At 74.3% G+C, this 57,671-nt stretch carries 9 protein-coding genes and 3 pseudogenes (1 of these 12 running past the window's edge); 11 read left to right on the top strand and 1 reads right to left on the bottom strand.

The window, feature by feature from the left end; all coding sequences use genetic code 11:
* From ACFWZ2_RS28830 to ACFWZ2_RS28810, 5 genes are all read left to right on the top strand, one after another.
* Nucleotides 1–439 carry the end of a type III PLP-dependent enzyme gene (locus ACFWZ2_RS28830; protein ID WP_384550519.1) on the top strand. The gene continues 815 nt to the left of window position 1, outside the view, so only the last 439 of its 1,254 coding nucleotides appear in the window; the start codon falls outside the window, past its left edge; it ends in the stop codon at nt 437–439.
* Nucleotides 439–903 carry a cobalamin B12-binding domain-containing protein gene (locus tag ACFWZ2_RS28825; RefSeq protein ID WP_384550517.1) on the top strand — a complete coding sequence of 155 codons (465 nt, stop codon included), beginning with the start codon at nt 439–441 and terminating at the stop codon, nt 901–903. The genes ACFWZ2_RS28830 and ACFWZ2_RS28825 overlap by 1 nt, the downstream gene beginning before the upstream one ends.
* Complete coding sequence (locus ACFWZ2_RS28820; protein ID WP_384550515.1) at nt 900–2,180, top strand: methylaspartate mutase; 1,281 nt, start codon at nt 900–902, stop codon at nt 2,178–2,180. Before ACFWZ2_RS28825 ends, ACFWZ2_RS28820 begins: the two co-directional genes overlap by 4 nt.
* Before the next feature lie 96 nt (nt 2,181–2,276).
* A complete protein-coding gene (locus ACFWZ2_RS28815; RefSeq protein ID WP_384550513.1) occupies nt 2,277–13,148 on the top strand; it encodes an SDR family NAD(P)-dependent oxidoreductase in 10,872 nt (3,623 codons plus the stop codon).
* Nucleotides 13,149–13,204: 56 nt separating this feature from the next.
* The gene (locus ACFWZ2_RS28810; protein WP_384550511.1) at nt 13,205–23,719 is read left to right on the top strand and encodes an SDR family NAD(P)-dependent oxidoreductase; all 10,515 of its coding nucleotides are present in this window, start codon (nt 13,205–13,207) and stop codon (nt 23,717–23,719) included.
* Between the two features lie 68 nt (nt 23,720–23,787).
* On the opposite strand, the gene ACFWZ2_RS28805 is transcribed toward ACFWZ2_RS28810, so the two are convergent.
* Nucleotides 23,788–26,583 (bottom strand): AAA family ATPase, encoded by a 2,796-nt coding sequence (locus ACFWZ2_RS28805; protein ID WP_384550510.1) that lies wholly within the window; start codon nt 26,581–26,583, stop codon nt 23,788–23,790.
* A gap of 879 nt (nt 26,584–27,462) precedes the next feature.
* Here ACFWZ2_RS28805 and ACFWZ2_RS28800 point away from each other — a divergent pair.
* From ACFWZ2_RS28800 to ACFWZ2_RS28775, 6 genes and pseudogenes are all read left to right on the top strand, one after another.
* On the top strand, nt 27,463–32,901 hold the full coding sequence (locus ACFWZ2_RS28800) for an SDR family NAD(P)-dependent oxidoreductase (RefSeq protein ID WP_384550550.1): 5,439 nt from the start codon (nt 27,463–27,465) through the stop codon (nt 32,899–32,901).
* Nucleotides 32,901–37,667: a type I polyketide synthase gene (locus ACFWZ2_RS28795; protein ID WP_384550508.1), complete on the top strand. Its 4,767-nt coding sequence runs from the start codon at nt 32,901–32,903 to the stop codon at nt 37,665–37,667. Before ACFWZ2_RS28800 ends, ACFWZ2_RS28795 begins: the two co-directional genes overlap by 1 nt.
* Nucleotides 37,668–37,734: 67 nt before the next feature.
* A pseudogene (locus ACFWZ2_RS28790) lies at nt 37,735–43,935 on the top strand (SDR family NAD(P)-dependent oxidoreductase); the annotation flags it as partial.
* A gap of 12 nt (nt 43,936–43,947) precedes the next feature.
* Nucleotides 43,948–47,826, top strand: a pseudogene (locus ACFWZ2_RS28785) (SDR family NAD(P)-dependent oxidoreductase); the annotation flags it as partial.
* 156 nt (nt 47,827–47,982) lie between these two features.
* Nucleotides 47,983–52,500 (top strand): annotated as a pseudogene (locus ACFWZ2_RS28780) (SDR family NAD(P)-dependent oxidoreductase); the annotation flags it as partial.
* Complete coding sequence (locus ACFWZ2_RS28775) at nt 52,497–57,605, top strand: beta-ketoacyl synthase N-terminal-like domain-containing protein (protein ID WP_384550506.1); 5,109 nt, start codon at nt 52,497–52,499, stop codon at nt 57,603–57,605. The pseudogene ACFWZ2_RS28780 and the gene ACFWZ2_RS28775, both read left to right, overlap by 4 nt.
* Nucleotides 57,606–57,671: the final 66 nt, after the last annotated feature.

The raw sequence follows: 57,671 nt of genomic DNA, 5'->3' as shown, positions 1-57,671 counted from the left end.
CTACCTCGTCAGCGACAGCGGCACGCTGCTCGTCGGCGTCGTCAACGTCAAGGAGAGCCGCGGCCGACGCTTCCTCATCCTGGACGCCGGCATCAACACCTTCGGCGGCATGTCCGGCCTCGGCCGGATCCTGCCGGTGTCCGTCGAGCCGAACGAGACGTACGGGAACTCCGACACCGGCTCCGACGTCGTGCCCGCAGGTCTCGTCGGGCCGCTGTGCACCCCCGGCGACGTGCTCGGCCGCGATGTCGCCCTGCCCGACCTCGCCGCGGGGGACCTGCTGACCGTCCCGAACGCGGGCTCCTACGGACCCACGGCCAGCCTGCTGATGTTCCTCGGCAGGCCCGCGCCCGCGGAACTCGTCGTCCGCGGCGAGGAGTTGGTGTCCGTCTCCCGTATCGAGCACCTGCGTACCTACGAGCATGGACAGGCCCTGTGATGACCCTCCCCCTCAACCGTGACATCTCCGATGACACCTCCCGCGACGCCCCGGTGATCGTCGCCGGCGGGATCTCCGACTCGCACACCTGGAACCTCGTCTTCCTCCAGCTGCTCCTGGAGGAGCACGGCCAGCGCGTCGTCAACCTCGGCCCCTGCGTGCCGGAGGAGCTCCTCATCGCCGAGGCCCGCACCCACCGCCCGGCCCTCATCGTGGTCAGCAGCGTCAACGGCCACGGCTACCAGGACGGCATGCGTACCATCACCCGGCTGCGCGAGCAGCCCGAACTCGCCCGGATTCCGGCGGTCATCGGCGGCAAGCTCGGCATCGCGGGGGCCCGCAGCACCGAGGACCTGGCCGCCCTGCGCGCCGCCGGATACAACGAGGTGTTCGACGACAGCGCCGAGGGCATCACGGCCTTCCTGCGGATGCTCGAAGAACTGCCGCAGCGGGCCCTGGTGTGACCGGCGCAGGGTTCGGCGGCTTCGTCCGCCGGGCTCACGACGCCGGGCAGCTGGTGGTCCAGCCCCGGATGGGCATGAGCGAACCGGCCCGCATGCGGGCCGGCCTGCTCGCCACCCGGGACGCGGCGGCGACCACCGTCGGCACGCTGACCCTGGACAGCTACACCAGGGTCGGCGACCTGGAGTCGGCCGAACTGGCCCTCCTTGAAGGCGTGTCGCTCAACGGCTATCCCCTCGTCAGCCACACCGAGGACACCACGCGCCAGGTCCTCGACGGCATCCGGGGGCAGCACTTCCCCGTGCAGGTCCGGCACGGCTCCGCCGCGCCGCAGGACATCTTCCGGGCCCTCCTGGCGGTCGGCCTCGACGCCTCCGAGGGCGGTCCCGTCTCGTACTGCCTGCCCTACGGGCGCGTACCGCTGCGGGAGTCCATGGCCAACTGGTCCGCGTCCTGCGACATCCTCGCCTCGTTGCGCGAGACCGGGGCCGAGCCGCACCTGGAGACCTTCGGCGGCTGCGTCCTCGGCCAACTGTGCCCGCCCAGTCTGCTGGTGGCCGTCAGCGCCCTGGAAGCGCTGTTCTTCTACCGCCACGGCATCCGCAGTATTTCGGCCAGTTACGCCCAGCAGACCAACGCGCGACAGGACGCCGAAGCGGTGGCCGCATTGCGGAGTCTCTGCGGTGAACTGCTGCCGGACGCGGAATGGCATGTCGTCGTCTACGCCTACATGGGGCTCTATCCGGAAACCCCGCAAGGCGCGTACAGGCTGCTCGGGCAGGCCGCCGAACTCGCCGTCGCGAGCGGCTCGGAGCGGCTCATCGTGAAAACCGTCGCGGAATCCCGCCGCATTCCTGAGGTCGGCGAGAACGTCGCGGCCCTTGAATACGCGGCGTCGGTCGCCGCACGCACCGAACGCGCCCCGCGCCCCGGTACCGGATCCCAGACGTACGCGGAGGCGTCCGCACTGGTCAACGCCGTCCTGGAGATGGACGACGACCTCGGTCAGGCACTGCTCGGCGCGTTCGCCCTCGGGTATCTCGATGTTCCTTACTGCCTGCACCCGGACAACGCGGGACTCAGCAGAAGCTATATCGACGCGGACGGCCGCCTCGGCTGGTCGGACATCGGGCGGATGCCGCTGTCCGGTATCGCGGAGGTCCGCCCTTCGCGCGGTATCACGTCCAGTGGCCTTATCGCGTCGCTGTCCTACATTCGCCGTTCGTTCGACACGGAATCCGGTGCGGGGGCGGCGGACGGAATAGGGGTAGGGGCGTAAAAGGGGTACGGGCCTAGGGGTTCGTAAGGGTGTGGCCCTTTCGAGGCCGTCACTACGGTGAAGGAAAAGGCGTCGGTGGAAAGTGGAGATGCGTGCATGAACGGGTCCGGTTCCGACTCAGCGCTGGCGCGGCAGCTGGCCGCCGCAGCGCCGTCACAACACCGCAGGTTCGTCACCGACCTGGTGCACACCGCCGTGGTCGAGGCGATCGAGGCGGCCCGTTCGGACGCCGTCGGCACGCTTGATCCCACGCTTCCGTTCGCCGACCTCGGCCTCGACTCGCTGGCCGCGGTGGACCTGCACCGACGGCTGACCGAACGGACCGGCCTCGACCTGCCGGTGACCGTCGCCTATGACTGCCCGACGGCCGACGCCATGGCCGGACGGCTGCTCGCCGAGGCCCTGGGCGCGCCTGACGACGTCCCCCCGACGGTGTCCCGGGGCCCGGCCGACGAGCCGGTCGCCATCGTCGGCATCGGCTGCCGGTTCCCCGGTGGCGTCTCCTCGCCCGCCGACCTGTGGCGGCTGCTCACCGACGGCGGTGAGGTGCTCTCGGGCTTCCCCGACGACCGCGGCTGGGACCTCGCCGCGCTCTACGACGAGGACCCCGAGGTGCCGGGCAGCGCCTATGTGCGCGCCGGTGGATTCCTGGACACCGCGACCGAGTTCGACGCCGAGTTCTTCGGCATCAGCCCGCGCGAGGCGCTCGGCATGGACCCGCAGCAGCGCCTGATCCTGGAGACCTCCTGGCAGGCCCTGGAGGACGCCGGGATCGACCCCACCGCACTGCGCGGCACGGCGGCCGGCATGTTCTTCGGAGCCGAGGTCCAGGAGTACGGCCCGCGCCTGCACGAGGCACCCGACGGGCTCGACGCCTATCTGATGACCGGCAACGCCTCCAGCGTCATCTCCGGCCGCGTCGCCTACGTCCTGGGCGCCGAGGGCCCGGCGGTCACCGTCGACACCGCCTGCTCCGCGTCCCTGGTCTCCGTCCATCTGGCCTGCCGCTCGCTGCTGCAGGGCGAGTCGTCGCTGGCTCTGGCGGGCGGCGTCGCCGTGCTCGGCGGACCCGGGGTGTTCACCGCCTTCAGCCGCCAGCGGGGCCTCGCGCCCGACGGGCGGTGCAAGGCGTTCTCCGCGGACGCCGACGGCACCGGATTCGCCGAGGGCGTCGGCGTGCTGGTTCTCGAACGGCTCTCCGACGCGCGGCGCAACGGGCACCGGGTGCTCGCCGTCGTCCGCGGCTCCGCCATCAACCAGGACGGTGCGAGCAACGGTCTCACCGCCCCGAGCGGCATGTCTCAACAGCGCCTGATCCGGCGGGCGTTGGCCGATGCGGGGCTGACCGCAGCCGATGTCGACGTGGTCGACGGGCACGGTACGGGCACGCGGCTCGGCGACCCCATCGAGGCCACCGCGCTGCTCGCCACGTACGGACAGGGGCGCGAGCCCGGGGCGCCGCTGCTGCTCGGCTCGGTCAAGTCCAATCTGGGGCACACCCAGGCCGCCGCGGGTGTCGCGGGCATGATCAAGATGATCCTGGCCATGGAGCACGGGGAGATACCCAAGACCCTCCACGTGGGCGAGCCGAGTCCGCACGTCGACTGGGCCTCCGGCGCGGTCGAGCTGGTCACCGAGGCCAGGCCGTGGCCGCAGACGGGTGCGCCGCGCCGGGCGGGGGTGTCCTCGTTCGGAGTCAGCGGGACGAACGCGCACGTCGTTCTCGAACTGCCGGTGCCGGACGGCGAGGTGGCGGAACCCGGGGACGGGAGAGGGGACGAGGGCCCGGGGCGTGCGTCGGGCGGAGCCGCGCACCACGCGCCGGACGGCACCTCGCACCACACCCGCGGCATCCACCCCTTCGTCCTGTCCGCCCGTGGCGAGGGCGCGCTGCGGGACCGGGCCGCCGACGTGCTGGCCCTCGTGGACGCGGCGGACGCGGCCGACACAGCGGACTCCTCGGACGCCGTGGACAGCGGCGCGGTCGACCTCGCCCACTCCCTCGCCACCACCCGCGCCGCCCTGACCGACCGCGCCGTCCTCGTCGCCGGTGACCGAGGCGAGCTGCGGGACGCGCTCGCCGCCCTCGCCGACGGCACCGGGCCCGTCACCGCCGCCACGGGCGGCGCCCTCGGGTTCCTGTTCACCGGACAGGGCAGTCAGCGCAACGCCATGGGCAAGGAACTCGCCGAGACCCACCCGGTGTTCGCCGACGCGCTGTACGCCGCCTGCGGCCACCTGGACCTCCAGCTCGAACTGCCGCTCGCCGACGTGCTGTTCGCGGAGCCCGGCTCGCCCGAGGCGGAGCTGCTGCACCGTACCGAGTACGCGCAGCCCGCCCTGTTCGCCGTCGAAGTGGCCCTCTACCGCCTCCTGGAGAGCTGGGGCCTGACGCCCGACTACCTGGCGGGGCACTCCATCGGGGAGATCGCCGCCGCGCACGTCGCCGGAGTGCTCACCCTCCAGGACGCCGCGATCCTGGTCGCCGCACGCGGGCGTCTCATGCAGCGGCTTCCGGCGGGCGGCGCCATGATGGCCGTACGCGCCACCGAGGCCGATGTGCTGCCGCTGCTCACCGAACGCACCGGCATCGCCGCGGTCAACGGCCCCGTCTCCGTGGTGATTTCGGGTGACGAGACCGACGTCGAACGCATCGCGGGTGAACTCGCCGCGCGCGGCCACGACACCAAGCGCCTGCGTGTCAGTCACGCCTTCCACTCGCCTCTGATGGAACCGATGCTGGCCGAGTTCCGCCGCGTCGCCCATGTCCTGGACTACGCCGAGCCCGCCCTGCCCGTGATGTCCACCGTCACCGGTGACCTGGTCACCTCCGAACTGTGCGACCCCGAGTACTGGGTGCGGCACGTCCTGGCGCAGGTGCGCTTCCACGACGCCGTGCGCCGGCTCGCCGACGAGGGCGTGCGTACGTTTCTGGAGATCGGCCCCGACGCGGTGCTCTCGGCGATGGGCCCGGACTGCACCGACACTCCCGCCACCGCCTTCCTGCCGGTGCTGCGCCGCGACCGCGCCGAGACCCGCGAGGCCATGACCGCGCTCGCGGTCGCGCACGCACGGGGCGTGCCCGTCGACTGGGAGCGGCACTTCAAGGGGCTCGGCGCACGCCGCATACCCCTGCCGACCTACCCCTTCCAGCGCCGCAGGTTCTGGCTGGAGCAGGGCACGGCCGCCGGGGCCGGAGGGCTCGGTCAACTTCCCGCGGGGCACCCGCTGCTGGCCGCGGTCGTCGCCGTCGGGGCCGAGGGCGTCGTCCTCACCGGACGACTGTCCACCCGCACTCACCCCTGGCTCGCCGACCACGTCATCTCCGGCCGCGCGCTGTTCCCCGGCACCGCCTTCGTCGAACTCGCCCTGCGCGCGGGAGACCACGTGGGCGTGGGCACCCTGCGGGAGCTGACGCTCGGCGCGCCCCTGGTCCTCGCCGCCGACGCGGGCGTCGCCATCCAGGTCGCCGTCGCGGAGCCCGACGCGTCAGGACGACGCTCCGTCACCGTGCACTCCCGGCCCGACGGCGACGACGCCGCGCCCTGGACCCGCCACGCCACCGGCGTGCTGACCGCCACCGCCGCGGCGCCCGGAACCACGCCCACGGACCTGACCGTCTGGCCGCCCCAGGGCGCCCAACCCCTCGACGTCACCGGCGTCTACGCGGACCTCGCCGACCAGGGCTACGGCTACGGTCCCGCCTTCCAGGGCCTGCGTGCCGTCTGGAAGCACGGCGCCGACGTCTACGCCGAGGTGGCCCTGCCCGAGGCGGCCGCGGCCGAGGCCGGCGCGTTCGGCCTGCACCCCGCGCTCCTCGACGCCGCGCTGCACGCCGCCGACCTCGACGCCGAACCGGACGCCGACGTCCTGGTGCCGTTCGCCTGGACCGACGTCACCCTGCACGCGACCGGCGCGGCCGCCGTCCGCGTGAAGATCACCCGCACCGCGGGCTCCACCCTCGCGCTGCACCTCGCCGACGCCACCGGCGCACCCGTCGCCGACATCGGGGGACTGACCTCCCTGCCCGTGCCGGACAGCGACGTGCTCTACACGGTGGGGTGGGTGCCGTGCCCCCGTCCCGCGGCCACCGCGCCCCCGCGTATCGCCGTCCTGGACGGCGGCCCCGAAAGCCTGCCCGACGGAGCGGCCCCGGACGCCGCCGTCCACCGTGTGCCCGCCGTCCCGAGCCGGTCCGCGCGGGACGCCCGCGACGCCACCGTGGAGGTCCTGAGGCTGCTGCGGACCTGGCAGCGCGACGAACGTCTCGCCGCCACCCGGCTCGTCCTCGTCACCTCGCCCGACAGTCCCGGGCACGCCGCCGTACGCGGCCTGGTCCGCTCCGCGCAGGCCGAGAACCCCGGCCGGTACGTCCTGGTGGCGCACGACGCCCTGCCCGCCGACGCCGACCTGCACGCCGCCCTCGCCACCGGCGAACCCGAACTGGCGGTGACGGACGGCCGGTTGACCGTGCCCCGGCTGAACGCCCTGCCTGCCGTGACCGCGACCGCGGCGGCCGACGCCGCGACCGAATGGGGCACCGTCCTGATCACCGGCGGCACCGGTGGCCTCGGCGGTCTGTTGGCCCGGCACCTGGTCCGCGCACACGGCGTGCGCCGCCTCGTGCTCGTCGGCCGCCGGGGCTCCGCACCCGCCCTGGAAGCCGAACTCGCCGAACTCGGCGCCGAAGTGACCGTCGCCGCCTGCGACATCGGCGACCGGGACGCGGTGCGCCGCCTCCTCGCGGACCACCCCGTCGACTCCGTCGTGCACGCGGCGGGCACGGTGCGCGACGGCATCGTCGACGGACTGACCGACGAGATGGTCGACGAGGTCTTCCACGCCAAGGCCGACGGCGCCTGGCACCTGCACGAGCTGACCCACGGCCACGACCTGCGCCACTTCGTGCTGTTCTCCTCGCTCGCCGCCGTCCTCGACGGCGCGGGCCAGGGCAACTACGCCGCCGCCAACGCCTACGTGGACGCCCTCGCCGAACACCGCGCCTCCCTCGGCCTGCCCGCCACCGCCCTCGCCTGGGGCCTGTGGGCCACCGACACCGGCATGGGCGCCGCACTCGACGACGCCACCCTGGACCGCATCGCCGGGTACGGCCTGCCGGGCCTGAGCGCCGAACGCTCGCTGGAGCTGTTCGACGCGGCCGTACGTTCCCCCGGGTCCCGTATCGTCCCCGTCGAGGTCGACGCCGCCGCCGTGCGCCGCCGCCCCGACGCGATACCTCCGCTGCTCAGCGCCGTCGTGCGGCCCCTCGCCCGACGGGCCACGGCCGCCACGGCCGCCGAAGGAGCAGTCGCGGGCGGGGCGTTCGCCGCCCTGCCGGTCGCCGAACGCGGCCGCGCACTCCTGGAGTTGGTGCGCGGCGAGGTGGCGTCCGTGCTGCGGCACGACGGCGCGTCCGCCATCGACCCGGCCCGCGCGTTCACTGAGATCGGCTTCGACTCGCTGGCCGCCGTGGAGCTGCGCAACCGCCTCAACACCGCCACAGGACTGCAGCTGCCCGCCACGCTCGTCTTCGACTACCCGACCTCCCAGGCGCTCGCCGACCACATCCGCGACGCGCTCTTCGGGGCGGCACCGCAGGCCCCGGCACCGGCCGCCGTGGGCCGCGCGGCGGCCGACGACGACCCGATCGTCATCGTCGGCATGAGCTGCCGCTACCCCGGCGGCGTGCGCTCGCCCGAGGACCTGTGGCGCCTGGTGGCCGACGGTGTCGACGGCGTCTCCGAGTTCCCCGCCGACCGCGGCTGGGACACCGACGCGCTGTACGACCCGGAGCCGGGCACCCCTGGACGTACGTACACCCGAGAGGGCGCCTTCCTGTACGACGCGGCCGAGTTCGACGCCGACTTCTTCGGCATCAGCCCGCGCGAGGCCGTCGCGATGGACCCGCAGCAGCGGCTGCTCCTCGAAGTGTCGTGGGAGGCGCTGGAGCGGGCCGCCATCGACCCGGCCGCCATCCGCGGCTCCCGCACCGGGGTCTTCGCCGGAGTCATGTACCACGACTACGGCACCTGGCTCACCGAAGTGCCCGACGACGTCGCCGCCTACCTCGGCAACGGCAACCTCGGCAGCGTGGTCTCCGGGCGCGTCGCCTACGCCCTGGGCCTGGAGGGCCCGGCCGTCACCGTCGACACCGCCTGCTCCTCCTCGCTCGTCACCCTGCACCTGGCCGCCCAGGCGCTGCGGCAGGGCGAGTGCGAACTCGCCCTGGTCGGCGGCGTCACCGTGATGTCGACGCCGGACACCTTCGTGGACTTCGCCCGCCAGCGGGGCCTCGCCGCCGACGGCCGCTGCAAGTCGTTCGCCGCGGCGGCCGACGGCACCGGCTGGGGCGAGGGCGTGGGCATGCTCGTCGTCGAGCGGCTCTCCGACGCCCGCCGCAACGGTCACCGGGTGCTCGCCGTGGTCCGCGGCTCCGCGATCAACTCCGACGGTGCGTCCAACGGCCTCACCGCCCCCAACGGGCCCTCCCAACAGCGCGTGATCCGCGCCGCGTTGGCGGGAGCCGGGCTGACCACCGCCGATGTCGACGCCGTCGAGGCGCACGGTACCGGCACCACCCTCGGCGACCCCATCGAGGCCCAGGCCCTGCTCGCCACCTACGGCCAGGAGCGGCCGGAGGGGCGGCCGCTGTGGCTGGGGTCCATCAAGTCCAACATCGGTCACACCCAGGCCGCCGCCGGTGTCGCGGGCATCATCAAGATGGTCATGGCGATGCGCAACGCCACGCTGCCGCGCACGCTGCACGTCGACGCGCCCTCCGATCAGGTGGACTGGACGGCCGGTGCGGTGGAGCTGCTCACCGAGGCCCGTCCGTGGGAGGCGGGGGACCGGCCGCGCCGCGCGGCCGTCTCCTCGTTCGGCATCAGCGGCACCAACGCCCATGTCGTCATCGAGGAGTTCGCCGAGCCGGAGGCCGAGTCCACAGAACCCGCGCAGGTCCCGCCGTCGAAGACCCCGGCCGTGGTCGCCCTGCCGCTCTCCGCCCGCTCGCCCGAGGCCCTGCGCGGTCAGGCCGAGCGGCTGCGGGAGCTGACCGGCGCCGCACCCGCCGACCTCGGCCTCGCCCTGGCCACCACGCGCGGCACCCACCCGCACCGGGCCGTCGTCGTGGCCGCGGACGCCGACGAGACCGCCACCGCCCTCGCGGCCCTCGCACACGGCACGCGGGCACCCGGCCACCTCGTCACCGGTTCCGTCACCGAGGGCGGCCTGGCGTTCCTGTTCTCCGGGCAGGGCGCGCAGCGCACCGGCATGGGCCGCGACTGGTACGACACGTATCCGGTGTACGCCGAGCACTTCGACCGGACGGCCGCGCTCTTCGACAAGCACTTCGAACTGCCGCTCGCCGAGGTCGTGTTCGGCGACGACGCGAAGACGCTGGAGCGGACCGCGTACACCCAGGCCGCCCTCTTCACCACCCAGGTCGCCCTCTACCGGCTCCTCGAGTCCTTCGGGGCGCGCCCCGACTGGCTGGCGGGCCACTCGATCGGCGAGTTCGCCGCCGCGCACGTCGCGGGAGTGTGGTCCCTGCAGGACGCGGTGACCGCCGTCGCCGCCCGTGGCCGCCTCATGCAGGCACTGCCCGAGGGCGGCGCGATGATCGCCGTTCCTGCCGCCGAGGACGAGGTGCTGCCGCTCCTCGACGCCCGCATGAGCATCGCCGCCGTCAACGGCCCCCGCGCCGTCGTCGTCTCCGGCGACGAGGACGCCGTCACGGAACTCGCCGCCGGATTCACCGGAACGCGTCGGCTGCATGTCTCGCACGCATTCCACTCGCCCCGCATGGACCCCATGCTGGAGGAGTTCCGGCAGGTCATGGCCGGCATCACGGCCGCCGAACCGAGCGTGCCGATCGTCTCGACCCGCACCGGTGCCGTCGCCGCACCCGGTGAACTCGCCTCCGCCGACTACTGGGTGCGGCACGTGCGGGACACGGTCCGCTTCGCCGACGCCGTCACCACGCTGGCCGCCCAAGGTGCCGACACCTTCCTGGAGCTCGGCCCGGCGGCCGTGCTCAGCGCCATGGGTCCTGACTGCGTCGACGGTACGGCCGAGGAGGGCGCGGACGTCGCTTTCGTGCCTGCCGCCCGCAAGGACGTCGCCCAGGTGCCCGGGCTGCTCGCCGCCCTCGGCGTGATCCACACCCGGGGCGCGGACATCAACTGGGCCGCCCTGTACGACGGTTACGAGGGCCGCCGTACGGAACTTCCCACGTACGCCTTCCAGCGCCGCCACTTCTGGCTCGACGCTCCCGTCGCCAAGGGCGATGCCGCAGGCCATGGACTCACGCCTGTGGACCACCCGTTGGTCAGCGCCAGGATCGAGGCAGCCGGCACCGACGGCGTCCTGCTCACCGGCCGGATCTCCACCGCCACCCATCCGGTGCTCGCCGAGCACGCCGTGCTCGGCACGGTGCTGCTGCCGGGCACCGCGCTGGTCGATCTCGCCCTGCACGCCGGAGACTGCGTCGGCCTGCCCGCCCTGGACGAACTGACCCTCCAGGCACCCCTCGTGCTGCCCGAGGACATCGCCGTACGCATCCAGGTCGCCGCCCGGACCGACGGCACCGTCGAGATCCACTCGCGGCCGGAGAACGCCCCCGCCGACGAGGGCTGGACCCGCAACGCCACCGGCACCCTCACCGCCGCCGCGCAGGAGCCGCGCCCGTTCGGCACCTGGCCCCCGCCCGGCGCGACCCCGGTCGACGTCGCGGGCCTCTACCCCCGCATGCACACCGAGGGCTATGACTACGGACCCGTCTTCCGCGGCGTACGCACGGCATGGCGGCAGGGTGACACGCTGTTCGCCGAGCTCGAACTGCCGGGTGAAGCACGGCAGGACGCCGCGCGCTACGGCCTGCACCCGGCGCTCCTGGACTCGGCCCTGCACGTGACCTCCCTCCTGGAGGACACCGCTGACGGCGCGCGCGAGGCCGCGTCCGGCATCGCCCTGCCGTTCGCCTGGACCGGCGTCACCCTGCACGCCCAGGGCGCCCGCGCCGCCCGCGTCCGCGTCACCCCCGGCGCCGAAGGCACCCGCATCGAGCTGGCGGACGAGGAGGGCCGTCTCCTCGCCACCGTCGCGTCGTTCGTCACCCGCACGGTCACGCCCGACCGGCTCACCCGTGAACAACGCCCCCTGTACGCCGTCGAGCCCGTGCCGCTGCCCGAGGCGGCGGGGCGGCCCGACCGCCGCACCTGGGCGGTGCTCGGCGACGAAGGCCTCGGCCTCGACGCCCCCGTCCACGCCGACCTCGCCGCACTCGGCGACACCGTGCCCGACGCGGTCGTCCTGCCGGTGCGGGCACCCGAAGCCGACGGCGAGGCCGTGCCGGACGCCGTGCGCGCCGCCCTGCGCGCCGCCCTGGAACCCGTCCAACAGTGGCTGGCCGACGAGCGGTTCGCCGACTCGGTCCTCCTGGTGCTCACCGGCGACACCCTCGCCGACGCCCCCGTCCGCGGCCTGATCCGCGCCGCGCAGTCGGAGGACCCCGGCAGGATCGTCCTCGTCGGACCGACGGACGGCGAACCCCTGGACCGCGCCGCACTGGCCGCCGTCCTCGACTCCGGGGAACCCGAGGTGACCTGGCACGACGGCAAGGCCTGCGCGCCCCGGCTGACCCGTGCCGAGACCGGCGCACCGGGCGAGCCCGCCGACTGGGGCACCGTCCTGGTCACCGGCGGCACCGGAGGACTCGGCGCCCTCGTGGCCCGGCACCTCGCCACCCGCCACGGCGTCACCCGCCTCGTCCTGGCGAGCCGCAGCGGCCCACGGGCGGCCGGAGCCGATGCGCTGCGCGAAGAGCTGGCCGCACTCGGTGCCCGCGCCGAACTCGTCGCCTGCGACGCCGGAGACCGGGACGCGCTCGCCGCACTGCTCGACGCGCACCCCGTCGACAGCGTCGTGCACACCGCGGGCGTCCTGGCCGACGCCACGGTCGGCGCGCTCACACCGGAGCGGATCGAGACGGTCCTTCGGCCCAAGGCCGACGCCGCCTGGCATCTGCACGAGCTGACCCGCGAGCGGTCACTGCGCCACTTCGTGCTGTTCTCCTCGGCCGCGGGCACCCTCGACGCATCGGGCCAGGGCAACTACGCCGCGGCCAACGTCTTCCTCGACGCCCTCGCCGAACACCGCGCCGCGCACGGGCTGCCCGCCACCTCCCTCGCCTGGGGCCTGTGGTCCGGCGCGGGCGGCATGGGCGGCCGCCTCGACGAGGCCGACCTGCAGCGCATCGAACGCTCCGGCATCGGCGCGCTCGACCCCGCCGAGGCCCTCGACCTGTTCGACGACGCCGTCGCGGGCGGCCTGGCGACGCTCGTGCCGGTCCGCATCGACAGCGGCGCGCTGCGCCGCCGCGGCGAGGATGTCCCCGCCGTACTGCGCGCCCTGGCCGGTGTCACCGCCCGCGCCCCGCACGCCGACCGGACCCGCACCCTGGCCGAGCGCCTGGCCGACCTGCCGGGCGCCGACCACGAGCACACCGTGCTCGACCTGGTCCGCACCGAGGTCGCCGCCGTGCTCGGACACGCGGGCGCCTCCGCCGTCGAACCCCGGCGCGCCTTCACCGAGTTGGGCTTCGACTCGCTCGCCGCCGTCGAGCTGCGCAACCGGCTCGGCGCGGCCACCGGCCTCCGGCTGCCCTCCACCCTCATCTTCGACTACGCCACCCCGAAGGACCTGGCCGGATACCTGCTCGAACGGGTCCGCCCCGCCGAGCCCGAGGCCGTCACCGCACCGGATGCCGACGACGACCAGGTGCGCGAACTGCTCGCCGCCATCCCCGTCACCCGCATCCGCGCGGCAGGGCTGCTCGACAGCCTGCTGAAACTCTCCGAGCCCGCCGCCCCGGCACCCACGAGCACCGAGGAGCGCAGCCTGGACATCAAGTCCATGGCGGTCGCCGACCTCGTGCGCGCGGCGCTCGACAACAGCACCGCCCCGTGACGACCCCGCGCCACGACACCCCGGCACCGCCAAGCAATCAGGGAGCGACACCGACCGTGGACACATCCGTCGAGCAGATCGTCGAGGCGCTGCGCGAGTCACTGCTCGAGAACGAGCGGCTGCGCCAGCGGAACACCGAGATCACCGAGGCGGTCCAGGAGCCGATCGCCATCGTCTCGATGAGCTGCCGCTACCCCGGCGGCGTCAGCACGCCCGAGCAGCTGTGGCAGCTGGTCGACGAGGGCGTGGACGCCGTCGGCGGCTTCCCCGACGACCGCGACTGGGACGGCGACGCGCTGTACGACCCCGACCCCGACGCTCCGGGCAAGACCCATGTGCGCGAGGGCGGATTCCTTTACGACGCACCGCACTTCGACCCCGGCTTCTTCGGCATCAGCCCGCGCGAGGCCCTGGCCATGGACCCGCAGCAGCGCCTCCTCCTCGAGACGTCCTGGGAGGCGTTCGAGCGGGCCGGGATCGACCCGCACAGCCTGCGTGGCAGCCGCACCGGGATCTACGCGGGCGTCATGTACCACGACTACGGGAGCTGGCTCACCGAGGTTCCCGAGGGCGTCGACGGCTATCTGGGCAACGGCAACCTCGGCAGCGTCGCCTCCGGCCGCGTCTCCTACACCCTCGGTCTCGAAGGCCCCGCCGTCACCGTCGACACCGCCTGCTCCTCGTCCCTGGTCGCCCTGCATCTGGCGGTGCAGGCGCTGCGTACCGGCGAATGCACGCTGGCCCTCGCGGGCGGCGTGACCGTGATGTCCACCGCGGACACCTTCGTCGACTTCTCCCGCCAGCGCGGCCTCGCCCTGGACGGCCGCTGCAAGTCCTTCGCCGAGGGTGCCGACGGCACCGGCTGGGGCGAGGGCGTCGGCATGCTGCTCCTGGAGCGACTCTCGGACGCCCGCCGCCACGGTCACCGCGTCCTCGGCCTCGTGCGCGGCACCGCCACCAACCAGGACGGGGCGTCGAACGGCCTGACCGCCCCCAACGGCCCCTCCCAACAGCGCGTCATCCGGGCCGCATTGGCCAACGCCCGGCTCGACGCCACCCAGGTGCACGCCGTGGAGGCCCACGGCACGGGCACCCCGCTCGGCGATCCGATCGAGGCGCAGGCGCTGCTCGCCACCTACGGCCAGGGCCGTCAAGAGCCGCTCTGGCTGGGCTCGGTGAAGTCCAACATCGGCCACACCCAGGCCGCGGCGGGTGTCGCAGGGATCATCAAGATGGTCATGGCCATACGCAACGGCCGCCTCCCCAAGACCCTGCACGCCGACCGCCCCACCTCCCAGGTCGACTGGGAGGCGGGCGCCGTCGCGCTGCTCGACGAGGCGCGCGACTGGCCCGAGACCGCGGAGCCGCGCCGCGCCGCCGTGTCCTCGTTCGGCATCAGCGGCACCAACGCCCACGTCATCATCGAGGCCGCCCCCGAGCCCCCGGCCCGCGAGGAGGAACCTGCCTGGACCGGGCCGCTCCCGCTGGTCCTCTCCGGCAAGGGCGAGCGCGGCCTGACCGCCAGGGCCCGGCAGCTCATCGACCACCTGAACACCGCCGCCGATCCCGTGCCCGACATCGCGTACGCGCTGGCCACCACCAGCGCCGCCCTGGACGACCGGGCCGTCGTCACCGGCGCGGACCTGCCCGCGCTCACGGCGGGCCTGACGGCCCTCGCCGAGGGCGGCGCCGCGCCGAACCTGGTGCGCGGCGCGCGGGCGGGGGAGTCCCGCATCGCGTTCGTCTTCCCCGGGCAGGGCTCCCAGTGGCCCGGCATGGCCGCCGAACTCCTCGACACCTCACCGGTGTTCGCCGCCGCCATGGCCGACTGCGCCCAGGCGCTCGCGCCCTTCACCGACTGGGACCTGATCGAGACGGTGCGCGCCCGCGAGCCGCTGGAGCGGGTGGAGGTCGTCCAGCCCGTGCTCTGGGCGATCATGGTGTCCCTCGCCGAGGTGTGGCGGGCGCACGGCGTGCGGCCCGCCGCCGTCATCGGCCACTCCCAGGGCGAGATCGCCGCCGCCTGCGTGGCGGGCGCGCTGTCCCTGGCCGACGGGGCCCGCGTCGTCGCCCTGCGCAGCCGCGCCATCGCCGAGGACCTGTCGGGACACGGCGGCATGATGTCCGTCGCGCTGCCCGAGGCGACGGTGCGCGACCTCATCGGGCCCTACGAGAACCGCGTCTCGGTGGCCGCCGTCAACGGCGCCTCCTCGGTGGTCCTCTCCGGAGACGCCGCCGCCCTGGACGCCCTGCGCGACGCGATCGTCGCCGACGGCGCCCGCGCCAAGCGGCTCCCCGTGGACTACGCCTCGCACGGCGCGCACGTCGAGTCGATCCGCGAGCGCCTGCTCACCGACCTCGCGGGCATCGAGGCCAGGACCGCGGAGGTGCCGTTCTACTCCACCGTCACCGGCGCCCCGTACGACACGACGGGCCTGGACGCCACGTACTGGTACACCAACCTGCGCCAGAGCGTGCTCTTCGCGCCCACCACCCGCACCCTGCTCGACGCCGGCTACGGCGTCTTCGTCGAATGCAGCCCGCACCCGGTGCTCCTGCACAGCATCGAGGAGACCGCCGACGCCGCGGGCGCCGACATCACCGGGCTCGGCTCGCTGCGCCGTGACGACGGCGGCCCGGACCGCGTCCTGGCCTCCTTGGGCGAGGCGTTCGTGGCCGGGGTGCCGGTCGACTGGTCCCCGGTGTTCGCCGAGACGCCGGTGCGCGCCGCGGAACTGCCCACCTACCCGTTCCAGCGCGAGCGGTTCTGGCTCGGCCGCTCCCCGGCCACCGGAGACGTCACCGCCGCGGGGCTCTCGGCCACCGGCCATCCGCTGCTCGGCGCGGCCGTCCCGGTCGCCGGGGGCGGCACGCTGTTCACCGGCAGGCTCACCGCCGCCACCGCGCCATGGCTGGCCGACCACGCGGTGGGCGGCACGGTCCTGCTGCCCGGCACCGCGTTCGTGGAGCTCGCGCTGGGCGCGGGCCACGACATCGGCTGCGGACACGTCGCCGAACTCACCTTGCAGGCGCCGCTGGTGCTGCCGGAACAAGGGGCGGTACAGCTCCAACTGCACGTCGCCGCCACCGACGGGAGCGGCCACCGCGCGCTGACCGTCCACTCCCGCCCCGAGGGCGCGGAGGGCGATGCCTGGACCCTGCATGCCTCCGGCCTCCTCGCACCGCAGAGCGCGCCGGCCGGATTCGACCTCGCCGCCTGGCCGCCCGCCGACGCCACGCCCCTGCCGGTGGACGACGCCTACGAGCGCCTCGCCGCCATCGGCTACGCGTACGGGCCCGCCTTCCAGTGCCTGCGCGCCGCCTGGCGCAGGGGGGACGAGACGTTCGCCGAGGTCGAACTGCCCGTCGACGCCGACCGGTTCGCCCTGCACCCCGCCCTCTTCGACGCGGCCCTGCACGCCGACGGGCTCGGCGCCCGGGAGGCGGCGGACACCGAGGAGGGGGCCCGGCTGCCCTTCTCCTGGACCGGCGTCTCGCTGTACGCGTCCGGGGCCACCGCCCTGCGCGTACGCCTCCGGGGCAGCGACACCCTGAGCCTGCAGCTCGCCGACCCGACCGGCGCTCCCGTCGCCGCCGTCGACGGTCTGGTCTCCCGGCCCGTCGACCCCGAGACCCTCGCGGCACAGGGCCGCGCGGACGACCTGTACCGCCTGGCGTGGCCCGCGCTGCCCGTGGCCGAGCGGCCCGACGCCGCCTTCACAGTGCTGGGCGCGGAGGGCCTCGCCGCCCTGGACGGCGTGCCCGACTGGGTGGTGCTGCCCGTCACCGGCGATGCCGAGCCCATCGGCGGCACCCGGGACGCGGTCGGCCGCACGCTCGACGCGATCCGGGCCTGGCTGGCCGACGACCGAACGGCGGCCGCCCGGCTCCTGGTGCTCACCGACGGGGCCGTGGCCGTCGCCGACGAGGGCGTCCGCGATCTGCCCGGTGCCGCCGTGTGGGGTCTGGTGCGTGCCGCGCAGGCCGAGCACCCCGACCGCTTCGTCCTCGTCGACACCGCCGCCCCGGCCGCGGCCGCCGTGGCCGCCGCGGCGGCCAGTGGCGAGCCCCAACTCGCCCTGCGCGAGGGCACCGTGCACGTGCCGAGGCTGGACCGCGGTGTCCCGAGGGGACCGGCAACCGCCTTCCCCGCCGACGGCACCGTACTGATCACCGGTGGCACCGGCGTGCTCGGCCGCCTGGTCGCCCGTCACCTGGTCACCGAGCACGGCGTACGCCACGTGGTCCTGGCGAGCCGCGGCGGAACCGCCGACGAGGACTTCTCCGACCTCGACGCGGACGTCACCGTCGTCCGCTGCGACGCCGCCGACCGCGGGCAACTCGCGGCCCTGATGGCCGGGTTGCCCGACAGGCATCCGCTGACCGGCGTCGTCCACATGGCCGGCGTCCTCGACGACGGCCTGGTCACCAGCCTCACCGCGGACCGCATCGACGCGGTCCTGCGGCCCAAGGTCGACGCGGCCTGGCACCTGCACGAACTCACCAAGGACCTCGGTCTTTCGGCGTTCGTGCTGTTCTCCTCGGCCGCGGGCACCCTCGACGGCGCGGGCCAGTCCGGCTACGCCGCCGCCAACGCCTTCCTCGACGGCCTGGCCCGGCACCGCGCCGGACTCGGACTGCCCGCGCTCTCCCTGGCCTGGGGCTTCTGGGAACAGCGCACCGGGCTTACCGCCCACCTCGCCGACGCCGACGTCGAGCGCATGGCCCGCGCGGGAGTCCGCCCGATCCCCACCGAGGACGGCCTGCAGCTGCTGGACGCCGCACTCGGCGCAGGGGATCCGCTGCTGCTGCCGGTCGGCCTCGACCTGCCCGCACTGCGCCGCGCGGGCGACGTACCGCCCCTGCTGCGCGGCCTGGTGCCCGCCCCCGCCCGGCGTGCGGCGGCGGCCCGCACCGAAACCGCCTCGTTCGCCGACCGGCTCGCCGCCCTCACCCCCGCCGAACGCGACGCGGAACTCCTGGAGCTGGTCCGCACCCATGTCGCCGCGGTGCTCGGGCACGGCGCCGACATGGTGCTCGACCCGCGCCGCGCCTTCCGCGAGGCGGGCTTCGACTCCCTGACCGCCGTCGAGCTGCGCAACCGGCTCGGCAACGCCGTCGGCCTGCGCCTGCCCGCCACCCTGGTCTTCGACTACCCCGACGCCAACGCGCTGGTCGGCCATCTGAAGCGGGAACTCGTCGGCCCCGACGCCCCGCAGGCCCCCGCGGCCGACGCCGCCGTCCTGGCCCAGGACGAGCCGGTTGCCATCGTCGCCATGGCCTGCCGCTACCCCGGCGGCGTCACCACCCCCGAGGACCTGTGGCGGCTGCTCGCCGAAGGCCGGGACGGCATCGCCGAGTTCCCCGCCGACCGCGGCTGGGACCTGGCGGACCTGTACGACCCCGAGCCCGGCAAGGCCGGTCACACCTACACCCGCGAGGGCGGATTCCTCTACGACGCCGCCGACTTCGACAGCGACTTCTTCGGCATCGGCCCGCGCGAGGCCCTGGCCATGGACCCGCAGCAACGGCTGCTCCTGGAGGCGTCCTGGGAGGCGCTGGAGCGGGCCGGGATCGACCCGCACGCGGTACGCGGCAGCCGCACGGGTGTCTTCACCGGCGTCATGTACTACGACTACGGGAGCCGCCTCAAGAACGCCCCGGAGCCCGTCCGCGACTACCTGGGCAACGGCAGCCTCGGCAGCGTCGCCTCCGGCCGTGTCGCCTACACGCTCGGCCTGGAAGGACCGACGCTCTCCGTCGACACCGCCTGCTCCTCGTCGCTGGTCGCGCTGCACCTGGCGGCGCAGTCGCTGCGGCAGGGCGAGTGCACGCTGGCCCTGGCCGGTGGTGTGTCCGTGATGTCGACGGCCGACACGTTCGTGGACTTCAGCAGGCAGCGCAACCTCGCGGCCGACGGCCGCGCCAAGGCCTTCGCCGAGGGCGCCGACGGAACGGCCCTGTCCGAGGGCGTCGGTGTCCTCGTCCTCGAGCGGTTGTCGGATGCGCGGCGCAACGGCCACGAGGTGCTCGCGGTCGTACGCGGCTCGGCGGTGAACCAGGACGGTGCGTCCAACGGCCTGACCGCGCCCAACGGCCCCTCCCAGGAGCGGGTGATCGGGCAGGCCCTGGCGGCCGCACACCTGTCGGCGGCCGATGTGGACGTGGTGGAGGCGCACGGTACGGGTACCACGCTGGGTGACCCGATCGAGGCGCAGGCTCTGTTGAACACCTACGGCCAGGGCCGTTCCGAGGACGCGCCGTTGTGGCTCGGCTCGATCAAGTCGAACATCGGCCACACCCAGGCCGCGGCCGGTGTCGCGGGCGTCATGAAGATGGTCATGGCGATGCGTGAGGGCGTACTGCCGCGCACCCTGCATGTGGACGAGCCGTCGACGAAGGTGGACTGGTCGGCGGGCGCCGTACGGCTGTTGACGGAGGAGAGGGAGTGGCCCGACGCGGACCGTCCGCGGCGTGCGGGTGTGTCCTCCTTCGGGATCAGCGGCACCAACGCCCACATCGTCATCGAACAGGCACCCACCGAGGCCCCCGTGTCCGCAGAGCCTGCGGACACCGCGGCGCCGCTGCTGCCCATCCTGCTCTCCGGGGCCACCCCCGAGGCCCTCGCGGCCCAGGCCGAGCGGCTGAAGTCCGTCGCCGACCGGCCGCTCGCCGACCTCGCCCACTCGCTCGCCACCGGCCGCGCCGACCTCGCCCACCGGGGCGCGGTGATCGCCCGTGACCGGGACGAACTCCTCACCGGACTCACCGCGTTGGCCGAGGACAAGGCCGCCGACCTCGTCGTACGCGGCCGTGAGACCCCTGGCAAGGTCGCGTTCCTCTTCACCGGGCAGGGCGCGCAACGCCCCGGCATGGGCCGTGGCCTGCACGCCACGCATCCCGCGTTCCGGAAGGCTCTCGACGAGGTCTGCCAGGCGCTCGACGCACACCTGGACCGTCCGCTGCGCGAGGTCATGTGGGCGGAGCCGGGCAGCGAAGAAGCGGCCCTGCTCGACCACACCCTGTACACGCAGAGCGCCCTGTTCGCCGTCGGGACGGCGCTGTACCGGCTCCTGGAGTCCTACGGGCTGCGCCCCGACCACCTCGCAGGACACTCCATCGGCGAGATCACGGCCGCGCACGTCGCCGGCGTACTCGACCTGGCCGACGCCGCCCGGCTCGTCACGGCGCGGGGCCGCCTCATGGGGGAACTCCCCGCCGGGGGCGCGATGCTCGCCGTCGACGCCACCGAGGACGAGGTACGGCCGCACCTGGGCCCGGACGTTTCCGTCGCCGCCGTCAACGGCCCGCGCGCCGTCGTCGTCTCCGGCACCGAGGCCGCCGTCGGAGCGGTCGCCGCCGCCTTCGCCGACCGCAGGACCAAGCGCCTGCGCGTCAGTCACGCGTTCCACTCGCCCCTGATGGACCCGATGCTCGCGGAGTTCGAGCGGACCGCACGCGCACTGCGCTTCGCCCCGCCCGCCGTGCCCGTCGTCTCGAACGTCACCGGCACCCGGGCCACCGACGACGAACTGTGCTCGCCCGCGTACTGGGTCCGGCACGCCCGCGAGGCCGTGCGCTTCGGCGACGGTGTGCGGACCCTGGAGTCCGCAGGCGTGCGCACGTTCGTCGAGATCGGCCCCGACGCGGTGCTCGCCGCCCTGGGCGTCCACGCGCTCGCGGACCCCGAGAGGTCGCTGCTCGTGCCCGCCCTGCGCAGGGACCGCGACGAGGACGCCGCCCTGGCAGCCCTCCTGGCCACCGCCAGGATGCGCGGCCTGACCGTCGACTGGCAGCAGGTCTTCGCCGGGACCGGCGCCCGCAGGACGGACCTGCCGACGTACGCCTTCCAGCGGCAGCGCCTGTGGCTGGACGACCTGCCCGGCGCCCCCGCGGACGCGGGCGGCCTCGGCCAGGCCCCGGCAGGGCACCCGATGCTCGGAGCGGTCCTATCCCTGGCCGATGACGACACCGTCGCCCTGACCGGACGCCTCTCCCTGGACACCCACCCCTGGCTCGCCGACCACGCCGTCGCCGGAGTCGTCCTGCTTCCGGGCAGCGCCTTCGTCGAACTCGCGGTCCAGGCGGGTGACCGGGTCGGGTGCCCGCACATCGAGGAACTCACCATCGAGCGGCCCCTGGTGCTGCCCGAGAGCGGCGCCGTCCACCTCCAGGTGATCGCCGGTGCTCCCGACGGCGAGGGGCGGCGGCAGCTGACCGTCCACGCCCGCCCCGAAGGCGCGGAGAGCGACTGGAACCGGCACGCCGGGGGTGTCCTCACGGCGCGCACCGGGGCCGAGCCGGTCGGCCAGGAGAGCTGGCCGCCGAACGGCGCCGCGCCCGTCGACGTGAGCGGCACCTACGCCCACCTCGCCGAACAGGGCTATGCCTACGGCCCGTTGTTCCAGTGCTTGCGCGGCGCGTGGCGGCTCGGCGAGGAGGTCTGGGCCGAACTGGCCCTGCCCGACACCGCCGCGGCCGAAGGGTTCGGGCTGCACCCGGCGCTCCTGGACTCGGCGCTGCACGCCATCGACCTGCTCGCGGGCCAGGACCCCACCGTCATGACGCTGCCGTTCTCCTGGGACGGCGTCACCCTCCACGCGGCCGGTGCCACCGCGGTGCGGCTGCGCCTGACCCCGCACGGCACCGAGCGCATGACGCTGCGGCTGTACGACGGCACGGGCGCGCCCGTCGCCGAGGTGGAGTCCCTGCGCGTCCGCCAGGTGACGGCCGAGCAGCTGAACGCGGCGGCATCCGCGACCGGCGGACCCGGTGACCTCTTCGAGGTGCGCTGGACACCGCTGCCGATGGCCGACGGCAGCGCCGCGAACGCGCCGCGAACCCTCACCGTCCGCCCGCGTACGGACACCGGGGCGCCGCTGCCGGTCCTCGCCAGGGAGACGGCGTCGGAGGCGCTCACCGCGCTCAAGGAGCACTTCGCCGACACCGGCACCGACGCGGGCTCCGGCCCCCTCGTGGTCCTCACCCGGTCCGCCGCCGCCCTGGCGGGCGCGCCCGATCCGGCGCAGGCCGTCGTTTCCGGCCTGGTGCGTGCCGCGGCCGTCGAGCATCCGGGCCGCCTGGTCCTCGTCGACATCGACGACGACCCCGCGTCCCACGCCGTCCTGCCGGCCGCCGTGGCCGTCGGCGAGCCCGAACTCGCCCTGCGGGCGGGCACGGTGTACGTGCCGCGCCTCGCCGAGTACGTGGCGAAGCCGGACGAGGCGGTCACCGGCGCATCCGGCTTCGGCCTCGACCCCGAGGGCACGGTGCTGATCACCGGTGGCACGGGCAGCCTGGGCCGTCTGCTCGCCCGGCACCTCGTCACTCGGCACGGCGTACGCCACCTGCTCCTGACCAGCCGCGGCGCCGACACGGCCGACGGCTTCGAGGACCTGGCGGGGCTCGGCGCGACCGTGACCCTCGCGGCCTGCGACGCCACGGACCGAGGCGCCCTGGCCCGGCTCCTGGAGTCCGTGCCGGTCGAGCATCCCCTGACGGCCGTGGTGCACGCCGCCGGAGTCCTGGACGACGGACTGCTCACCGATCTCACCCCGGACCGGCTCGACGCGGTGCTGCGGCCCAAGACCGACGCCGCCTGGAACCTGCACGAACTCACCGCCGATCTGAACCTGGCGGCATTCGTGCTCTTCTCGTCCGCGGCAGGCACCCTCGGCGCGGCGGGACAGGCCAACTACGCGGCGGGCAACGCGTTCCTCGACGCGCTCGCCGCCCGGCGGCGCGCCGCGGGACTGCCCGCGGTCTCCCTGGCCTGGGGCCTGTGGGACACCGGCGCGGGCATGGCGGCCGGGCTCGGCGAGAACGAGACGCGCCGACTGGCCCGCGACGGCATCCTGCCGCTGCCCGCGGACCGGGCACTGGAGCTGTTCGACCGCGCCCTGCGCGCCGAGAGTGCCCTGCTGCTTCCGGTCCGGGTCCAGGTCACCGAGGACGCCCCGCGCATGATCAAGGGCCTGGCCCCGGCTCCGGCACGGCGCACCGCGCAGGCCGCGCCGTCGGCCACCGAGGGGCTGCCGCGGCGCCTCGAAGGGCTCAACGCCATTGACAGCAGGCGGCTGTTGACGGAGATGGTGTGCGGCCACGTCGCCGACGTCCTCGGTCACAGCGGTGCCGCCGTCATCGAACCCGGACGGGCCCTGGGCGACCTCGGCGTGGACTCCTTGTCCGCGCTGGAGCTGCGCAACCGCATCAGTGCGGAGACCGGGCTGCGGCTGTCCACCACGATCACCTTCGACCACCCCACGCCGGAAGCCCTGGCGGACCACCTCTTCGAGGAGCTGGGCGGTGACACCGCGGAGGACTCCGTGGACGCCGAGGCGGAGGTGATGCGTCTTGAGGAACTCCTGGAGGCCGCACTGGAGTCGGCGGCGGTCGACGAGGAGCGGCGTGCCCGGGTGGCCGCGCGGCTGCGGGCCATGAGCGCGAAGTGGGACGGCGCGGGGGAGTGGGAGGTGCCGCGGCGTGGCGAGGCCGAAGGGCCCGAGCTGGCGTCGGCATCCGCGGACGAGCTGTTCGGCATCCTCGACGACGAGCTCGGCGGCTTCAACTGACGCCGACCAGCGCGACGGCCGCACCCCGGTCCCACGGGATGCGGCCGTCGCGCCGACGAGCGAGGCGGTCAGACCGCCGGCGAGCTGCTGGGGTGGTCCTGGTCGGGCAGGGTCGGGATGCGGTGGTCGAGCATCTTGGAGGGGAGGTCGGCGCGGCTCGCCACGTTCAACTTGCGGTACACACGCGTCAGATGCTGTTCGACGGTGCTGATGGTGACGTGGATACGGCTGCCGATCTCCCGGTTGGTGTAGCCGAGCGCGGCGAGTCCGGCCACGCGGTACTCGGCGTCGCTCAGGAGCGGCTGGACGGCGTCGGAGCCGTCGGCCGCGGGAGCCACGGAGGCACCGGGTGCGAGGAGGCGATGGTCCACCGGGGACTCGATGTGGCACGCCTCGGCCTCCTGCGCGGCCTGACGGGCCACGAGGCGGGCCCGGTCGAACTCACCGAGCTCGGAGTGGGCGGCGGACAGGTCGGCGTAGGCCAAGGAGAGTTCGAGCCGGTCGCCGCACGACTTGAGCAGGTCGATCGCCTCGCGCAGCGGCGAGGTGCGCTGGTGCGGTTTGCTGGCGCTCGCCAGCACGCGCAGGGCCATGGCGCGGGCCCGTGAGCTGTGCCCGCCCGGCAGCCGCAGCTGTTGCTGGGCCCACTCCCTGGCCGTCCGCACCTTGCCGATGCGGAGGTTGGCCTGGGCGAGGTCGGTCCGCCAGGGGATGCCCTTCTGCAGATTGGGGTTGCCGTCGCGCATCAGCCGGTTGCAGGTCTCGAAGTTGTCGAGGGCGGCGAAAGCCCGGTCGGTGGCCAGGTAGTGGTGCCCGCGGGCCCGCAGGTACTGCAGGCCGAAGACGGTCCGGAACATCGGCTCGGGGCAGTCGCGTTCGAGCAGCTCCTCGGCGGCGTCGTGCCGTCCGAGCGCGGTGTAGGAGAAGATGGCCGTCGACAGGGGGTGACCGACGAGTACCCCCCAGCTCTGGGCGTGCAGCATGTCGAGCGCCTCGACGGCCCGTTCCGCCGCCGTGGTCACATCGCCCTGGAGCAGGGCGAGCTCCGCGCGGACACTGCCGAGCACCGCCTGCCAGGTCCGTGCGCCGCGCCGGACGGCGCAGTCGAACAGCTCGTCGCAGGCTCTGGTGGCGTCGGCGGTGCGGTCGGTGTGCGCGATGGCGAGCAGGGCCATCGCGACCAGTTCCAGGTTCAGATGGTCGAGTTGGTGGCTCTGCAGCGCCTGGGTCACGGCCGACACGGACTCGTCGGTGGCGTCGCCGCCGACGAGGACGGCCATCTTGGCGCGCAGTGCGGTGGAGTTGTCGGACGGTATGTGGCGGCGCTGCTGCGAGATGACCCTGGTGAGGTCGGAGCCGCGCCCCGCGATCGCCGCGCCGTAGAACCACTGCTGGATGAACTCGACTTCGGCGATGGCGTGGGTGCCGGCCCGTGAACGCGAGGGCACCATGGCACTGATGGCCTTGCCGGCCAGCTCGGTGTCGCCCTGCCACAGCATGTGCCGCAGGACGGTGGCCGTGTCGCGCGCGTCGAGCGCGTCGCTGAGCGCGGCCTCACGCAGGGGCGCCAAATGGGTTCCCGCGGCGGCCGGATTGACCCGCCATTCCGCGCGGGCCAGCGCTGCCGACAGGGCGTGCCGCTCGCGTTCGTCGTCGCAGTCGCGCAGGACCAGGCAGAGGTAGCGGCTGCAGAGCGTCACGTCGTCCGCGGCCAGCGCCGCGTCGGCGGCGGTGCGCAGGACCGTCCTGCCCCAGGAGTGGGCGACCCGGTCGGCCAGGAGCAGGTGCCCGGCCACCTCGGAGGCGGGTGAGCCGCACCGGTACAGCAGGTCGGCGACGTCGCTGTGCAGGTCGCGGCGCTCGGTGGGGTCCGTGTCGTCGAGGACCGCCGCGGCGGCGGCCGGCTGCCGGAACGCGTAACCGTCGAGGAGCCCCGTGGAGTTGAGTACGTCGACCACGTCCTGCACAGCGGCGGGCGTGGTTCCGGTGAGTGCTCCGACGAGGGTCGCGCAGGCCTTGTCGCCCAGTGCCGCCAGGGCCCGCGCCACCCGGATGTGCCGGGGCCCTCCTCGGGTGAGGGAGTGGAGTACGGCCCGGCGGTAGGCGGTGCTGGCGAAGGGCTGGCCGATTTCCGTCTGCGCGCAGGTGCTGTCGTCGATGAGCGCGTGCACCAGCATCGGATTCCCGGCGGTCGCACGGTGATAGGCACGGCTGATTTTCGACGGAAGGAGCCGCCCCGCCTGGGCGGCGAGCAGGGCGGCGACGCCCTGCTCCGAAAGGGGCGGCAGGCGCAGGCGACGGTGCGGCTGGCGCATGAGATCCGTATGCGCGGTGGCCTGAGCTGAGTCGTTACCCGAGGTTACGCAGACGACGAGTATTCGGCTGGTGCGGATTCGTCTCAGCAGGCTGAGAAGCATCTGCAGGGATTCGCCGTCCATCAGGTGGGCGTCATCCACGGCGATGAGCCAGGGAAGATCATCTTCGGCGGATTGAAGTAACGCGCCGGTAGCTTCGTCGACCGCGCTGGCCACCGCAATGTGCCATTCTTTTTCACTCTGTTGGAAATTCTTTTCCCCTTCGCCGCGGAACAGTGGAAGCCGCTCCACCGCGGGGCAGCGGACCTTGCCGCTGTCGAGCAATTGCCGTACCACGGCCATCGGCCTGCCCTGGTCCGTCGCCAAAGCCGTTGCGGAAAGCACGCGTATACCAGGGTCGTCCACGGAGTTGAGGAACTCGTAGACGAGATCGCTCTTGCCGGATCCGGGGCCCCCGGTGACGATTACGAGCCTACCGGACCCCTTCACGCTGTCGGCGAGTGCGTCGTTGAGCAGCTGCAGTTCACGGCCTCGGTCGAACAGGCGCATGGTGCGTCCCCCTGTGATCGGTGGTCCCCGTTGTGCCGCGCCCCGACTCCAGGCGCCTGTGAGCGGACAGGGCTGGTCATCGAGGGGTTGATGCGCTGGCCGTCGAGTTCGCGGGGGATGGGTCGAGCGGTCGCGGACTCGGGCTCAGCGGGTGTCCGGCCCCTGATCTGGGCTCCCGGCGGGGCGCGGAAGGTGGCGGGCCACAGATGGTGCACCGGCGAAGGTGGGGGGAGGGGCCGAGGGGGCGCTAGCCCTGGACGGGCGGGCCGGGCGGGCGTCGACACGCGAGGGTGCGCGGTCGCCCGCGCGTTCCCGCCGACCGGGTCGATGGCACTGTGGACGTTCCTCGCACGCCTGGGTCCCCTCAGTCACGTTGGGTCGACGTTCATCGCGAGGAAACCATGCATCATGTTCCCTTTGCTTTTCACGTCGTTACGCGTGGGTCGCGGAAGATTTATCGCTGCTTTTACGGGCATGTGAACCGGTGGAGTCGGCCGTATTTCCTGTGGTGGTGAGCCACTTTGCGGCGACACATTCGATCCAGTAGTCCGATATCGGACGCTAACTGCCCTCCGCCAACGTTGTCAACTTCAACTGCCACCGGGTTCGGTGTACTTGCGCGTTCACGTGCGACTTCGTAGGTCCGGGATCCGTTTCGAAGCCGTGTGGAATGTTGGAGTCGGGGAGCGGCGGTGTACGGATAGGCACTTTTCCGTGACCGAACGGGCAATCGGCGGGGTGCTGGGGGTGCTAGGGGTGTCGGGCGCCTTCGCCGCCTCCTTAGCCTCCGAGAACGGAAGGGGAAGCGGATCGAGGACTCGGAGTGAGTCCCTCCGCATTTCTGAAGCCTTCTTTCGATTTCGATCGGATGGCGTGCTGGTGAACAACGAGGATCAACTGCTCGACTACCTCAGGCGGACGACGGCGGACCTGCGTGAGGCGCGGCGGCGGTTGCGCGAGAACGAGCAACGCGCACACGGTCCGGTCGCGATCATCGGCATCGGGTGCCGATACCCCGGTGGTGTCCGGACGCCCGATGACCTGTGGAACCTGGTGGCCGCGGGGACCGACGCGGTGTCGGACTTCCCCGCGGACCGCGGCTGGGACGTGGAGTCCCTGTACGACCCCGACCCCGCGCGACCCGGCAAGACCTATGCGCGCACCGGCGGCTTCCTGCACGACGCCGCCGACTTCGACCCGGACTTCTTCGGCATCAGTCCGCGCGAGGCCCTGGCGATGGATCCGCAGCAACGGCTGCTCCTGGAGACCTCCTTCGAGGCCTTCGAGCGCGCGGGCATCGTCCCGTCCGCCCTGCGCGGCAGCCGCACCGGTGTCTTCGCGGGCGTCATGTACAACGACTACGCCACGCGTCTGGCGTCCGCGCCCGACGACCTCGACGGCTACCTCGCCAACGGCAGTGCCGCGAGCATCGCGTCCGGCCGCGTCGCCTACACCTTCGGCCTCGAAGGCCCGGTCGTCACCGTCGACACCGCCTGCTCCTCCTCGCTGGTGTCACTGCACTGGGCGGTGCGCGCGCTGCAGGCGGGGGAGTGCACGCTCGCCCTGGCCGGCGGCGTGACCGTCATGTCGACTCCGGAGACGTTCGTCGACTTCAGCAGGCAGCGCGGCCTGTCGCCGGACGGCCGCTGCAAGGCGTTCGCGGCCTGTGCCGACGGCACAGGCTGGGGCGAGGGCGCGGGCATGCTCCTCGTGGAGCGGCTCGCCGACGCCCAGCGCAACGGCCACCCCGTGCTCGCCGTGATCCGCGGCAGCGCCGTCAACTCCGATGGCGCCAGCAGCCGGTTGACCGCGCCCAACGGTCCCTCGCAGCAGCGCGTGATCCGTGCCGCGCTGGCCGGGGCGGGACTGACCGCCGCAGACGTCGACGCCGTCGAGGCGCACGGGACCGGCACCTCCCTCGGCGACCCGATCGAGGCGCAGGCGCTGCTCGCCACCTACGGGCGCGAGCGCCCCGCCGGCCGGCCCCTGCTGCTCGGCTCCGTCAAGTCCAACCTGGGCCACACCCAGGCCGCCGCCGGTGTCGCGGGCGTCATCAAGATGGTGATGGCCATGCGGCACGGCGAGGTTCCGCCCACCCTGCACGTCGACGAGCCGACCGCCGAGGTCGACTGGAGCGCCGGAGCGGTCGAGCTGGCCGTCGAGCGCCGCCCGTGGCCCGAGACCGGGCGGGCCCGCCGGGCCGCCGTCTCCTCCTTCGGCATCAGCGGCACCAACGCGCACGTCGTGCTCGAACAGGCCCCCGCCGCCGCCACCCAGGACCCCCGCCCCGCGGAGGGCACCGCCCCGTCGGACCCGGCCGCCGCCCCCGTCCCGTGGATCGTCACGGGACGCACCCCGCAGGCCCTCGCCGACCAGATCGCGCGCCTGCGCGACTGGCTCGCCGCACGTCCGGACGCGCGTGCGGCGGACATCGGCCTGTCCCTGGCGACCACCCGCTCCCACTTCGAGCACCGCGCCGTCGCGGTCGGCCACGACACCGGGGACCTGCTGGCCGGGCTCCGATCGGCGGGCGTGGTCAAGCCCGTCGGGGGCAGGACCGCGTTCCTCTTCACCGGCCAGGGCGCACAGCGCCCGGGCATGGGCCGCACGCTGTACCGGGCCTTTCCCGTATACGCCGAGGCGTTCGACGCCGTCTGCGCGCTCGTCGACCCGGAACTGGAGCGTCCGCTCGCCGAAGTGGTCGAGCGGGACGCCGAGTTGCTGACGCGCACCGACTACGCGCAGGTCGCGATCTTCGCCACCGAGGTGGCGCTGTACCGGCTCCTGGAGTCCTACGGCCTGCGCCCGGACTACCTCGCGGGACACTCGGTCGGCGAACTGGCCGCCGCCCACGTCTCCGGCGTCCTGTCGCTGGCGGACGCCGCCGCCCTGGTGCTCGCCCGTGGCCGCCTCATGGCCGCGCTGCCCGAGGGCGGCGCGATGGCCGCGATCCGCGCCACCGAGGACGACGTCACGCCCCACCTCGACGACCGGGTCGGCCTCGCCGCCGTCAACGGCCCCGCGTCGGTGGTCGTCTCCGGCGAGGCGGCGGCGGTCGACGCGCTCGCCGCCCGCTTCGACAAGAGCAAGCGGCTGAAGGTCTCGCACGCCTTCCACTCCCCACTCATGGAGCCGATGCTCGCCGACTTCGCGAAGGCCGCGGCCCGCTGCGCCTACCAGGAGCCCCGGATACCGATCGTGTCCACGCTCACCGGCGCCGTGGCCGACCCCGCGAAGATCACCACGCCCGGCTACTGGGTGGACCACGTCCGCAGGCCCGTGCGGTTCGCGCCCGCCGTGCGGACCCTGCACGACCTGGGCGTACGTCTCCTCCTCGAGGTGGGCCCCGACGCGACGCTCACCGCCATGGCCCAGGACAGCGTGGGCGAGGACACCCTCGCCGTCGCCGCCCTGCGCCGCGACGGCGACGAGGCGCACGACCTGGTCGCAGCCCTCGCCCGGCTGCACGCCGCCGGTCAAGTCGTCGAGTGGGCCACGTTCTTCGCCGCGTACGGAGCCTCGCGCACCGACCTGCCCACGTACGCCTTCCAGCGGGACCGGCTCTGGCTCGAGGCCAGCGCCTCGGGCGCCGCCGACGCGGGCGGGCTCGGCCAGACCCCGACCGGACACCCGCTCCTGACCACCATGACGGATCTGCCCGACACCGGCGGCGCCCTGCTCACCGGCCGCCTCTCGGTCTCCGCGCAGCCCTGGCTGGCCCACCACGCCGTGCACGGCACCGTGCTGCTGCCCGGCACCGCGTTCGTCGAGATGGCGCTCCAGGCCGCGGAACGCACCGGATGCGACACCGTCGACGAACTCACCCTGCACGCACCGCTGGTGCTGCCCGAACAGGGCGCCATGGCCGTGCAGGTGGCCGTCGGCCCCGACGAGGCGGGACGGCGGCGACTGACCATCTGGTCCCGGCGTACCGACGCCACGGATGCGGCATGGACCCGCAACGCCGACGGCGTGCTGACCTCCGCCGGAACCGGCACCGGATCCGGCGCCGACGACGCGGCCTTCCGCGACCTTTCCGCCTGGCCGCCGCGCGACGCCGAACCCGTCGATCTCGACGGCCTGTACCCGGACCTGGCCCGTACCGGCTACGGCTACGGCGAGGTCTTCCAAGGCCTGCGCGCCATGTGGCGCAGGGGCGACGACCTGTTCGCCGAGGCCGTGCTGCCCGACAGCGCCCGCTCCACCGCCGACGCGTTCGGCGTCCACCCCGCGCTGCTCGACGCGGTGCTCCACGTCAACCTGCTCGAACTGGCGGGCGGCCAGGCCGTGCTGCCGTTCACCTGGGGCGGCGTCACCCTGCACGCCCCAGGGGCCTCCGCGCTGCGCCTGCACCTGACCACGTCAGGGCCCGAGTCCGTCACGCTGGCCCTCGCCGATGCCACCGGCGCCCCCGTCGCCTCGGTGCGCACCCTCGTCGCCCGCCCCGTCTCGGCCGACCAACTGGCCGGTGAGGCGGACGAGTCGCTGTTCCGCGTCGACCTCGTACCGCTTGCGGTACCGGCGCCCGCGACGACGCCCGCCCTGTCGCTGCTCGGCACGGTGGAGCACGGCTCCACCGCACAGGCCCACCCCGACCTGGCGGCCCTGGCCGACGCGGGCCCGGCCCCCGACGTGGTGCTCCTGCCCGTGCCGCCCACACCCGACGGCGCCGATCTGCCCGCCCTCGTACGCGAACGCGTCAACACCACCCTCGACACCCTGCGCGCCCTGCTTGACGACGCACGGCTCGCGGGCAGCAGGCTCGCAGTGCTCATCCGCGCCGACGACCTCGCGCACACCGCGCTGTCCGGCCTGGTGCGGGCCGCGGCGGCCGAGAACCCGGGCCGCTTTCTGCTCGTCGACAGCGACGGCAGCGCCGCACCGGACGCCGCCGTCGCCGCCGCACTCGACTCCGACGAACCGGAAGTCGCCGTACGGGACGGCCAGGTACGCGTGCCGCGCCTGGCCCGCGCCAAACCGGGCGGACCCGTCGACTGGGATCCGGACGGCGCCGTCCTGATCACCGGCGGCACCGGCGGCCTCGGCGCCCTGATCGCCCGTCGGCTGGTCACCGGGCACGGCGTACGGAAGCTGCTCCTGGTCAGCAGGCGCGGCGAGGACGCCCCCGGAGCGGCCGACCTGCGGGAGGAACTGACCGCGCTCGGCGCCGATGTGACGATCGCAGGCTGCGACACCGCCGACCGCGAGGCGCTCGCCGCCCTGCTCGGCGCGCACGACGTGCGCGGGGTGGTCCACGCGGCGGGCGTCGTCCACAACGGCATGCTCGCCTCACTCGGCCCCGACGAGGTCGAACGGGTCCTCCGCCCGAAGGTCGACGCCGCGTTCCACCTCCACGAACTCACCAAGGACCGGCCGTTGTCGGCGTTCGTGCTGTTCTCCTCGACCGCGGGCCTGCTCGCGGGCGCGGGGCAGGCCAACTACGCCGCCGCCAACACCTTCCTCGACGGCCTCGCCGCACACCGGCGCGCCGCCGGACTGCCCGCGGTGTCCGTGGCGTACGGACTGTGGTCACAGGCGGGCGGCCTGGCCGAGCAGATGGACGACGCCGACCTGGAGCGCATGCGCCGCCTCGGCCTGCCCGCGCTGACCGCCGCCCAGGGCCTCGAACTCTTCGACGCGAGCCTCGGCGGCCAGGACGCCGTCGTCGTCGCCACCCGCCTGGACGGCGCGGCGGTCCGGGCCAGGGCCGACGGCGTGCCCGCGCCGCTGCGCGGCCTGGTACGGCCCGCACGGCGTACGGCGGTTCAGTCCGCCGCAGGCACCGGCACCACCGCCTGGCGCGAGCGCCTCGCACCGCTGCCGGACACCGAGCGGGACCGCGCGCTGCTCGAACTGGTCCGCAGCCATGTCGCCGCGGTGCTCGGGCACGCGTCGCCGGAGTCCGTGGAGCCCGCCCGCGCCTTCCAGGAGATGGGCTTCGACTCGCTCGCCGCCGTCGAACTGCGCAACCTCCTGGGCGCCGCGACCGGTCTCGCCCTCCCGGCGACCCTGGTCTTCGACCAGCCGTCGCCCCAGACCCTGGCCGCCCACCTCAAGGCGGCACTCGTCCCGGGACCTGCCGATCAGACCCGGGCCGCACTGACCGAAGTGGACCGTCTGGAGGCCGCGTTGACCGCGCTGCCCGACCAGGACGGCAGCCACGCCCGGGTCACCGCACGGCTCGAAGCGCTGCTGCGGACCTGGCAGGACACGCACGGACGCGATGCCGCGGTGTCGGCGGAGTATCCGGAGGACTTCGCAGCCTCCACCGACGAGGAACTCTTCGCGAGGATCGACAACGAAATGGGAGCCCTGTAATGGAAGAGTCCGCCACCGTCGACAAGCTGCGCGACTATCTCAAGCGGGCCACGACGGAGCTGGAGCGCAGCCGCCGTCGGGTGCGGGACCTCGAGGACCAGGGCAAGGAGCCCATCGCCATCATCGGCATGGGCTGCCGCTATCCCGGCGGTGTGCGCACCCCCGAGGACCTGTGGACCATCGTCGACGAAGGCGTCGACGTCGTCACCGAGTTCCCCGTGGACCGGGGCTGGGACGTCGAGGCCATCTACGACCCCGAGCCGGGCGCCCCGGGCAAGTCCTACGTCCGCCACGGAGGGTTCCTGCACGACGCCGCCGAGTGCGACCCCGCCTTCTTCGGCATCAGCCCCAAGGACGCGCCCGGCACCGACCCGCAGCAGCGGATGCTCCTGGAGACCACCTGGGAGGCCTTCGAGCGGGCCGGTATCGACCCCCAGCAGGTCAAGGGCACCCCGACCGGTGTGTTCGTCGGCCTGATGCACCACGACTACATCGGCGGCACCATTTCCGGCAGCATCGTCTCCGGCCGGATCGCCTACACCCTCGGCCTCGAAGGCCCCGCGGTCACCATGGACACCGCGTGCTCCTCCTCCCTGGTGGCGCTGCACTCCGCGATCCAGGCGCTGCGCAAGGGGGAGTGCTCCCTGGCCCTGGCCGGGGGCGCCGCGGTCATGGCGAGCCCCGAGATGTTCATCGAGTTCAGCGAGCGCCGGGCGCTGTCGCCCGACGGCCGCTGCCACTCCTTCTCCGAGGACGCGGCCGGCGCCGCCTGGGCCGAGGGCGCAGGGATGCTCCTCGTGGAGCGGCTCTCCGACGCCGTACGCAACGGCCATGAGGTCCTCGCCGTCATCCGCGGCAGCGCCGTCAACCAGGACGGCGCGTCCAACGGCATGACCGCGCCCAGCGGCCCCGCGCAGATCAAGGTCATCCGGCAGGCGCTCGCCGACGCGCAGCTCGCCCCGCACCAGATCGACGTGGTCGAGGCGCACGGCACCGGCACCACCCTCGGCGACCCCATCGAGGCCCAGTCCGTCATCGCCGCCTACGGGCAGGAGCGCCCGGAGGGCCGGCCGATGTGGCTGGGCTCCATCAAGTCCAACATGGGCCACCCGCAGGCCGCCGCAGGTGTCGGCGCCATCATCAAGATGGTCATGGCCATGCGCCACGGCGTGCTGCCCAAGACGCTGCACGCCGAGCGGCCCACCACCGCCGTCGACTGGACCGCGGGTGACGTGAAGCTGCTCAACGAAGCCCGGCCCTGGGACACCGAGGGGCGCCCGCGCCGCGCCGGCGTCTCCTCGTTCGGCATCTCCGGCACCAACGCGCACACCATCCTGGAGCAGGCCCCGCAGGTCGAGGCCCCCGACGAGCTCCCGGCACGGGCCGAACTCCCCGTGCTGCCCTGGCTGTTGTCGGCCAAGAGCGCCGACGCCGTGCGTCAGCAGGCCGACCGGCTGCTGTCCGTCGCCGGTGACCTCGACGCGTACGACGTGGGCTTCTCCCTGGCCACCACCCGTTCGCTGTTCACGCACCGCGTCGCCGTCACCGGCCGCGACCGCGCCGAGCTGCTCGACGCACTGCGCGCCGTCGCCGAGGGCCGCGAGACGCCCGTGGCAGCACCCGAACCGGGCCGCCTCGCGGTGCTGTTCTCCGGGCAGGGTTCGCAGCGCACCGGCATGGGCCGCACGCTGTACGCCGCGTTCCCGGCGTTCGCCGCGGCGTTCGACGAGGTCTGCGCCGCCTTCGACGCGCACCTGGACCGCCCGCTGCGCGAGGTGATGTTCGCCGAGGGCGCCGAACTCGCGGACGGGCAGGGCGCCGAGCTCCTGAACAGGACGGTCTACACCCAGGCCGCGCTCTTCACCTTCGAGACCGCGCTCTACCGGCTCCTGGAGCACTGGGACGTCCGCCCCGACCTGCTCGCCGGGCACTCGATCGGCGAGGTCGTCGCCGCGCACGTCGCGGGCGTCCTCTCGCTCGACGACGCCGTCACCCTGGTCGCCGCGCGTGGCCGCCTGATGCAGGACCTGCCGGCCGGCGGCGCGATGGTCTCGCTGCTCGCCGCCGAGGCCGACGTCGCTCCGCTGCTCACCGAAGGCGTCGACATCGCGGCCGTCAACGGCCCGCGTTCTGTGGTCATTTCCGGCGACGAGGAGGCCGTCCTCGCCATCGCCGCGCAGTTCGAGAAGACCACCCGGCTCAAGGTCTCGCACGCCTTCCACTCCCACCGCATGGACGCGATGCTCGAACCCTTCCGCGCGGTCCTGGACACCCTGACCTTCCACACGCCCGAACTGCCGGTGGTCTCCAACGTCACCGGGCGGCTCGCCGACGACCTCACCTCGCCCGCGTACTGGGTACGTCATGTCCGCGAGGCCGTCCGCTTCCACGACGGCGTCACCACCCTGGCCGCCGAGGGCGCCACCCGCTTCCTGGAGGTCGGCCCGGACGCCGTGCTCAGCAACATGGCGCAGGACGTCGTGGAGCACGTCATCGGCACGCAGCGGCGCGACCGCGAGGAGGACGCGGCGCTCACCGACGCCTTGTGCCGACTCCACCTCACCGGCGCGGGCCCCGACTGGGCCGTGCTCTTCGAGGGGGGCCGCAAAGTCACCCTGCCCACCTACCCGTTCCGGCGCGACCGGCACTGGGAGGACGCCCCGATCCTCCAGGCCGAACGCTCCGCGACGGGCCGCGGCGGCGACGCCGACGACCCGTTCTGGGACCTGGTGCACGAGCAGGACGTCGCCGCGGTCGCCGCCACCCTCGGCCTCGACGACCAGTCGTCCGTGGGCGCCGTCGTCCCGGCCCTGGCCGCCTGGCACGCGCAGCGGCAGGAGGCGGCCGCCGCCGACGACCTGCGCTACCGCGCCACGTGGCACCCGCTGGCCCGACCCTCCGTCCCGGTCGGCGGCCGGTGGCTCGCGGTCGTGCCCGCATCCCGCGCCGACGACCCGTGGATCACGTCCGTCCTGACCGGAATCGGCGACCACGGCCTGGACGTCGACACCCTCCTGGTCCCGGCGGACCGCACGGACCGTGCGTCCCTCGCCGGGCTGCTCGCCGAGCGCCACGACCTCGACGGAGTGCTGTCCCTGCTGAGCCAGGACGCCCCGCTGAGCGCCACCGCCGCCCTGGTCCAGGCCCTCGGCGACACCGGTGCCACGGCGCCCCTGTGGTGTGCCACCCGCGATGCCATGGCCCACGAACCGGCCGCCACCGTCTCCGGGTTCGCCCAGGCGCAGGTCTGGGGCCTGGGCCGGGTGGCCGCCCTGGAGCACCCCGACCGGTGGGGCGGCCTCGTCGACCTGCCCGCAGAGCCCGGCGGGCAGACCACGGCCAGGCTGGCCGGACTGCTCACCGACGCGGGCGGCGAGGACCAGGTCGTCATCCGCGAGTCCGGCGCCTACGGACGGCGCCTGGAGCAGGCGGCGCCCAAGGCGGGCGCACCGTGGAAGCCGACCGGCACCGTGCTCGTCACCGGCGCCACCGGCGGAGTCGGCACCGCCGTCGCCCGCTGGCTCGCCGCCGAGGGCGCCGACCACCTGCTCCTGACATCGCGTCGCGGCGAACACGCGCCGGGCGCCGCCGAGTTGACGCAGGAGCTGGCCGGGTCCGGCACCAAGGTCACCCTCGCCGCCTGCGACGTCTCCGACCGCGAGGCACTGGCCGCGCTCCTTGCGACGGTCCCTGACGAGCACCCCCTGACGGCCGTCATGCACCTGGCCGGTGTCCTGGACGACGGTGTCCTGGACGGCCTGGCACCCGAGCAGTTCACCGGCGTCCTCGCCCCCAAGGCCGACGCCGCCGACCACCTGCACGAACTCACCCGCGACCTGGACCTGTCGGCGTTCGTGCTCTTCTCCTCGCTGACCGCCACCGTCGGCGGCGCGGGGCAGGCCAACTACGCCGCCGCCAACGCCCACTTGGACGCCCTCGCCGAGCACCGCCGCGCGACGGGCCTGCCCGCCACCTCCGTGGCCTGGGGCCCCTGGGGAGGCGACGGCATGGCCGCGCACGGCACGGTGCGCGCGGCGAGCCGGGCCATGGGCATGTCCGCCCTCGACCCCGACCGTGCGGTCACCGCGCTGCGCCGGGCCCTGGACGGCGGCGACATCACCGTCACCGTCGCCGACGTGGACTGGACGAAGTTCCTGCCCGCGTTCACCTCGACCCGCGCGAGCGCCCTGCTGTCCGCCCTGCCGCAGGCGCAGCGGACCGCGGCCGCGGGCGGCGAGGCGGCCGTCGCCGACGACTTCGCACAGAAGCTCGCGGGCCTGACCGGCGGCGAGCGCGAACGCGCCCTGCAGGACCTGGTGTGCGGGCAGGCCGCGACCGTCCTCGGCTACGACGGCGCAGGCGCGATCGAGCCGACCACCGCCTTCCGCGACCTCGGCTTCGACTCGCTCACCTCGGTCGATCTGCGCAACCGGATCAGCACCGCCGCGGGCGTGCCGCTGCCGGCCACGCTCATCTTCGACTACGCCACGCCCGCGGCCCTCGCCAAGCACCTGGGCACCGAACTCGCGGGCGCCGACACCTCGGTGGACTCGGTCGTCGCCGAACTGGAGCGGGTGGCGGCCCGCCTCGGCGGCCTCACCGCCGAGGACATCGAGCAGGGCCGCATCACCGCCCGCGTCCAGGCGCTGCTCACCGAGTTGAACCAGACCATCGCCGGGGACGGCGAGGCGGTCGAGGGCCGCCTGGCCCAGGCCTCGGCCGACGACGTCTTCGCGTTCATCGACAACGAACTCGGCTCGGCGTGAACTCCGCCTCCCACGACCTACCCGCCTACTGGCAGCTGACCTTTTCGCACAGAAGTGGCGACACGCGATGACCAACGACGAAAAGCTCCTCTCCTACCTCAAGCGGGTCTCCGCCGACCTGCACCAGACCCGCAGGCGGCTGCGCGAGGTGGAGACCCAGGACCAGGAACCCATCGCGATCGTCGGGATGAGCTGCCGCTTCCCCGGCGGGGTCAGCACGCCCGAGGAGTTCTGGCGGCTCGTCCACGACGGCACCGACGCCATCGGTGACTTCCCGGACGACCGCGGCTGGGACATCGACTCGCTGTACGACCCCGACCCCGACGCCACGGGCAAGACCTATGTGAAGCGGGGCGGGTTCCTGCACGACGCGGGCGACTTCGAGCCGGACTTCTTCGGCATCAGCCCGCGCGAGGCGGTCGCGATGGACCCGCAGCAGCGGCTCCTCCTGGAAGTGTCGTGGGAGGCACTCGAACGGGCCAGGATCGCCCCGGACTCGGTGCACGGCAGCCGGGTCGGGGTGTTCGCGGGCACCAACGGACAGGACTACCGGGACCTGTTGGCGAAGATGCCGCAGGACACCGAGGCGGCGCTCGGCACCGGCGCCCTCGCCGCGGTGATCTCCGGCCGCATCTCCTACACCCTGGGCATCGAGGGGCCCGCGGTCACCATCGACACCGCGTGCTCCTCGGCCCTGGTCGCGGTCCACCTGGCCGTCCAGGCGCTGCGCGCCAAGGAATGCACGCTCGCCCTGGCGGGCGGCGCGACGGTGATGTCGACGCCTGGTTCGTTCGTCGCCTTCAGCCGTCAGCGGGGTCTGGCCCTGGACGGCCGGTGCAAGTCCTTCGCGGACGGCGCCGACGGCACCGGCTGGGGCGAGGGCGCGGGCATGCTGCTCCTGGAGCGGCTCTCGGACGCCCGCCGCAACGGACACGAGGTCCTGGCCGTGGTCCGTGGCTCGGCCGTCAACCAGGACGGCGCCTCCAACGGCCTGACCGCACCCAACGGCCCCTCCCAGCAGCGCGTCATCCGCGCCGCCCTCGCCGGGGCCCAGCTCACGCCCGCCGACGTGGACCTGGTCGAGGCGCACGGCACCGGCACCACCCTCGGCGACCCGATCGAGGCACAGGCGCTCCTCGCCACCTACGGCCAGGACCGCGCCGAGGAGAATCCGCTCTGGCTCGGCTCGGTCAAGTCCAACATCGGGCACACCCAGGCCGCCGCCGGTGTGGCCGGCATCATCAAGGTCGTCATGGCCCTGCGCCACGGCGTGCTGCCCAAGACGCTGCACGCCGACGAGCCGTCCACCAAGGTCGACTGGAGCGCGGGCAACATCCGTCTGCTCACGGACCACCACACGTGGTCCGACCCCGGCCGCCCCCGCCGCGCCGCGGTCTCCTCCTTCGGCGCCAGCGGCACCAACGCGCACACCATCATCGAGCAGGCCCCCGCGGAGGAGCAGGCCGAGACGGAGCCTGCCGGGTCTGCCGACTCCGACGCGCCCGAGCAGGCAGCGCCCGAGCCGCGCACCGCCCCGCCCCTGCTGCCCTGGCCCGTCTCGGGCCGCACCGAAGAGGCGCTGCGCGAACAGGCCGTACGCCTGTCGGGCGCCGTCCAAGCGCTGGACCCGGCCGACGTCGCGTACTCCCTCGCCGCCACCAGGACCGCCCACCAGTACCGTGCCGTGGTCCTCGGCGCCGACCTCGACGCGCTCCGCGCAGGACTGACCGAGGTCGCCGACGGCGCTCCCGGCGTCGTCCGGGGCCGCACCGTCAAGGGACAGACCGCCTTCCTGTTCACCGGGCAGGGCGCGCAGCGCGCGGGCATGGGCAAGGAACTGCACGCCCGCTTCCCGGTCTTCGCGCGCGCCTTCGACGAGATCTGCGCACTCTTCGGCGGCGGCCTGCGGGAGCTGGTGTTCGCCGCCGACCCCGCGCCGCTGAACCGCACCGAGCACACCCAGGCCGCGCTGTTCGCGTTCGAGGTGGCGCTGTACCGCCTGGTGGAGTCCTGGGGCCTGGCCCCCGACTACCTGGCGGGACACTCCATCGGCGAGATCGCGGCCGCTCATGTCGCGGGCGTCCTCGACCTGCGCGACGCCACCACGCTCGTCGCCGCCCGGGGCCGGCTCATGCAGGCCCTGCCCGAGGGCGGCGCCATGATCGCCGTGCGCGCCACCGAGGACGAGGTGGTGCCGCTGCTGACGGAGCACATCGGCATCGCCGCGGTCAACGGGCCCGGTTCCGTGGTGGTTTCCGGCGACAGCGCCGAGGCCGACGCGCTGGCCGCACGGTTCGACAAGACCCGGCGCCTGAAGGTCTCGCACGCCTTCCACTCGCCGCTCATGGAGCCGATGCTCACGGAGTTCCGCCGCGTCGCCGAGGGCCTCACCTACCACCGGGCCACCCTCCCCGTCGTCTCCAACGTCACCGGCGAACTCGCCGCCCAGGACCTCACGACCCCCGACTACTGGGTCCGTCACGTGCGCGACGCGGTCCGCTTCCACGACGGGATCCGCACCCTGCGCGCCGAGGGCGTCACCCGCTTCCTGGAGATCGGCCCGGACGCCGTCCTGACCGCCATGGCCCGGGAGTGCGTCGAGGGCGACGAGAGCGACGCGGTCCTCGCCGCGGCGAGCCGCCGCGAACGGGCCGAGACCGAGACCCTGCTCACCGCCCTCGCGCAGCTGTACGTCGCGGGCGCCCCGCTCGACTGGACCGCGCTGTTCACCGGCGCCCGCACGGTCGACCTGCCCACCACCGCCTTCCGGCGCGAACGGTTCTGGCCCGAACTCGCCACCGCCACCGGCGACGTGAGCTCCGCGGGCCTGGACTCCGCCGACCACCCGCTGCTCGGCGCGGCCACCGTCCTCGCCGACTCCGACAGTGCCGTGCTCACCGGACGCCTCTCGCTGCGTACCCACCCCTGGCTCGCCGACCACGTCGTCGGCGGTTCCGTGGTGGTGCCGGGCACCGCCATGGTCGAGCTCGCGGTCCGCGCCGGTGACCAGGTCGGCTGCGGGTACGTGGAGGAACTCGCCCTGGAAATACCGCTGGTGCTGCCCGAGGGCGACGGCGTGCGCGTCCAGGTCGCCGTCGGCGCGCCCGAGCAGGCCGGTACCCGCACCGTCCACGTGTACGCCCGCGCGGAGAACCTGCCCGCCGACGAGCCGTGGACCCTGCACGCCTCCGGCCTGCTCGGCCGCGCCCCGGCCGCCGTCGGCGCCCACCTCACCGACTGGCCTCCGCAGGACGCCGAAGAGCTGGACACCACGGGCCTGTACGCGCGGCACGCCGCCGCCGGACTGGACTACGGCCCCGTCTTCCAGGGCCTGCACGCCGCCTGGAAGCGCGGCGACGAGCTGTTCGCCGAGGTCCGGCTCGCGGAGCGGCCCGCCGCCGAAGCGGCCCGCTTCGGCCTGCACCCCGCGGCGTTCGACGCCGCCCTGCACGCCCTCGCGCTGCTCGGCGACGGATCGGCCGACGACACCGCCCGCCTGCCGTTCCTGTTCGCGGGCGTGTCCCTGCACGCCGTGGGCGCCTCCGTGCTGCGCGTACGCCTGGCGCCCAGCGGACCCGACGCGTTCGCCGTCGACCTGGCCGACGCCACCGGAGCCCCCGTCGCCACCGTCACCTCCCTGACGTCCCGGCCGCTGACCAACCTGCGCGCCGAGCGGGACGCGACGGCCGACGCGCTGTTCACCCTGGGCTGGCATCCGCTGCCCCTGGACACCGACGCCCCCGACACCGACCACCGCCTCCTGGAGAGCGCGCCCGGCGCCACCGCCGACGCCGTACGGGCCGCCCTGCACACCGCCCTCGCCGCCCTCCAGGACGACGACCCGCGGCCGCTGGCCGTCGTCACCCGGGGCGCGGTGCGCGTCGCGGACGAGGACGTGCCGGACCTGGCGGGCGCCGCCGTCTGGGGCCTGGTGCGCTCCGCGCAGTCGGAGAACCCCGACCGCTGCCTGCTCCTGGACCTCGAACCCGGCGCCGACGCGGACGCGTTGGTGCCCGCCGTCCTCGCCACCGGCGAACCCCAGGTCGCCGTGCGGGGCACCGCCGCCCACGCCGCCCGCCTGGTGCGCGCCGAGCAGGGCGCCGACGTCCTGGCACCGGACCTCGACCCCGAGGGCACCGTGCTGCTGACCGGCGCCACCGGCGGACTCGGGCCCGTCATCGCCCGACACCTGGTGACGGCCCACGGCGTGCGCCATCTCGCGCTGCTCAGCCGTGGCGGCGCAGCCGACGCCCTCGTCGCGGAACTCGCGGAGCTCGGCGCGCTGGCCACCGCGTACGCCTGCGACGTCGCGGACCGCGACGCCCTCGCCGCGGTCCTCGCCGACGTGAGTGCCGACCGTCCGCTGACCGCCGTCGTGCACGCCGCGGGCACCCTCGACGACGGCGTGGTGTCCTCGCTGACACCCGAGCGGATCGACGCGGTGCTGCGGCCCAAGGCCGACGGCGCGCTCCACTTGCACGAACTCACCGCGGACCACGACCTGTCGGCGTTCGTGCTCTTCTCCTCGGTCGCGGGCACCGTCGGCGCGCCGGGCCAGGGCAACTACGCCGCGGCCAACGCCTTCCTCGACGCCCTCGCCACCCACCGCCGCGCGCGGGGCGCGCCCGCGCTCTCGCTGGCCTGGGGCCCGTGGGCCGCCCTCACCGGCGGCATGGTCGGCACCCTCGACGACGCCGACCGCGCCCGGATCTCCCGCGGCGGCATGAGCGCCCTGTCGGCCGACGAGGGCACCGCCCTGTTCGACGCGGCGCTCCGCACCGGCCTGCCCGCCGTGGCACCCGTCCGCCTCAGCCTGCCCGCGCTGCGGGCCCAGGGCGCCTCGGCGGCACCGGTCTTCCGCGCCCTGGCCGGGCGCACCGTGCGCCGCGAGGCAGCGGGCGATGCCTCCGACTTCACCTTCGCCGAGCGGATCGCCGCCCTCGACGGCGAGGAGCGCACCGAGGCGCTGCTGCGCACCGTCCGCGTGCAGGTCGCGGCCGTCCTCGGCCACACCGACCCCGCCGCCGTCGAGGCCGACCGCGCCTTCAAGGACCTCGGCTTCGACTCGCTCGCCGCCATCGAGCTGCGCAACGCCCTGACCGCCGAGACCGGCCTGCGGCTGTCCGCCACGCTGATCTTCGACCACCCCTCGCCCCAAGCCCTCGCCGCCCACCTCGGCGCCCTGGCCGTCGGCGCCCGACCGGGCTCCCGGCGCCGGCGCACCGACCGGTCCCGGGCCGACGAGCCCCTGGCCATCGTCGGCATGGCCTGCCGCTACCCCGGCGGCGTACGCACCCCGCAGGACCTGTGGCGCCTTGTCGCCGACGGCACCGACGCCATCGGCCCCTTCCCCGACAACCGCGGCTGGGACGTCGACCGCATCGTCGACACCACCGGGCAGCGTCCCGACACCTCGTACGTCGGCGAGGGCGGCTTCCTGCACGACGCGGGCGCGTTCGACGCGTCGTTCTTCGGCATCAGCCCGAAGGAAGCCCTCGTCATGGACCCGCAGCAGCGGCTCCTCCTGGAGAGCGCGTGGGAGGCGCTGGAGAGCGCGGGCATCGACCCGGGCACGCTCAAGGGCAGCCGCACCGGTGTGTTCGCGGGTGTGCAGTACCACGACTACTTCGGCAGCTTCGGGTCCGGCAGCATCATCTCCGGCCGTGTGGCGTACACGCTCGGCCTGGAAGGCCCCTCGCTCTCCGTCGACACCGCCTGCTCCTCGTCGCTGGTCGCGCTGCACCTGGCGGCGCAGTCGCTGCGCCAGGGGGAGTCGACCCTCGCCCTGGTCGGCGGCGTCGCGGTGATGGCGACGCCCGAGACGTTCATCGAGTTCAGCCGCCAGGGCGCGCTGGCCCCGGACGCCCGCACGAAGGCCTTCGCCGACGCCGCGGGCGGGACCGTGTGGGGCGAGGGCGTCGGCGTCCTGGTCGTCGAGCGGTTGTCGGATGCACGGCGCAACGGCCACGAGGTGCTCGCGGTCGTACGCGGCTCGGCGGTGAACCAGGACGGTGCGTCCAACGGCCTGACCGCGCCGAACGGTCCGGCTCAGGAGCGCGTGATCGAACAGGCCCTGGAAGCCGCCCGGTTGACGGCGGCCGATGTGGACGTCGTCGAGGCGCACGGCACCGGCACCACGCTGGGTGACCCGATCGAGGCGCAGGCTCTGTTGAACACCTATGGCCAGGGCCGTTCCGAGGACGCGCCGTTGTGGCTCGGCTCGATCAAGTCGAACATCGGCCACACCCAGGCCGCGGCCGGTGTCGCGGGCGTCATCAAGATGGTCATGGCGATGCGTGAAGGCGTACTGCCGCGCACCCTCCACGTGGACGAGCCGTCGACGAAGGTGGACTGGTCGGCGGGCGCCGTACGGCTGTTGACCGAGGAGAGGGAGTGGTCCGACGCGGACCGTCCGCGGCGTGCGGGTGTGTCCTCCTTCGGGATCAGCGGCACCAACGCCCACATCGTCATCGAACAGGCACCCACCAAGGCCCCCGTACCCACCAAGGCCCCCGTACCCGCCGATGCGCCCGTACCCGCCACCGATGAGCAGGGCGGACCGGTCGTCCCCTGGCTGCTCACCGGCAAGACGCCCGCAGCCCTCGCAGGACAGGCCGCCTCGCTCCTCGCCCACCTCGACGCCCACCCCGGCCTCGACGCGTCCGACATCGGCTGGACGCTGGCCACCGCCCGCGCCCGCTTCGCCCACCGCGCGTCGATCACCGGCACCGACACCGGTGAACTGCGCGACGCGCTCGCGGCGTTGGCCCAGGGAACCACGGCCCCGGGCCTGACCGAGGCCACCGTGACGGGGCGCGCCAAGCCGGTGTTCGTCTTCCCCGGCCAGGGCTCCCAGTGGTCCGGCATGGCCGCCGAACTGATGGAGACGTCCCCGGCGTTCGCCGCCCGCATGGCCGAGTGCGCCGCCGCCATCGATCCGCACACCGACTGGGACTTCCACACCGAGCTGCGCGGCACGCTCGACAGCGTCGACGTCGTCCAGCCGCTGCTGTGGGCCGTCATGGTCTCCCTCGCGCACGCCTGGACCACCTGCGGCGTCACGCCCTCCGCGGTCATCGGCCACTCCCAGGGCGAGATCGCGGCCGCCTGTGTGGCCGGCGCGCTCTCCCTGGAGGACGGCGCCCGCATCGTCACGCTGCGCTCCAAGGCGATCGCCGTGGACCTGTCCGGCGGGGGCGGCATGATGTCCGTCGCCGAGGGCGCCGACGCGGTGCGGGCACGCATCGCCGAGTGGGACGGCCGCATTTCGGTCGCCGCCGTCAACGGCGCGGGCTCCACCGTGGTCTCCGGCGACGCCGACGCCCTGCACGAGCTCCGGGAGCGGCTGCGCACCGAGAACGTCCGCGCCAAGCTGCTCCCGGTGGACTACGCCTCGCACAGCGCGCACGTCGAGGCGATCCGCGAGCAGCTCCTCGACGTCCTCGACGGCGTACGTCCGCGCAGTACCGACGTGCCGTTCTACTCCACCGTCACCGGCGGCCTGATCGACACCGGGGAACTCGGCGCCGAGTACTGGTACACGAACCTGCGCGGCACCGTGCTCTTCGAGGAGGCCGTCCAGGCCGCCATCGGCGCCGGGCACGCCCTGTTCATCGAGGCCAGCCCGCACCCGGTGCTCACCGTCGGCATCCAGGAGACCGACGACGCCGTGGCCGCCATCGGCTCGCTGCGCCGCGACCACGGCGGCCGCGACCAGTTCGTGACCGCGCTCGGCGAGGCGTTCACGCACGGCGCGGCCGTCGACTGGGAAGCGGCCTGCGAGGGCCGCCGCCCGCGCCGCGTGCCGCTTCCCCCCTACGCCTTCCAGCACGAGTGGTACTGGCTGGACAGCAACGCGGGCGGCGCCGACGTCACTTCGGCGGGCCTGGCCCCCACCGACCACGCCCTGCTCGGCGCCGCCATGGTGCGCGCCGACAGCGAGGGAGCGGTCCTCACCGGCCGCCTCTCGGCCGGGACCCACCCCTGGCTGGCCGACCACCGGGTGGGCGGGCAATTGCTCTTCCCGGGCACCGGCCACCTCGAACTCGCCCTGCGCGCCGGTGACCAGGTCGGCTGCGGAGACATCGTCGAACTCACCCTGCAGGCACCGCTCGTGCTGCCCGAGCACGGCGCCGTCCAGCTCCAGGCCGTCGTCGGCGCGCCCGAGGGGGAGACCCGCCCGGTCACCGTGTTCTCGCGCCCCGAGGACCCCGACGAGGACCTCCCGTGGACCCGGCACGCCGACGGCCTGCTCGCGCCGACGGGCACGCTCCCGGCCGACGGCGAGAGCCTCACCGTATGGCCGCCGAAGGGCGCAGAGGCCATCCAACTGGAGGGTCTGTACGAGGAGTTGGCGGACATCGGGCTCGGGTACGGCCCCCTCTTCCAGGGCCTGCGGGCCGCCTGGCGGGCCGGGAGCGAGGTGTACGCGGAGGTGGCCACCGGCGCCACGGCCGACGGCTTCGGCCTGCACCCCGCCCTGTCGGACGCGGCCCTGCACACCGTCGGCCTGACCGACGCCGCCGCCGACGAGGCCCTGCTGCCGTTCTCCTGGTCCGGGGTGCGGCTGCACGCCACCGGCGCGACCGCGCTGCGGGTACGGGTCCGGGCGACCGGCGAGGGCACCGTCTCCCTGACGCTCGCCGACGCCGCGGGCGCCCCCGTCGCCACCGTCGACTCCCTCGTCCTGCGGCCCCTGCAGACCGAGGCGCTGGCCGCCGCGGCGCGCTCGGCCCGCGCCGGATCGCTGTACCGCGTCGACTGGGCCGCCGCACCCGCGCCGAAGGAGGCCGATGCGGTGCCCCTGGAGGTGCTGCGCGCGCCCGCGGGGACGAGCGCCACCGAGGTGCGCGCCGCCGTGACCGACGTACTCGACGGCCTGCGCACCCGTCTCGCGGACGACCGGCTCTCCGAGGCCACCCTCGTCGTCCTCACCGGGGCCGACCCGGCGGGCGCGGCGGCGGGCGGCCTGGTGCGCTCGGCGCAGACGGAGAACCCGGACCGCATCGTCCTGGTCGAGGCGGCGGAGGAGCCCGGCGCGAGCCTGCTCGCCGAGGCCGTCGCCACCGGCGAGCCCCATCTGGCCTACCGCGACGGCGCGCTGAAGGTGCCCAGGCTGGCCAGGACCGCACCGGCCGAGGACGCCACGACCCCGGCAGGACTGGGCGAGGGCACCGTCCTGGTCACCGGCGCGAGCGGCGCCCTGGGCGGCATCGTCGCCCGCCACCTCGTCACCGCATGGCACGCCCGGCACCTGCTGCTGCTCAGCCGCTCCGGTGCCGCCGACGAACTCGTCACGGAACTCACCGAGTTGGGCGCCGTGGTCACCAGCGCCGCCTGCGACGTCGCCGACCGCGCCGCGCTCGCCGCCGTCCTGGACGCCGTCCCCGCCGACCGGCCGCTGACCGCCGTCGTCCACGCGGCGGGCGTCCTCGCCGACGGCGTGCTGTCCTCGCTCACCCCCGAGCGGATCGACACGGTGTTCCGGCCCAAGGTCGACGCCGCCTGGCACCTGCACGAACTGACCGCGGACCTCGACCTGTCGGCGTTCGTCCTGTTCTCATCGGCCGCCGCCACCCTCGGCTCCCCGGGCCAGGGCAACTACGCCGCCGCCAACGCCTACCTCGACGCCCTCGCCGCCCACCGGCGGGCGGCCGGACTGCCCGCGCACTCCCTGGCGTGGGGTCTGTGGGCCCAGGCGAGCGGCATGACCGGCACGCTCGACGAGAGCGACAAGTCCCGCATCGCGCGCGGCGGTGTGGCACCGCTGGAGACCGAGGAGGGCCTCGCCCTCTTCGACGCCGCCCTGCGCGGGCCCGACCCGGCGGTCCTGCCGGTCAAGCTGGATCCCGCCGGGCTGCGCGCCCAAGGCCCCGCGCTCGCCCCGCTGTTCCGCTCGCTGGTCCCGGCCCAGCGGGGCAGCGCGGCCGGACAGGCCACCGCGGCGGGCGGCGCCGACTCGCTCCGCGACCGGCTCGCCGCCCTCCTGGAGATCGAGCGCGAACCGTTCCTCACCGAACTGGTGCGCAGCCACGTCGCCACGCTCCTCGGCTACAAGTCGGCGCAGAACGTGGGCAGTTCCCTGCCCTTCAGGGAACTGGGCTTCGACTCGCTGGCCGCTGTCGAACTGCGCAACAGGCTCACCGCGGCCACCGGCCTGCGGCTGCCCGCGACGCTGGTCTTCGACCACCCCACCCCGGCCGAACTCGCCCGCTTCCTGCTCGGCGAGCTCACCGCCACCCTGAGCACCCCGGCGGACATCGCCCCGGCCGCCGCCCGCCGCGCCGCCGCCGACGAGCCGATCGCCATCATCGGCATGGGCTGCCGCTTCCCCGGCGACATCGACTCGCCCGAGGACCTGTGGCGGCTGATCTCCGAAGGGCGGGACGCCATCGGCGAGTTCCCCGCCGACCGCGGCTGGGACGTCGACTCCCTGTACGACCCGACCCTGGACAGGACCGGCACCAGCTACACCCGGCACGGCGCGTTCCTCTACGGCGCCGCAGACTTCGACCCCGCCTTCTTCGCCATGGACGCCGAGGAGGCCGAGGTCACCGACCCGCAGCAGCGGCTGCTCCTGGAGACCTCCTGGGAGGCCCTTGAGCGCGCCTCCATCGACCCGGCCACCCTGCGCGGCTCCGACACGGGCGTCTTCGCGGGCGTCATGTACCACGACTACTTCGGCAGCTTCGGCTCCGGCAGCGTCGTCTCCGGCCGCGTCGCCTACACCCTGGGCCTGGAGGGCCCGACCCTCTCGGTCGACACCGCCTGCTCCTCCTCGCTGGTCGCACTGCACCTGGCCGCCCAGTCGCTGCGGCAGGGCGACTGCTCCCTGGCCCTTGCCGGGGGAGTGACCGTCATGGCGACCCCGGGCACCTTCGTGGAGTTCAGCCGTCACCGCGGCCTCTCCCGCGACGGGCGGTGCAGGCCGTTCGCCGACGCGGCAGACGGCACGGGATTCGGCGAGGGCGCGGGCGTACTCCTCCTGGAGAAGCTCTCCGACGCCCGCCGCAACGGCCACCAGGTGCTCGCCGTGCTGCGCGGCACCGCCGTCAACCAGGACGGCGCGTCCAACGGCATCACCGCGCCCAACGGCCCCGCCCAGCAGCGCGTCATCCGCCGCGCCCTGGAGACGGCGGCCGTGTCCGCGGCCGAGGTCGACGTGGTCGAGGCGCACGGCACCGGCACCACCCTGGGCGACCCGATCGAGGCCCAGGCGCTGATCGCCACCTACGGCGCGGACCACACCGCGGACAATCCGCTGTGGCTCGGCTCGGTCAAGTCCAACCTCGGCCACACCCAGGCCGCCGCCGGTGTCGCGGGCGTCATCAAGATGGTGCAGGCCATCCGCCACGAGACCCTGCCCGCCACCCTCGGCGTCGACGCGCCGTCACGGCACGTCGAGTGGGAGGACGGGAACGTACGTCTCCTCACCGAGTCGCGCGCCTGGCCCGACCCCGGACACCCCCGGCGCGCCGGAGTCTCCTCCTTCGGCATCTCCGGCACCAACGCGCACGTGGTCATCGAGGCCGCCCCGGCCGATGAGCCCGCCGAGGCGCCCGCCGCCCCGACGGCGGGACCCGTGCCGTGGCTGCTGTCCGGCCACACCCCGCGGGCCCTGCGTGCCCAGGCCGCCCGGCTCCTCGATCACCTGGCCGCCGTCCAGGACGCCGATCCGCACAGGATCGCCGGAGCGCTCGCCACCGCCCGCACCGCGCTCGCCCACCGCGCCGCCGTCGTCGGCCACGGCCTCGACGAACTGATGGCGGGCGTACGGGCCGTCGCGGAAGGCACCGCACCGGCGCAGGGCACGACCGGCACGGCGACCGACGGGAAGCTTGCCTTCCTGTTCTCCGGGCAGGGCTCCCAACTGCCGGGCATGGGCGCGCGGCTCGCCGAGGCGTTCCCCGCGTTCGCGGCCGCCTTCGACGAGGTATGCGCCCACCTGGACCCGCTCCTGGAGCGGCCGCTCGCCGAAGTCCTCGACTCCGCCGACCTGTTGGCGCGCACCGAGTACACCCAGCCCGCCCTGTTCGCCGTCGAGGTCGCCCTGTACCGGCTCCTTGAGTCCTTCGGCGTACGGCCCGACGTGCTGGCGGGCCACTCCGTCGGCGAGTTCGCCGCCGCCCACGTCGCGGGCGTCCTCACCCTGGCGGACGCCTGCGCCCTGATCGCCGCGCGCGGCCGCCTCATGCAGGCGCTGCCCGAGGGCGGCGTGATGATCGCCGTCAAGGCCACCGAGGACGCCGTCGGCCCGCTGCTCACCGAAGGCGTGGGCATCGCCGCGGTCAACGGTCCCGACTCCGTGGTCCTGTCCGGCGAGGCGGACGCGGCCCGCGCCGTCGCCGCCCGCTTCGAGCGCACCAAGGAACTCGACGTCAGCCACGCCTTCCACTCGGCGCTGATGGAACCGATGCTCCAGGAGTTCCGCGAGATCGCCGAGTCGGTGACGTACGGCACCCTGCGCATCCCGCTGGTGTCCACCCTCACCGGCGCCCCGGCCGCTCCGGAAGAGCTGTCGACGGCGGAGTACTGGGTGCGCCACGCCCGCGAGGCGGTCCGCTTCGCCGACGCCGTCGCGGCCCTGGAGGACCTGGGCGTACGGAAGTTCGCCGAGGTCGGCCCCGGCAGCGCCCTCACCGCGGCGGCCGGGGAGAGCCTGCGCGAGGACGGCACGGGCGCCGTCGTGCCGCTGCTGCGCAAGGACCGCGAGGAACCCGTGGCGCTGCTCGGCGGCCTGGCCGCCCTGCACGTGCACGGCACCACCGTCGACTGGGCCTCGCTGCTGCCGCACCGCGACGCCTCGGACCTGCCCACCTACGCCTTCCAGCGCAGCCGTTACTGGATGAACGGTGACGTCACAGGACCCCGCGCCCGTGCCGACCACCCGCTGCTCGGCACCGCCGTGGAGCTCGCGGGAACCGATGGCGCCCTGTACACCGGTCACCTGTCGCTCGCCGAGCACCCGTGGATCGCGGACCACGCCGTCGGCGGCGTGCCGCTGCTCCCGGGCACCGCGTTCGTCGAGATGGCACTCGCCGCCGGAGCCCGCACGGGCTGCGGATCCGTCGAGGAACTCACCATCGCCGAACCCCTGGTGCTGCCCGACGAAGAAGCCGTGCGGCTCCAGTGCACCGTCGGCGAACCGGACGCCGTCGGCGCCCGCGCCTTCCAGGTGTACTCCGCGGTGGCCGACGGCGACCCCTGGACGACGCACGCCACCGGAGTGCTGCGCCCCGGCCGGAACACCGCTGCCCATGACCTGACGGTCTGGCCCCCGGTCGGCGCCGAACCCGTCGACGTGGCAGACCTGTACGAGCGTCTCGCCGAACTCGGCGCCCAGTACGGGCCCCACTTCCAAGGGCTGCGGGCGGCCTGGCGGACGCACGACGCGGTGTACGCCGAAGTCGACGTTCCCACCGGCGGCACCGGCGGCGAACTCGGCCTGCACCCCGCGCTGTTCGACGCGGCACTGCACGCCATCGGGCTGCGCGAGGGTGCCGAGGAACGCATGAAGCTGCCGTTCGCCTGGAGCGGCGTCGACCTGCATGCCGTGGGCGCGACCGCGCTGCGGGTGCGGATCGCCCCGAACGGGCCCGACGCGGTGACCATCGACGCCGCCGACCCCGCCGGGAAACCGGTGGTGAGCGTGGCATCCCTGTCGCTGCGGGCGGTCAGCCCCGAGCGGATCGCCGCGGCCGCCGCCGGAGGCGTGGACGGCCTGTACGCCCTCGACTGGGCGCCGGTGCCCGGTGACGCGGCCCCGCAGGCCGGGCGCTGGACGGTGGTCGGCCCTGGCGCCGACGCGTTCGCGGACGCGCTGGCCGGCGAGGTCGCCGAGGTGACCGTCGCGTCCGGCCTGGAGGAGGCCGCCGCCGGTGCCGGGACCACCCCGGACACCGTCGTCCTCGTCCACACCGGAGGGACAGGGCCGGACGGGACGGGGCTGGGCGGCACGGATCCCGAGAGGGTGCGCGCCGGGACGTATGCGCTGCTCGACCAGGTGCGGACCTGGCTGGCCGACGAGCGGTTCGCCGACGCCACCCTGGTCGTGGCGACCCGCGGCGCGGCCGGGCCCGCCCCCGAGGACGTCACCGACCTCGGCGGCGCCGCTGCCTGGGGTCTGCTGCGCTCGGCGCAGTCCGAGCACCCCGACCGCATCGTGCTCGCCGACCTCGACGGCTCCGAGGCGTCGTACCGCGCGCTGCCCTCGGCCGTCGCCTGCGGCGAGCAGCAACTCGCCCTGCGCGAGGGCGCGGTGAGCGCGCCGAGGCTGGTCCGCGCACCGCGCCGGGCCGAGGACACCCCGGTCGACTGGTCCGGCGGGGTCCTGCTCACCGGCGGCACCGGGGCACTGGGACGCCTGGTGGCACGCCACCTGGTCACGGCCCACGGCGCGCCCCGCCTGGTCCTGCTCAGCCGCCGCGGACCCGACGCACCTGGCGCGCCCGAACTGCGCGAGGAACTCACCGAGCTCGGCGCCGAGGTGACCGTGGTCGCCTGTGACGCCGCCGACCGCGAGGAACTGGCCCGCGTCCTGGCCGCACACCCGGTGACGGCAGTGGTGCACACCGCGGGCGTCCTGGACGACGGCATGCTCACCTCGCTGACGCCCGAGCGCCTCGACGGGGTGCTGCGGCCGAAGGCGGACGCCGCCTGGCACCTGCACGAGCTCACCAAGGACCGCCCGCTCACGGCGTTCGTGCTGTTCTCGTCGGCGGCAGGCCTGCTCGGCAGCCCCGGCCAGTCCTCGTACGCCTGCGCCAACGCCTTCCTCGACGGCCTGGCCGCGCACCGCAGGTCGCTCGGTCTGCCCGCGGTCTCCCTGTCGTGGGGCGCCTGGGCCGGCAGCGGCGGCATGGCCGACCGTCTCGACGACACCGACAGCCGCCGGATGGCGTCCGGCGGGGTGCTCGCCCTCGACGAGGAGACCGGGCTCGCTCTCTTCGACCTGGCTGCGGGCCGGGAGGAAGCGGTCCTGATGCCGGTGCGCCTGGACCTTGCCGCCCTTGGGGGTTCCGGCCGGGTCCCGCCGATGCTGCGCGGCCTCGTCCGGTCCCCGCACCGGGTCGCCCCCGCCGCGGCAACGGCCGCATCGACGGCGCTGCGGAGCGAACTGGCCTCCCTGGAGGCGGCGGACCGGGCCCCCAGGCTGCTCGACCTGGTCCGGACCGAAGCGACCCAGGTGCTCGGCATCGACTCGTTCGAACCGGGCCTGGCCTTCAACGAGTTGGGCTTCGACTCACTGACCGCCGTCGAATTCCGCAACCGCCTCAACGAAGTCACCGGGTTGCGGCTGCCCGCCACCCTCATCTTCGACCACCCCAACCCGGCCGCGCTCGCCGACCACCTCACCACCGAGCTGACGCCACGTCAGCGCACCGCGCAGGACGCCGAGGAGGACGCCGTCCGGCGGGCGCTGACCGCCATCCCGGTGGCCGCGCTGCGCGACGCGGGCCTGCTGGACAACCTGCTGGAACTGGCCGGTCTGCGTCCCGCGGGAGAACCGGACGCGAGCGGCGCACAAGGCCGTGCGTCGATCGACGCGATGGATGCGGAGAGTCTGATCAGCATGGCGCTCGACGACCTCGTCGGCGACGAGGACGCCCTGTGACAAGGAGCCCTGTGACAAGCCCTGTGACGAACCAGGACACCAGGATGGTCGAGGCGCTCCGCGCCTCGCTCAAGGAGACCGAGCGGCTGCGGGAGCGCAACCGTGCCCTGACCGCGGCGGCGCGTGAACCGATCGCCGTCGTCGGCATGGCCTGCCGCTATCCAGGAGGCGTCCGCTCGCCGGAGGAGTTGTGGGACCTCGTCGCGCGCGGCGGGGACGGCATCACGCCGTTCCCCGCCGACCGCGGCTGGGACCCGGACCTCTACGACCCGGAGCCGGGCAAGGAAGGCCGGTCCTACACCCGCGAGGGCGGATTCCTGCACGACGCGGGCGACTTCGACGCCGGGTTCTTCGGCATCAGTCCCCGCGAGGCGCTGGTGATGGACCCGCAGCAGCGGCTGCTCCTCGAAGGCTCGTGGGAGGCGCTGGAGAGCGCGGGCATCGATCCGGCGACCCTGCGCGGCAGCCGGACCGGGGTGTTCGCGGGGCTGATGTACCACGACTACTTCGGCAGCTTCGGCTCCGGCAGCATCGTCTCCGGCCGCGTCGCCTACACCCTGGGCCTCGAGGGCCCCACCCTCACCGTCGACACCGCCTGCTCCTCGTCCCTGGTCACGCTGCACCTGGCCGCCCAGTCCCTGCGCCAGGGCGAGTCGACGCTCGCCCTGGCCGGGGGAGTGACGGTCATGGCGTCTCCGGGCACCTACGTGGAGTTCAGCCGCCAGGGCGCGCTGTCTCCGGACGGCCGGTGCCGGTCCTTCGCCAAGGACGCCAACGGCACCGGGTTCGCCGAAGGCCTCGGCGTACTCGTCCTGGAGCGCCTCTCGGACGCGCGGCGCAACGGACACGACGTCCTCGCCGTCCTGCGCGGCTCGGCCGTCAATCAGGACGGCGCGTCCAACGGCCTGACCGCGCCCAACGGCCCGTCCCAGCAGCGGGTCATCCAACAGGCCCTGGCGGCGGCCAGGTTGTCGGGCGCCGACGTGGACGCGGTCGAGGCGCACGGCACCGGCACCACGCTCGGCGACCCGATCGAGGCGCAGGCGCTCCTCGCCACGTACGGCCAGGAGCGGCCAGGGCACGCGCCCTTGTGGCTCGGCTCGGTGAAGTCCAACATCGGGCACACCCAGGCCGCCGCCGGTGTGGCGGGCGTCATCAAGATGGTCATGGCGATGCGGAACGGCGTACTCCCGCCGACCCTGCACGCGGCCGACCCGTCCGACCAGGTCGACTGGTCGACCGGCAGCGTCCGGCTGCTGACCGAGGCACGGCCGTGGCCGCGGGGCGACCGCCCGCGCCGCGCGGGAGTCTCGTCGTTCGGCATCAGCGGCACGAACGCGCACGTCATCGTGGAGCAGGGGGAGGACGAGTCCGGAGCACCGGTCGGGGGCGGGATCGCTGCTCCCGGCGGGGCGGCGGCCTCGGGTGAGGCGGTGACCTCGCGTGAGACGGCAGTTTCCGGCCCCTCGGCAGTCTCCCGTGCGGCGGCCACCCCCAGTGGGGCGGTGGCCCCTGGTGATGCGGCAGCTCCGCGTGAGGAGGCAACCCTCAGCGAGGTGAGCGCCCCGCGTGAAGCGGTGTCTCTCCGTCAGGCGGTGGCCCCGAGCGAGGCGACGGCCGGTGAGGGGGCGGTGGCCCCGAGCGAGGCGACGGCCCGTGATGGGGCGGTGGCCCCGAGCGAGGCGACGGCCCGTGAGGGGGCGGTGGCCCCGAGCAAGGCAACGGCCCGTGATGAGGCGGCGGCCCCGAGCAAGGCGACGGCCCGTGATGGGGCGACCGCTTCTGATGGGGCGACCGCTCCTGATGAGGCGAGCACCCCCGCCCTCCTCTGGCCCCTCTCCGCCCGCTCCGCGCAGGCCCTGCCCGCGCAGGCCGAGCGGCTGCGTGCCTTCGTCGAGGGGCGGCCGGGGCTCCACCCCGCCGCCGTCGCCCGGGAGTTGGGCACCCGGCGGGCCGCCTTCGGGCACCGGGCCGCCGTCACCGGCGCGGACCGGGAGCAGCTTCTCGCGGGGCTGCGTGCGCTCGCGTCGGGCGACGGCTCGCCCGGCGCCGTCACCGGACGGGCCCGCACCGGTGCGCGGACGGCGTTCCTGTTCACCGGACAGGGCGCGCAGCGGTTCGGCATGGGGCTCGAACTGCGCGCGCACTACCCGGTGTTCGCCGACGCCTTCGACGAGATCGACGCGGAGCTCGGCCTTGACCTGGCCGGGGTGCTCGGTGGCGACGACCAGGACGTGATGCACCGGACGCGGTACGCGCAGACCGGCCTCTTCGCCTACGAAGTGTCGCTGTTCCGGCTCCTGGAGTCCTGGGGGATACGTCCCGACCACCTCGCGGGGCATTCCATCGGCGAACTCGCCGCCGCTCATGTGGCGGGCGTCCTCACCCTCAAGGACGCCTGCACCCTGGTCGCCGCCCGCGGCCGCCTCATGCAGGATCTGCCCGAGGGCGGCGCGATGGTCGCCGTGCGGGCGGGGGAGGACGAGGTCCGCCCGCTGCTCGACGAGCGGGTCGGCCTGGCCGCCGTCAACGGCCCGGCGTCCGTGGTGCTTTCCGGCGAGCGCGAGGCGGTGCTCGCCGCCGCCGAGGGCTTCGCGAAGACCAGGAGACTGACCGTCTCGCACGCCTTCCACTCGCCCTTGATGGACGCGATGCTCGACGACTTCCGCGCGGTCGCCGAGAGCCTGTCCTTCCAGCCCCCGGCCATCCCACTGGTGTCCACCCTGACCGGCCGCCCGGCGGGCGCCGACGAACTGTGCGACCCCGGCTACTGGGTACGCCACGTCCGGGGGACCGTCCGGTTCGCCGATGCCGTCGCCGCCCTCTCCGGACTCGGCGTCACCCGCTTCGTGGAGCTCGGCCCCGACGCCGTACTGACCGGAATGGCCCGCGAGTGCGCCACCGCGGAGGCCGCGACGTTCACCGCGCTCGGCCGGAAGAACGGCGCCGAACCCGCCGCCCTCCTGTCCGGCCTCGCCCGGCTGCACACCGACGGCCTCTCGCCCAACTGGCAGGCCCTGTTCCCCGGGACGGACCGCGTCGCCCTGCCCACGTACGCGTTCCAGCGGGAGCGGTACTGGCTGAACGCCGACGTCCCCCTCACCGTCGACCCGCTCGCCGTCACGACAGCCGCTCAGCCGTCCCCCGAGTCGCCCGGCGACACGGCGGCGCCGCTGCGTGCCCGCCTCGCCGAGGCCTCCCCGCAGGAGCAGGAGGCCCTGCTGACGGACGTGGTGCGGGCCCAGGCCGCCGCCGTCCTCGGCCACGCGGGAGCGGAGGCCGTCGAAGCCGACGCCGTGTTCCTCGAGGTCGGCATGGACTCCGTCTCCGCGGCCGAACTGCGCGGCGCCATCGGCACCGTCCTCGGCACGACCGTCGCGGCGAGCGCTGTCTTCGACCACGGCACACCCGCCGCGCTCGCCGCTCACCTGCGCGAGCGGCTGGCCCACAGTGACCGGGACCGCGCACCGGACGAGGGGCCCGACACCGAGTCGATCGGCGGACTGCTGCGCCGCGCCGCGGCGGAGGGGCGGATGGCGAAGGGCTTCGATCTCCTGAAGGCGGTCGCCGAGATCCTGCCCGGCTTCTCCACGGTCGCCGAACTGGGTCAAGTGCCCGCCCCTGTACGGCTGTCCACGGGGGAAGGAACACCCCGGCTGATCTGCCTGCCGTCGCCGATGGCACTCGGCGGCGCCCACCAGTACGCGCGGTTCGCCGCCCACTTCCGCGGCCGCCACGACGTCCTCGTGCCCGTGATCCCCGGCTTCGTCCCCGGCGAGGCCCTGCCCCGCACCGTGGACGCCGTCGTCGACGTGGTCGTCGAGGGCATCCGCGCGGCCTCGGCCGACGGCCGGCCGTTCGTCCTCGTGGGGTACTCCTCCGGCGGCCAGTTCGCGCACGCGGCGGCCGAGGTCCTGGAGAAGGCGGGCACTCCGGCGGCGGGAGTGGTCCTGCTGGACACCTACTTGCCCGGCGACGAGGGCAAGGACGAGCTGTGGCGTCAGATGTTCGACGGCATGCTGGACCGTGAGTCGTCCCTGGGCGGATTCAGCACCGCGCGGCTCGCCGCGATGAGCCGCTACAGCGACCTGATCGTCGACTGCATGCCGGGCGCGCTCGCGGCACCGGTGCTGTTCGTACGGCCCACCACGTCGTTCGCCGCCGGAGCCGGTACCGAGGAGTGGCGTGCCACCTGGTCGGGCGACCACACGCTGAGCGAGGTGCCCGGCAACCACTTCACGATCCTGGAGGACTCCGTCGTCCCCACCGCGGAGGCAGTGGCGGAATGGCTGGACGGCCGGGACAGCGAGCGGGAAACCGTGTGACAGAAACAGCCCGAGGGGCGGGGGGGGGGGGGGGGCGGCGCCCCCCCCCCGCGCGGGACCCCCGCC

Origin of the sequence: Streptomyces sp. NPDC059002 (assembly GCF_042740435.1) — a bacterium.
In the GTDB taxonomy this organism is placed as follows: Bacteria; Actinomycetota; Actinomycetes; order Streptomycetales; family Streptomycetaceae; genus Streptomyces.
Note: the sequence above shows the minus strand (reverse complement) of the source record. Positions and strands in the feature narration are given on the sequence as shown.

Coding starts and splice junctions, on each gene's coding strand:
- ACFWZ2_RS28825 (WP_384550517.1), top strand. CDS start 439: ATGACCCTCCCCCTCAACCGTGACATCTCCGATGACACCTCCCGCGAC.
- ACFWZ2_RS28815 (WP_384550513.1), top strand. CDS start 2,277: ATGAACGGGTCCGGTTCCGACTCAGCGCTGGCGCGGCAGCTGGCCGCC.
- ACFWZ2_RS28805 (WP_384550510.1), bottom strand. CDS start 26,583: ATGCGCCTGTTCGACCGAGGCCGTGAACTGCAGCTGCTCAACGACGCA.
- ACFWZ2_RS28795 (WP_384550508.1), top strand. CDS start 32,901: ATGGAAGAGTCCGCCACCGTCGACAAGCTGCGCGACTATCTCAAGCGG.